This is a genomic window from Microbacterium sp. (assembly GCF_049650565.1).
In the GTDB taxonomy this organism is placed as follows: domain Bacteria; phylum Actinomycetota; class Actinomycetes; order Actinomycetales; family Microbacteriaceae; genus Microbacterium.
Map to the genome: position 1 here is coordinate 1 of NZ_JBASAK010000039.1, position 56,788 is coordinate 56,788.

Annotated in this window: 52 protein-coding genes; 16 read left to right on the forward strand and 36 right to left on the reverse strand. The window is 69.2% G+C overall.

Going from position 1 to position 56,788, the window contains the following annotated elements:
• Positions 1–437 precede the first annotated feature (437 nt).
• Complete coding sequence (locus WA967_RS06440; protein ID WP_424420217.1) at positions 438–1,109, forward strand: potassium channel family protein; 672 nt, start codon at positions 438–440, stop codon at positions 1,107–1,109.
• Positions 1,110–1,162: 53 nt separating this feature from the next.
• Here the strand turns inward: WA967_RS06440 and WA967_RS06445 are convergent, their stop codons facing one another.
• Positions 1,163–1,594, reverse strand: coding sequence for a GlcG/HbpS family heme-binding protein (locus WA967_RS06445; RefSeq protein ID WP_424420219.1), 432 nt, complete (start codon positions 1,592–1,594; stop codon positions 1,163–1,165).
• A gap of 157 nt (positions 1,595–1,751) precedes the next feature.
• Here WA967_RS06445 and WA967_RS06450 point away from each other — a divergent pair, with 157 nt between their 5' ends.
• A complete protein-coding gene (locus tag WA967_RS06450) occupies positions 1,752–2,942 on the forward strand; it encodes an acyl-CoA dehydrogenase family protein (protein ID WP_424420221.1) in 1,191 nt (396 codons plus the stop codon).
• 23 nt (positions 2,943–2,965) lie between these two features.
• On the opposite strand, the gene proC is transcribed toward WA967_RS06450, so the two are convergent.
• Entirely contained in the window at positions 2,966–3,805 is an 840-nt protein-coding gene (gene proC / locus WA967_RS06455) for a pyrroline-5-carboxylate reductase (protein ID WP_424420223.1), read from the reverse strand.
• A gap of 141 nt (positions 3,806–3,946) precedes the next feature.
• On the opposite strand from proC, the gene WA967_RS06460 reads away from it, so the two are divergent.
• Positions 3,947–6,133, forward strand: a complete 2,187-nt coding sequence (locus WA967_RS06460) for a thiamine pyrophosphate-dependent enzyme (RefSeq protein WP_424420225.1) — start codon at positions 3,947–3,949, stop codon at positions 6,131–6,133.
• Here WA967_RS06460 and WA967_RS06465 read toward each other — a convergent pair.
• The 15 genes from WA967_RS06465 to WA967_RS06535 all read right to left on the reverse strand — a co-directional run bounded on the left by WA967_RS06465 (position 6,117) and on the right by WA967_RS06535 (position 24,816).
• Positions 6,117–7,043, reverse strand: coding sequence for a LysR family transcriptional regulator (locus tag WA967_RS06465; RefSeq protein WP_424420227.1), 927 nt, complete (start codon positions 7,041–7,043; stop codon positions 6,117–6,119). The genes WA967_RS06460 and WA967_RS06465 overlap by 17 nt on opposite strands.
• A gap of 70 nt (positions 7,044–7,113) precedes the next feature.
• Positions 7,114–8,262, reverse strand: a complete 1,149-nt coding sequence (locus tag WA967_RS06470; protein WP_424420229.1) for a Glu/Leu/Phe/Val family dehydrogenase — start codon at positions 8,260–8,262, stop codon at positions 7,114–7,116.
• Positions 8,263–8,397: 135 nt separating this feature from the next.
• Positions 8,398–9,117, reverse strand: a complete 720-nt coding sequence (locus WA967_RS06475) for a GntR family transcriptional regulator (RefSeq protein ID WP_424420231.1) — start codon at positions 9,115–9,117, stop codon at positions 8,398–8,400.
• A 78-nt stretch (positions 9,118–9,195) separates the two neighbouring features.
• Positions 9,196–10,086, reverse strand: a complete 891-nt coding sequence (locus WA967_RS06480; protein ID WP_424420233.1) for a dihydrodipicolinate synthase family protein — start codon at positions 10,084–10,086, stop codon at positions 9,196–9,198.
• The gene (locus WA967_RS06485) at positions 10,083–12,146 is read right to left on the reverse strand and encodes a dipeptide ABC transporter ATP-binding protein (protein ID WP_424420235.1); all 2,064 of its coding nucleotides are present in this window, start codon (positions 12,144–12,146) and stop codon (positions 10,083–10,085) included. The genes WA967_RS06480 and WA967_RS06485 overlap by 4 nt, the downstream gene beginning before the upstream one ends.
• Positions 12,146–13,075: an ABC transporter permease gene (locus WA967_RS06490; RefSeq protein ID WP_424420237.1), complete on the reverse strand. Its 930-nt coding sequence runs from the start codon at positions 13,073–13,075 to the stop codon at positions 12,146–12,148. Before WA967_RS06490 ends, WA967_RS06485 begins: the two co-directional genes overlap by 1 nt.
• On the reverse strand, positions 13,072–14,016 hold the full coding sequence (locus tag WA967_RS06495) for an ABC transporter permease (protein ID WP_424420239.1): 945 nt from the start codon (positions 14,014–14,016) through the stop codon (positions 13,072–13,074). Before WA967_RS06495 ends, WA967_RS06490 begins: the two co-directional genes overlap by 4 nt.
• Before the next feature lie 51 nt (positions 14,017–14,067).
• Positions 14,068–15,642, reverse strand: coding sequence for an ABC transporter substrate-binding protein (locus WA967_RS06500; protein ID WP_424420241.1), 1,575 nt, complete (start codon positions 15,640–15,642; stop codon positions 14,068–14,070).
• Between the two features lie 141 nt (positions 15,643–15,783).
• Positions 15,784–17,082, reverse strand: coding sequence for an amidohydrolase family protein (locus tag WA967_RS06505; RefSeq protein WP_424420243.1), 1,299 nt, complete (start codon positions 17,080–17,082; stop codon positions 15,784–15,786).
• 41 nt (positions 17,083–17,123) lie between these two features.
• Positions 17,124–18,257, reverse strand: coding sequence for an NAD(P)/FAD-dependent oxidoreductase (locus WA967_RS06510; RefSeq protein ID WP_424420245.1), 1,134 nt, complete (start codon positions 18,255–18,257; stop codon positions 17,124–17,126).
• A gap of 34 nt (positions 18,258–18,291) precedes the next feature.
• Positions 18,292–19,401 carry a succinylglutamate desuccinylase/aspartoacylase family protein gene (locus tag WA967_RS06515; protein ID WP_424420247.1) on the reverse strand — a complete coding sequence of 370 codons (1,110 nt, stop codon included), beginning with the start codon at positions 19,399–19,401 and terminating at the stop codon, positions 18,292–18,294.
• 39 nt (positions 19,402–19,440) lie between these two features.
• Positions 19,441–21,102, reverse strand: a complete 1,662-nt coding sequence (locus tag WA967_RS06520) for a CocE/NonD family hydrolase (RefSeq protein ID WP_424420249.1) — start codon at positions 21,100–21,102, stop codon at positions 19,441–19,443.
• Complete coding sequence (locus WA967_RS06525) at positions 21,080–22,306, reverse strand: amidohydrolase family protein (RefSeq protein WP_424420252.1); 1,227 nt, start codon at positions 22,304–22,306, stop codon at positions 21,080–21,082. The genes WA967_RS06520 and WA967_RS06525 overlap by 23 nt, the downstream gene beginning before the upstream one ends.
• Before the next feature lie 69 nt (positions 22,307–22,375).
• Complete coding sequence (locus WA967_RS06530; protein ID WP_424420255.1) at positions 22,376–23,926, reverse strand: aldehyde dehydrogenase family protein; 1,551 nt, start codon at positions 23,924–23,926, stop codon at positions 22,376–22,378.
• Between the two features lie 14 nt (positions 23,927–23,940).
• Positions 23,941–24,816 carry a dihydrodipicolinate synthase family protein gene (locus WA967_RS06535; RefSeq protein WP_424420257.1) on the reverse strand — a complete coding sequence of 292 codons (876 nt, stop codon included), beginning with the start codon at positions 24,814–24,816 and terminating at the stop codon, positions 23,941–23,943.
• 175 nt (positions 24,817–24,991) lie between these two features.
• On the opposite strand from WA967_RS06535, the gene WA967_RS06540 reads away from it, so the two are divergent.
• Both WA967_RS06540 and WA967_RS06545 read left to right on the forward strand, forming a co-directional pair.
• A complete protein-coding gene (locus WA967_RS06540; protein WP_424420260.1) occupies positions 24,992–25,963 on the forward strand; it encodes a cation diffusion facilitator family transporter in 972 nt (323 codons plus the stop codon).
• Between the two features lie 4 nt (positions 25,964–25,967).
• Positions 25,968–26,870, forward strand: coding sequence for an alpha/beta hydrolase (locus tag WA967_RS06545; protein ID WP_424420263.1), 903 nt, complete (start codon positions 25,968–25,970; stop codon positions 26,868–26,870).
• 13 nt (positions 26,871–26,883) lie between these two features.
• Here WA967_RS06545 and WA967_RS06550 read toward each other — a convergent pair whose 3' ends face one another.
• A complete protein-coding gene (locus WA967_RS06550; protein WP_424420264.1) occupies positions 26,884–27,339 on the reverse strand; it encodes a nucleoside deaminase in 456 nt (151 codons plus the stop codon).
• A gap of 73 nt (positions 27,340–27,412) precedes the next feature.
• On the opposite strand from WA967_RS06550, the gene upp reads away from it, so the two are divergent.
• Positions 27,413–28,045, forward strand: coding sequence for a uracil phosphoribosyltransferase (gene upp / locus WA967_RS06555; protein WP_424420267.1), 633 nt, complete (start codon positions 27,413–27,415; stop codon positions 28,043–28,045).
• Between the two features lie 252 nt (positions 28,046–28,297).
• Here the strand turns inward: upp and WA967_RS06560 are convergent, their stop codons facing one another.
• The 3 genes from WA967_RS06560 to nadE form a co-directional block, all read right to left on the reverse strand.
• The gene (locus tag WA967_RS06560) at positions 28,298–29,080 is read right to left on the reverse strand and encodes a hypothetical protein (RefSeq protein WP_424420270.1); all 783 of its coding nucleotides are present in this window, start codon (positions 29,078–29,080) and stop codon (positions 28,298–28,300) included.
• Positions 29,077–32,586 carry a TM0106 family RecB-like putative nuclease gene (locus WA967_RS06565; RefSeq protein WP_424420272.1) on the reverse strand — a complete coding sequence of 1,170 codons (3,510 nt, stop codon included), beginning with the start codon at positions 32,584–32,586 and terminating at the stop codon, positions 29,077–29,079. The genes WA967_RS06560 and WA967_RS06565 overlap by 4 nt, the downstream gene beginning before the upstream one ends.
• A 188-nt stretch (positions 32,587–32,774) precedes the next feature.
• Positions 32,775–33,593, reverse strand: coding sequence for an ammonia-dependent NAD(+) synthetase (gene nadE / locus WA967_RS06570; protein WP_424420275.1), 819 nt, complete (start codon positions 33,591–33,593; stop codon positions 32,775–32,777).
• A 59-nt stretch (positions 33,594–33,652) separates the two neighbouring features.
• Here nadE and WA967_RS06575 point away from each other — a divergent pair, with 59 nt between their 5' ends.
• Entirely contained in the window at positions 33,653–34,222 is a 570-nt protein-coding gene (locus tag WA967_RS06575) for a nucleoside phosphorylase (RefSeq protein WP_424420277.1), read from the forward strand.
• 35 nt (positions 34,223–34,257) lie between these two features.
• On the opposite strand, the gene WA967_RS06580 is transcribed toward WA967_RS06575, so the two are convergent.
• From WA967_RS06580 to WA967_RS06590, 3 genes are all read right to left on the reverse strand, one after another.
• The gene (locus WA967_RS06580; RefSeq protein WP_424420279.1) at positions 34,258–37,392 is read right to left on the reverse strand and encodes an AAA family ATPase; all 3,135 of its coding nucleotides are present in this window, start codon (positions 37,390–37,392) and stop codon (positions 34,258–34,260) included.
• Positions 37,392–38,546 carry an exonuclease SbcCD subunit D gene (locus WA967_RS06585; protein ID WP_424420282.1) on the reverse strand — a complete coding sequence of 385 codons (1,155 nt, stop codon included), beginning with the start codon at positions 38,544–38,546 and terminating at the stop codon, positions 37,392–37,394. Before WA967_RS06585 ends, WA967_RS06580 begins: the two co-directional genes overlap by 1 nt.
• An 82-nt stretch (positions 38,547–38,628) precedes the next feature.
• Positions 38,629–38,931, reverse strand: coding sequence for a GNAT family N-acetyltransferase (locus WA967_RS06590; protein WP_424420564.1), 303 nt, complete (start codon positions 38,929–38,931; stop codon positions 38,629–38,631).
• Positions 38,932–39,279: 348 nt separating this feature from the next.
• Between WA967_RS06590 and WA967_RS06595 the strand changes: the two genes are divergently transcribed.
• Both WA967_RS06595 and WA967_RS06600 read left to right on the forward strand, forming a co-directional pair.
• Positions 39,280–39,969: a winged helix-turn-helix domain-containing protein gene (locus WA967_RS06595; protein WP_424420285.1), complete on the forward strand. Its 690-nt coding sequence runs from the start codon at positions 39,280–39,282 to the stop codon at positions 39,967–39,969.
• A gap of 133 nt (positions 39,970–40,102) precedes the next feature.
• Positions 40,103–41,050 carry a DNA-3-methyladenine glycosylase family protein gene (locus tag WA967_RS06600; RefSeq protein WP_424420288.1) on the forward strand — a complete coding sequence of 316 codons (948 nt, stop codon included), beginning with the start codon at positions 40,103–40,105 and terminating at the stop codon, positions 41,048–41,050.
• A gap of 69 nt (positions 41,051–41,119) precedes the next feature.
• On the opposite strand, the gene WA967_RS06605 is transcribed toward WA967_RS06600, so the two are convergent.
• The gene (locus tag WA967_RS06605; RefSeq protein ID WP_424420291.1) at positions 41,120–41,785 is read right to left on the reverse strand and encodes a hypothetical protein; all 666 of its coding nucleotides are present in this window, start codon (positions 41,783–41,785) and stop codon (positions 41,120–41,122) included.
• Between the two features lie 154 nt (positions 41,786–41,939).
• On the opposite strand from WA967_RS06605, the gene WA967_RS06610 reads away from it, so the two are divergent.
• From WA967_RS06610 to WA967_RS06630, 5 genes are all read left to right on the forward strand, one after another.
• Complete coding sequence (locus WA967_RS06610; protein WP_424420293.1) at positions 41,940–43,091, forward strand: sensor histidine kinase; 1,152 nt, start codon at positions 41,940–41,942, stop codon at positions 43,089–43,091.
• Positions 43,088–43,807 (forward strand): response regulator, encoded by a 720-nt coding sequence (locus WA967_RS06615; RefSeq protein WP_424420295.1) that lies wholly within the window; start codon positions 43,088–43,090, stop codon positions 43,805–43,807. Before WA967_RS06610 ends, WA967_RS06615 begins: the two co-directional genes overlap by 4 nt.
• Before the next feature lie 79 nt (positions 43,808–43,886).
• Entirely contained in the window at positions 43,887–44,300 is a 414-nt protein-coding gene (locus WA967_RS06620; RefSeq protein ID WP_424420297.1) for a VOC family protein, read from the forward strand.
• Positions 44,301–44,355: 55 nt separating this feature from the next.
• Positions 44,356–44,757, forward strand: coding sequence for a VOC family protein (locus tag WA967_RS06625; protein WP_424420300.1), 402 nt, complete (start codon positions 44,356–44,358; stop codon positions 44,755–44,757).
• Between the two features lie 126 nt (positions 44,758–44,883).
• Positions 44,884–45,195: a hypothetical protein gene (locus tag WA967_RS06630; RefSeq protein ID WP_424420302.1), complete on the forward strand. Its 312-nt coding sequence runs from the start codon at positions 44,884–44,886 to the stop codon at positions 45,193–45,195.
• Between the two features lie 3 nt (positions 45,196–45,198).
• Here WA967_RS06630 and WA967_RS06635 read toward each other — a convergent pair whose 3' ends face one another.
• From WA967_RS06635 to thrC, 4 genes are all read right to left on the reverse strand, one after another.
• Positions 45,199–45,630, reverse strand: a complete 432-nt coding sequence (locus tag WA967_RS06635; RefSeq protein ID WP_424420304.1) for an NUDIX hydrolase — start codon at positions 45,628–45,630, stop codon at positions 45,199–45,201.
• Positions 45,631–45,775: 145 nt separating this feature from the next.
• Positions 45,776–47,233 carry an MFS transporter gene (locus tag WA967_RS06640; RefSeq protein WP_424420307.1) on the reverse strand — a complete coding sequence of 486 codons (1,458 nt, stop codon included), beginning with the start codon at positions 47,231–47,233 and terminating at the stop codon, positions 45,776–45,778.
• A 136-nt stretch (positions 47,234–47,369) separates the two neighbouring features.
• Positions 47,370–48,710: a M20/M25/M40 family metallo-hydrolase gene (locus WA967_RS06645; RefSeq protein WP_424420310.1), complete on the reverse strand. Its 1,341-nt coding sequence runs from the start codon at positions 48,708–48,710 to the stop codon at positions 47,370–47,372.
• A gap of 164 nt (positions 48,711–48,874) precedes the next feature.
• Entirely contained in the window at positions 48,875–50,293 is a 1,419-nt protein-coding gene (gene thrC / locus WA967_RS06650) for a threonine synthase (protein ID WP_424420566.1), read from the reverse strand.
• A gap of 194 nt (positions 50,294–50,487) precedes the next feature.
• Between thrC and WA967_RS06655 the strand changes: the two genes are divergently transcribed.
• Both WA967_RS06655 and WA967_RS06660 read left to right on the forward strand, forming a co-directional pair.
• Positions 50,488–50,946, forward strand: coding sequence for a carboxymuconolactone decarboxylase family protein (locus WA967_RS06655; RefSeq protein WP_424420313.1), 459 nt, complete (start codon positions 50,488–50,490; stop codon positions 50,944–50,946).
• 48 nt (positions 50,947–50,994) lie between these two features.
• Positions 50,995–51,879 (forward strand): sigma-70 family RNA polymerase sigma factor, encoded by an 885-nt coding sequence (locus tag WA967_RS06660; RefSeq protein WP_424420315.1) that lies wholly within the window; start codon positions 50,995–50,997, stop codon positions 51,877–51,879.
• A gap of 13 nt (positions 51,880–51,892) precedes the next feature.
• Here WA967_RS06660 and WA967_RS06665 read toward each other — a convergent pair whose 3' ends face one another.
• The 7 genes from WA967_RS06665 to WA967_RS06695 all read right to left on the reverse strand — a co-directional run bounded on the left by WA967_RS06665 (position 51,893) and on the right by WA967_RS06695 (position 56,747).
• A complete protein-coding gene (locus WA967_RS06665) occupies positions 51,893–52,387 on the reverse strand; it encodes a methylated-DNA--[protein]-cysteine S-methyltransferase (protein ID WP_424420318.1) in 495 nt (164 codons plus the stop codon).
• A 104-nt stretch (positions 52,388–52,491) separates the two neighbouring features.
• Complete coding sequence (locus tag WA967_RS06670) at positions 52,492–53,235, reverse strand: pyrimidine reductase family protein (protein WP_424420320.1); 744 nt, start codon at positions 53,233–53,235, stop codon at positions 52,492–52,494.
• 12 nt (positions 53,236–53,247) lie between these two features.
• Positions 53,248–54,189, reverse strand: coding sequence for a dihydropteroate synthase (gene folP, locus WA967_RS06675; protein WP_424420322.1), 942 nt, complete (start codon positions 54,187–54,189; stop codon positions 53,248–53,250).
• Positions 54,186–55,325, reverse strand: coding sequence for an NAD(P)/FAD-dependent oxidoreductase (locus WA967_RS06680; protein ID WP_424420325.1), 1,140 nt, complete (start codon positions 55,323–55,325; stop codon positions 54,186–54,188). The genes folP and WA967_RS06680 overlap by 4 nt, the downstream gene beginning before the upstream one ends.
• A gap of 41 nt (positions 55,326–55,366) precedes the next feature.
• Positions 55,367–56,020: a GTP cyclohydrolase I FolE gene (gene folE / locus WA967_RS06685; protein WP_424420327.1), complete on the reverse strand. Its 654-nt coding sequence runs from the start codon at positions 56,018–56,020 to the stop codon at positions 55,367–55,369.
• Between the two features lie 84 nt (positions 56,021–56,104).
• Entirely contained in the window at positions 56,105–56,383 is a 279-nt protein-coding gene (locus WA967_RS06690) for a hypothetical protein (protein ID WP_424420329.1), read from the reverse strand.
• Positions 56,384–56,441: 58 nt separating this feature from the next.
• The gene (locus WA967_RS06695; RefSeq protein WP_424420332.1) at positions 56,442–56,747 is read right to left on the reverse strand and encodes a YciI family protein; all 306 of its coding nucleotides are present in this window, start codon (positions 56,745–56,747) and stop codon (positions 56,442–56,444) included.
• Positions 56,748–56,788: the final 41 nt, after the last annotated feature.

Genomic DNA, 56,788 nt, shown 5'->3' on the forward strand with positions numbered 1-56,788 from the left:
TTGGAGTAATGCGGGTCACGCACAGCGTTCGAACTCGTTGTGCCTTTGCAGACAACGGCATACCCGCTGGCGGATGACCGCAGCGTGACAGTTTCGGTCGCGGAGGACGAGTCCGCCGATGACAACGACGGCGTTGCCTCGGACGGCAAGAAGTCCTCTGGCGCAGTGCTATATCCCTGTTGCTGGAGGACGCGGGTTGCCTCTGCTCCGGGGTCGACTCCAGGCTCCTCGGCAGCGTAGGCAGGCACCGCGACACCTGCCCCTACCAGCACGAGCGCGGCCACGAACCACCACCGTCGCATTCTTCGACCTGATTGCCGTGGACCTGTACTCAGCTTGAGCATTAATCAATCCCCTCCGGATCTGCCCGCGCATCACGCACTGGTGCTCGGGAGACTAACACGACGACAGATCGCATCGTCCGTAGACTGAGCAGCATGGTTGACATGGTTCGCGGCGACGCACCGGTGCTCGTGATCGGCCTGGGTCGCTTCGGCGCCGCCTGCGCAGGCGAGCTGGACAGGCTCGACCGCGAGGTGCTCGCGATCGACGAGGACCTCGGGCTCGTGCAGAAGTGGTCTGAGCGCGTCACGCACACCGTGCAGGCGGACGCCCGCAACATGGACGCGCTGCGCCAGATCGGCGCGCAGGACTTCCAGGTGGCCGTCGTGGCCGTCGGCTCGCTCATCGAGGCATCCGTGCTCATCACGGCCAACCTCGTCGATCTGAAGGTGCCGCAGATCTGGGCCAAGGCCGTCTCGCAGTCGCACGGCAAGATCCTCGCGCGCGTGGGCGCCAATCACGTCATCTATCCCGAGCGCGAGGCCGGCGAACGCGTGGCGCATCTGGTCAGCGGCCGGATGCTGGACTTCATCCGCTTCGACGACGACTTCGTCCTGGCCAAGATGTACCCGCCGAAGTTCATCCGCGGCGTGAAGCTGAGCGAGTCCGGCGTGCGCACCAAGTACAAGGTCACCGTGGTGGGCGTGAAGAGCCCCGGCAAGCCGTTCCGCTACGCGGAGGCCGACACCATCGTCACCAACCACGACCTGATCATCGTGTCGGGCACGAACAGCGACATCGAGCGGTTCTCCGGGCTGGACCGGTAGGCCCAGCCACCCGGCGCACGCTCAGGCGGGGGCGCTGCGTCCCCGCCTGACGCTCACAGCCCCGCACCCTCGGTGCGCGCGCCGAGCCTCTTCAGCACCTCGAGGGCGATCTCCGCATCCTGAGCAGGGGTGCCGCCGGCCACTCCGAGGCCTCCCACGTGGACGTCGTCGAAGAAGATCGGCACTCCGCCGTCGACCGTCGTGAGAATGCCGCCGGTCCCGAGCGGAAGCGCGATCGCGAGCGCCTCGGGGATGAGCGCCGTCCTCCGGCGCGTCGATGCCGCCGTGGCGGCTTTGCGCCGACTGGTCTCCGCACTGTGCGGTGTCGCCCCGTCGGCCACGCCGTAGGCGATGAGCGTCATCGCAGGGTCCGCGACGGCCACCACCGGTTTCACGCCCCTGCTCGCGCCGACCTCCATCGCCAGTGCGACGGCCCGTGCCGCCGTGTCGTACGCGATCGTCGCGGTCTGCCTGTATGTCGACATCATGCTCCTCTGTCTCGGACTCACGTATCACGCTACGGTCAGCCGGTCTGCAGACGGCGTTGCTGCGGCGGCAGGGAGACCAGCGATTCTCGTGCTTGCCCCAGAGTCTGAGCGTCATCGTTGACGACCCCGCGCGCGCATTCCTAGCATGACGACCATGAAGCCTGCGCAGCCCCTGCCCGTCGCCGACGCGATCGACATCGCGAACGTCGACTCCCTGCTCACCGACGAGGAGAGGGAGATCCGCGGCGCCGTCCGTTCGTTCTGCAGCCAGCACGTCGACCCGCACGTCGCGGAATGGTTCGAGACGGGTGACCTGCCGGCCGCCCGCGAGCTGGCGCGCGGATTCGGCGAGCTCGGGCTGCTGGGCATGCACCTCGAGGGCTACGGCTGCGCGGGGATGTCAGCGACCTCCTATGGCCTCGCATGCCTGGAGCTCGAGTCGAGCGACTCCGGCATCCGGTCCTTCGTGTCGGTTCAGGGCTCCCTGGCCATGTACGCGATCCACCGCTGGGGCTCCGAGGAGCAGAGGACGCAGTGGCTGCCGCAGATGGCGTCGGGCAAGGCGATCGGCTGCTTCGGCCTCACCGAACCCGACCGCGGGTCGGACCCGGGCGGAATGCTGACCAGTGCGCGTCGGGACGGCGGCGACTGGGTCATCGACGGCCGGAAGATGTGGATCACCAACGGCTCGATCGCCGACGTGGCCGTCATCTGGGCTCAGACCGACGAGGGCATCCGCGGATTCGTCGTGCCCACGTCGACGCAGGGTTTCTCCGCAACGCGCATCCCGCACAAGCTGTCCCTGCGCGCGTCCATCACCAGCGAACTCGTGCTCGACGGCGTCCGTGTTCCCGACGCCGCGATGCTTCCCGGCGCACGGGGCCTGTCCGGCCCCCTGGCGTGCCTCAATGAAGCGCGGTTCGGGATCGTCTTCGGCGCCCTCGGCGCTGCGCGATCCTCGCTGGAGACAGCCGTGCGCTACTCGCGGGAGCGCGAGCAGTTCGGGCGCCCGATCGGCGCCTTCCAGCTGACCCAGGCCAAGCTCGCCTCGATGGCCTTGGAATACCAGAAGGGCCTGCTGCTGGCCATGCACCTGGGCCGACTGAAGGACGCGGGTGCGCTGCACCACACGCAGGTCAGCCTGGGCAAGCTGAACAACGTGCGCGAATCCCTGGAGATCTGCCGCACCGCCCGAACGATACTCGGAGCGAACGGCATCAGCCTCGAGTACCCGGTCATCCGTCACATGAACAATCTCGAGTCGGTCCTGACGTACGAGGGCACGTCCGAGATGCACACGCTGGTCGTGGGTCAGCACCTCACGGGCATCGCCTCGTTCCGATGAGCATCACGGGGCGATGACGATGGTCATCCGCCGGCGCCGAGCTCCACTGCACGGTCCCGTGCCGCTTGGATCGTACGTGTGAAGATCTCGGCCAGCCCGGCATCCTGCAGCACGGCGACGCCACGCTCGGTGGTCCCGTGGGGACTGGTCACCTGCCGTCGCAGCTCTGCGGGACCATCGCCGGATGCGTCCAGCAGCGCGGTCGCCCCGGCGAAGGTCTGCTCGACCAGGAGCCGAGCCTGGGCCGAGGAGAACCCCAGCCGTTCCGCGGCGGCCGTGAACTCCTCGATCAGGAAGTAGACGTAGGCCGGGCCGGAGCCTGAGATCGCACTCAGCGCGTCGATCTCGGACTCCTCCACTTCGACCACTGTGCCCACCGTCTCGAACAGGCGGCGCACCAGCGCGACATCATCGGCGTCTGCAGCCGACCCCGGCGCGATTCCGGTGACGCCCTGCCCGATGGCGGCCGGGGTGTTCGGCATGGCCCGGACGACCTTGACGTCGGCGCCGAGAATAGCCTCGAAGGTCCGAGCGGGGATGCCCGCGGCGATGCTGACGACCACCGCGTCAGGGGGGACGGCCCCCGCGATCTCCTGCAGCAGCGCGGGGACCATGACCGGTTTCACTCCGACCACGATGAGTCCGGCGCCGGCGGCCGCCGTCACGTTGGCATCCGCGGTGGTCGCCGTCGCCAGGCTCGTCGTCCCGGGCAGCTCCGCGAGCGCCGCAGCGGACGCCGTCGAACGATTGACCGCCGTGACGCCGCCCTGAACCGGGATGCCGGATGCCAGCACACCCCGCAGCAGCGCCCCGCCCATCGATCCAGCGCCGAGGAATGCCAGGGGGGGAAGGGAATGTGCCATGTTCCGATTCTAGAACTCCGCCCTCGGGCATCAGCCTTGCTGGGCCGACCCCAACGGGATGGAGCGGTCGCTCTGTTGGCTTCGGGCGGTCGCCGGTGAATGCTGGCAGGAGAAGACAGGATCGAGCAGGAAGAGAGTCCCGTGAGCGATGCCCTGGACAGCTGGGTCGTCAGTGCCCTCGACACCGGTGACCTCCCGGCGGTGCCCACTCTCGCCGCCCAGGACGAGGTCCCGCTGCTGCTGTCGCTGTTCGACGCACAGGCGCAGAGCCGAAGACTCGACGTCGCCCAGCGCTGGCTGCAGAGCCGGAAGGAGGGCTTCTACACGATCGGCTCCGCCGGCCACGAGGGCAACGCGGCCGTCGCCCTCGCCCTGCGTCCGACGGACCCCGCGCTGCTGCACTATCGCAGCGGTGGGTTCTACGCGGCGCGCGCCGGTCAGGTGCCGGGGAGCACGCCGATCGCCGACGTCCTCCACGGCAGCGCAGCCGATGTGCGCGACCCCATCTCCGGCGGCAGGCACAAGGTCTTCGGCCATGCGCGCCTGGCGATCATCCCGCAGACCTCCACCATCGCCTCCCACCTTCCGCGCGCATTCGGGCTCGCCTTCGCCGTCGGCTCGCGGGCGTTCCCACTCCAGGGCGTCGCAGACGACGCCGTGGTCGTATGCAGCTTCGGCGACGCGTCGGCCAATCACTCCACTGCGCAGGGCGCGCTCAACGCGGCCGGCTACTGCGCGCATTCGCAGCGACGACTGCCGCTGCTGCTGGTCTGCGAGGACAACGGGATCGGCATCAGCACCCGCACGCCGTCAGGATGGATCAGCCGGCTGATGGACGGCCGCGCCGGCCTCCGCTATGCGCGGGCCGAGAGCACCGATCCGGTCGGTCTGCTGCGCACCGTCACCGACCTGGCCGCGGCGGTCAGGGAATCCGGCGCTCCGGCGCTGCTGCATCTCGGCACCGTCCGCTTCGGCGGGCATGCCGGTTCGGATGTGGAGACGGCATACCGTTCGCGCGCGGAAATCGCGACCGATCACGCTCGCGATCCGATCCTCGCGACGGCCGCCGCCCTGGTGACGGCCGGGCACCCCCTCGGAGATCTGCGCTCACGCTACGCGCAGATCTCCGAGGAGATCTCACACGTCGCCGAGGCGCTCGCGTCAGGTCCTCGCCGACTGTCCACTGCCGGCGAGGTCATGGCTCCGCTCACCGAGGAGCGGCCGGCCGAGGTGCGCGCGAGAGTCCGCCTGCTCTCGAGCGATCGCAGCGAGGCGTTCGACGGGCGCCTGCCCGAGTCGGTCGGACCGCTCACCCTGGCGCAGTCGGTGAACGCCGCCCTGCGCGACACGCTGGCCGCGCGCCCGGCGGCGCAGGTCTTCGGAGAGGATGTCGCACGCAAGGGCGGCGTCTACGGGGTCACCCGCGGTCTGCGCGCCGCCTTCGGCTCGACCCGGGTCTTCGACACGCTGCTCGACGAGCAGACGGTGCTCGGCACTGCTCTGGGCGCGGCGCTGGCGGGGGGACTCCCGATTCCCGAGATCCAGTACCTGGCCTACCTGCACAACGCCGAGGATCAACTGCGCGGGGAGGCGGCCTCGCTGCGGTTCTTCTCCGCCGGGCAGTACGGCAACGGCATGATCGTGCGCATCGCCGGCCTCGCCTACCAGAAGGGCTTCGGCGGGCATTTCCACAACGACAACTCCCTCGCCGTGCTGCGCGACATCCCCGGGCTCGTGGTGGCAGTCCCGAGCGGTCCGGCCGCGGCACCCGCGCTCCTGCGCGAATGCATCGCACTGGCTGAGGCGGAGCAGCGCGTCTGCGCCTTCGTCGAGCCGATAGCGCTCTACCACGAGCGTGACCTGCACCAGCCCGGCGACGACGCCCTCCTCGCGCCGTACGCGCCGCCGGCCGAGTGGGACTCTCTGCGGCGCCCACGCGGCACGGTGGACGTCCTGCAGGAGGGCGAGCGAGTTCTGCTCGTCACCTTCGGCAACGGCGTGCGCATGAGCCTGCGCGCGGCCGCCCGTCTGCCTGCCGGCGCAGCTGGGGTACTCGATCTGCAGTGGCTGTCCCCCCTGCCCGCCGCGGCCCTGCTGGGCGTCGCCTCCCGCTACCCCGCGGTATTGGTCGTCGACGAGACCCGCGCCAGCGGAGGCGTCTCAGAAGGCGTCGTCGCGACCCTCGTGGACGGCGGTTACGCAGGCCGGATCCAGCGCATCACCAGCCGCGACACCTTCGTGCCGCTCGGCCCCGCCGCTGATCGCGTCCTCCTGGACGAGGAGCAGATCGTCGCCGCCGCGTCCGTCCTGCTCAGTCACCGACGCTGAGCCCGGGAATGCCATGCAGCGACCGCACGGCTGTGAGGCACGCGTCGAGCACCTCATCCGTGGCAGGGATCGCCCCCACCGCACGACGCACCGCCAAGACCCGGCGCAGCAGGCCTCGCGTCGTCATGGGACGGATGACCGTGCCGCTCTCGTCCTCATGTCCCAGTGCCGGCACCAGGGCAATGCCCAGGCCCGCCCGGACGAGCCGCCTGATCACGTCGTAGTCGCTGCTGCGGAAGCTCACCTTGGGCACGAACCCCGAGGCCGCACTCAGCCGCTCCAGGAACACGGCCGCCGCTGTGCCCCGTCGCGTCGCGACCCAGACCTCGTCCATCACATCGGCCATGGAGACGGCCTCCGCATCGGCCAGACGGTGCCCGACGGGCATCAGCACTCCGACCTCCTCCTCCAGCAGCACCGTCTGCTGCAGCTCGGCCGGCCACTGCCGCGGCACGCCCGCGTACTCGTAGATGACGGCCAGATCGATCCGCCCTTCCTCCACCAGCGGAAGCAGCACGTCGGGCTCGTCCTCCTCCAGTTCGATCCGCAGGTTCGGGAGCCGCTCGGCCAGCAGTGCCAGCACTCCGGGCACGATCCGCTCGCTGGCGGTCGGGAAACTGCCCAGTCGCAGCCTTCCGCTTCGCCCGCCGGCGAGGTCCCGCACCTGAGCCTCGAGTGACTCCAGCATGGCCAGCATGGGGCGGCTGGCTTCGGCCAGCAGCTCCGCGGAGACCGTGGGGCGGATGTCGCGCGCGCCGCGCTCGAAGAGCACCATTCCGACGCTGCCCTCCAGCGCGGCCATCTGCTGGGACACCGCCGATGGCGTGTAGCCGAGTTCGCGCGCAGCCATCGCGAACGACCCCGTGCGGATCACGGCGAGCATGGTGGCGAGGTGGATGGGATTGAGCATGAGGTCCTCGTCAGGGGTGGTTCCGTTCGGTACAGGCTCTCACGAACTCCGCCGGAAGGCACGACCTGCGCTAAGCACGCGGATCCCGCTGCCCTCGGGCCACCATCGCCGACGCGACCCTCTCCTGTGCGAGTCCGGTCGCCGTCACGTGCGCCGGCTGCGCACGCCGCCGGCTCTCCGCCACGACCGACGTCGCATTGGCCCTCATCTTCGAGGACACGGCGTCGAACACCACCTCGGGGTCGACGGCGAATGGCGACCTCCGGGCATTCATCGAGTGCGCCGCGGCCACGATGCCGCCGGCATTGGCTATGAAGTCGGGGACCAGTGCGATTCCTCGCTCGAAGAGCGTCTCCCGCGCCTCGGGGAACGTCGGCATGTTCGCGGCCTCGACGACCAGACGTGCGGTCGTGGATGCCGCGATGGACGCTGTGATGACATCTTCACGTGCGGCAGGGATGAGGATGTCGACATCCGCCTCGAACACCGACTCGGGCGCCGGGCTGCCCCCGTATGCGAGCACGCAGTCATCGCCGTGCTCGACGCGCAGCGCGGCGAGCAGCTTCAGGTCGATGCCATCCGGGTCGACCACGGCGCCGCTGATCGTGGAGATGGCGGTGACGCTGGCGCCGAGTTCGGACAGGCGCTCCGCCGCGGCGAACCCGACGGCGCCATAGCCCTGGATCGCCACACGGGATCCCACCAGTTCGAAGCCGAGTTCCGAGACTGCCGCATCCGTGGCCTCGGCCACGCCGAAGCCGGTGATGCCGAACTCGTCATAGGGCAGGCCGCCGAGGCTGCCGGGAAGGCCGACGGCGGCGCCGATGTCACCGAGCTCGTCGGCCATGATCGCCGCATCCCGCTCGTTCAGCCCCATGTCCAGCCCGAAAACGTACTCCTCGGGCACCTCGTTGGCCAGCGCGCGAGCGAAGGCCCTCAGCTGGGCCTCCTTGTCCGCCCCGTGGGGATCCCCGAGGATTCCCGCCTTCGCTCCGCCGAAGTACAGGTCGTTGGCGGCCCATTTCCACGTCATCGTGCGGGCGAGCCTGGCGATCTCACCGACCGTGACACCGGTCGACATGCGGGTTCCGCCCTTACCCATTCCTCGGGATGTGTTGTCGATCACCAGGACGCCGCGCATGCCCGTGCGGGCATCCTGCACGCACACGACCTTCTCCGGACCCCACTCATCCATCTCCGCGAGCACATCGCCCTCCATGTTCCGGCTCCTCACACCGACGCACTGATTCCGCCTGTGCTCCGATTGTGGGCTGGAACCCGGCTGGGGACCACGCATCGAGAACGACAAGGAGGCACTGCAGCGCCAGCGTCTCTGGCACTCGATGCGGAACTGCTACGAGGCCGGCCCAGCGAGGGAGGAGCCGCCCTCATCGAACAGTCGCGGCGCCGGTGAGGAGTGCTCGAGGATCACCGCGAGCGCATCCTGGATGTGCCTGCGCATGGTCGACTCCGCGGTCTCCGGATCGCCGTCCATGATGGCCTGGGCGATCTCGGAGTGCTGCCGCAGAGACGTCGCCAGCTCCGCGTCGTTGTACAGGGACGCCACCTGCACGTTGTAGTAGTAGTCGACGTTCCGTTCGATCTGACCGACCAGGCGCCGGTTGCCGCAGGCGTTGATCACGGCGGTGTGGAAGGCGTCATTGTCGTAGACCATCTTGGCGCCTCCCGTCCGGTTCTCCCCCGGGGAGACATGACGGTGCGCGACCAGCCCGAGGATGCTCTCACGCTCCTCCGCCGTCGCGCGCTCCGCCGCCAGCGCCGCGGCCCGCCCTTCCAGCGCCTCGCGCACCTCGTAGATCTCACGGATCTCATCGAGGGCGAGCTCTCTGACGACCCACCCCCTGCGTGCCGGCACGACCAGCCCGTCGACGGCGAGGCGCTGCAGGCTCTCGCGCACGGGAGTCCGCGAGACCTGGAACCGCTCGGCGAGGTCCACCTCGATCAGCCGCTCATTGGGTCGCAGCTCCCCGCGGACGATCGCGAAGCGGAGGTTCTCGTACGTCCGCTCGGCGAGACTCCCCCGGTTCTCCGTTCGTTCGTCTTCAGCAGCCACAGCGCTCCTCCTGCCCGAGCCCGATTCGCTCAACGCGTGTGGGCTCGTGCTCACAGCATCCATACCGCTCCTCGCGACCTAGGCCATCGCCCGCGCGACGCCGTCGATCGCCTGTGCGATCCTCAGCCGCTCGGCCGAACTGATGGGGGTCGCGACGCGTCGTGCAGAGCCTATCGCACGGCCTTTGAGATGCATCGCCTCCTTGATGAGCACCGGATAGCTGCGCGCCACCAGCGCATCGACGAGATCGCAGATCGCCTGATGCAGCCGCTCGGCGCGCGGCAGGTCCCCCACGGCGATCGCATCGTAGAGCGCCACGTGAGCTTCAGGCTCGACGTTCGCCGCGAAGGACACGACGCCGACCGCCCCGACAGCCATCGAGGGCATGAGATAGGAATCCCTCGCGGTGAGCACTGCCAGCCGATCTCCCGCCTGCTGAACGGTCTCGGCGAGCTGGGGCTGATGACCCTCCTTGATCCCCACGACCTTCGAATGGTCGGCGAGATCGGAGATCAGCTCAGGCACCAGATGCACGCCCGAATAGCCCGGGCAGTTGTAGATGATCGTGTCGAGTTCAGCGCGCTCGACGACATCCAGGAAGTGCGCGGCAACCTCGTCGGCCGTGTGGGCCGAGGCGTACGGGGTGATCAGGAACAGCCCGTCTCCGCCGATGTCGTGCACATGGTCGATCAACGTGCGCAGTTCGAGGATGGACGGTCGGCCGATGCCGCAGTAGACGGGCACCCGACCGGCGGCCGCCTCGACAGTGGTCTGCAGCACGCGTCGGTGCTCACCGAGGTCGAGAGTCTCGGCCTCGGCTGTGATCGCGCAGGGAGTGAGGCCGTGCACTCCGGCCGCGATCAGCCGCTCGACATCATCGGCGAGCGCGTCGTAGTCGATGTGCAGCTCGCCGTCCATCGGCGTCGCAGGTGCGACGATCACCCCCGAGGGGAGTGCGATACCAGTCATGGGTGTGCTCCTTCCGGGACATGCGCCCCCTCGCCGATGAGGTGGCACGCCACCTCGGAACCCGACTCGACAGCGCGACGCGTCGACGGCACGAGCACGTCGCACAGCCCCGGCACAGCGAGCGGACAGCGTGTGCGGAACCTGCATCCGGACGGCGGCGCCAGGGGCGACGGCAGTTCACCGGAGGCGACTGTCGGAGCCGGCCCGTCCCCGCGAGAGTCGATGCGCGGGATGGACGACAGCAGCAGCTTCGTGTACGGATGCTGGGGGCGCTCGTAGATGTCGTCGGCGGTTCCGAGCTCGACGATCTGCCCGAGGTACATGACGGCCACCCGGTTCGCGATGTGGCGCACCACGGAGAGGTCGTGCGAGATGAACACGTAGGTCAGACGGAAATCGCGTTGGAGATCCTGCAGGAGGTTCACGATCTGCGCCTGGATGGATACATCGAGTGCGGAGATCGGCTCATCGGCGATGATCAGCTTCGGCTTCAGGACCAGCGCTCTGGCGATCCCGATCCTCTGGCGCTGACCACCCGAGAACTCGTGAGGATGACGGTTCAGGAAGCGCGATGGCAGCCCGCAGACGTCCATCACCTCCAACACCGCCTTGCGGAGGTCCCTGCTGGACGTGTTCCCGAGGTTGCGCAGCGGCTCCGCGATGATCTGCTCGACGGTGCGTCGCGGGTTCAGCGACGCGTGACTGTCTTGGAACACCATCTGCAGGTCGCGGCGGCGCTCACGCATGGCGCGACCCGAGAGCGCCGTCAGATCGTCGCCGTCGAAGCGGATCGTGCCGCTGGTGGGCGGCTCCAGGTTGAGCAGCACGCGCCCGAGTGTGGACTTGCCGCAGCCGGATTCCCCGACGAGGCCCAGTGTCTCGCCCGGATGCACATCGAAGGAGACCCCGTCGACAGCCCGCAGAGTCCGCTTGCCCGAGGACAGGCCCGCACCGAGGGTGAAGACCTTGGACACGTCGCGCACCTCGAGGAGGGGTATGCGCTCGGGCTCCGACGCCGCAGGCATCTGCGGTTCCGCCTCGCGGACAACCGGCGGCGCCTCGGCCTTGGTCTTGTCGAAGTCGCTCAGCGTGCGCATCGGATGCCAGCACCGCTCCGCGTGACCCGCGCCGGCGTCGACCAGCTTCGGCTCATCCGTCCGGCAGGTCTCGTCGGCGAAACGGCAGCGCGGTGCGAACCGGCATCCCGCGGGCAGTGCCGCCAGGTTCGGCGGCATGCCCTCGATGGTGAGCAGGTGCCTGCCGCGTTCGCCGTCGAGCTTCGGAGCCGCGCGCAGAAGCGACCATGTGTAGGGATGCTGAGGGTTGCGCAGCACCTGCTCGGTGGGTCCCTCCTCGACGATCCGCCCGGCATACATGACGATCATGCGCGTGCAGATGTTCGCGACCACCGAGATGTTGTGCGTGATCAGCATGATCGCCGTGCGCGTCTCGCGGTTCAGGTCGCGCAGCAGACTCAGGATCTGGGCCTGGACGGTGACGTCCAGAGCCGTCGTCGGCTCGTCCGCCAGCAGCAGGGATGGCTCGTTGGCCAGACCCATCGCGATCATGATCCGCTGACGCATGCCGCCGGAGAACTGGTGGGGATAGTCATCGACTCGTTCCGCAGCTGCGGGGATGCGCACACCCGACATCAGAGACGCCGCACGTTCAGCCGCAGCGCGCCGATCCGAGAGCCCATGCACTCTCATGGCCTCTTCGAGCTGAGCGCCGACCTTCATGACGGGATTCAGCGACGACATGGGATCCTGGAAGATCATCGACACGTCATTGCCCCGGAATCGCCGCAGCTCCTCGGTCGACATGCTCAGCACATCCCGGCCATTGAAGAGGATCTCGCCGCTGGCGACGCGTCCGGGCGAGGGCACGAGCCGCAGAATGGATGCGGCGGTGACGGACTTGCCGCACCCGGATTCGCCCACGACCCCGACGATCTCGCCCTCGGCGATGTCGAAGCTGACGTCGTCGACGGCGACCACGGCGTCCTCGCCCTCGCCGAAGCACGTTCGCAGGTTCCTCACCTGCAGTACCGGCATGGCCATCAGATACCTCCTCTGGTGCTGCCTGGCTCGGCCAGGGCAGCTGCGGGTGTCTTCGCATCCACGCCGACATCGGTGCTGTCCGCCGCACGGGTGCGCAGGCGCGGGTCGCCGCCCTCTGCGAGCGCGTCACCGAGGAAGTTCAAGGCGAGAACCGTCAGCATGATCGCCAGGCCGGGGAAGAGCACGGGGTACGGGGACTGGGAGATGTACAGCTGAGCGCTGTTGATCATCGACCCCCACGAGGCCTGGGGCGGCTGCACCCCGAGGCCGAGGAAGCTGAGCGCGCTCTCCACCAGGACGACGTGCCCAAGACTCAGCGTGATCTGAACCAGGAGCACGGGCAGGATGTTGGGAAGCATGTGGCGGAACAGGATCGTGGCGGTCCGCGTGCCGGCGGCGCGGGCGGCCTCCACGTAGGTCTGCTCGCGCACCACGAGAAGACTGCTCCAGGTCAGCCGGATGAACCTGGGCGCGTAGGCGATCCCGACGGCCAGGACGACGTTGAGGATCGAGGGTCCCAGGATGGCCATGAGCACGATGGCCATGAGGATCTCGGGGAAGCCGAGGAGCACGTCGGCGAACCGCAGGATCGCCGTCTGCACCCAGCTCGGCCCGACGGCCGCGATGCCTCCCAGCGCGATGCCCACCACCATGGCGAGAGCGACGGCCGAGACCGAGACGAAGAGCGAGACCTGGGCGCCGTACATCAGCCGGCTGAGGATGTCTCGACCGAGTTCGTCGGTGCCCAGCCAGTGCTGCGCGGACGGGGCCTCGAACCTCTTGACGAGGTCGGCCTGATCCTGGGGATACGGTGCCAGGATTCCCGCGAACACCGCGGACAGCACGACGATGACGAGGATGACGATGCTCGTCGTCGTCGCGACCCCGGGGGCTGCGAGCGCACGCATGCGGGAGAACAGATGCGTCATGTCCGCCTCACTCTCGGATCGGTGAGCCCGTAGGCCACGTCGACGATCAGGTTGATGACCATGAAGAGGATGCCGTAGATCAGGATCATGGCCTGCACGACCGGGTAGTCACGCGCGGAGATCGCGTCGAGCAGGTAGCGCCCGTTCCCGGGCCAGGCGAAGACCTTCTCCAGCACGACCGTGCCGCCCAGGAGGTAGCCCACCTGGAGCCCGACGGACGTGATGGACGGGATGAGGGCGGCGCGGAACGCATGCCGCCGCATCACCTGCCCCGCAGGCACACCCTTCGCGTGCGCGACACGGATGAACTCCTGCTGGAGCGTGTCGATCATGGATGCCCGAAGCATCCGTGTGGTGGTGCCGGCCATGGCGACCCCGAGTGTGATCGCAGGGAGCGTCAGCCGTCGAAGGTTCTCCACGGGATCGTCGAAGAACGGAACGTATCCGCTCGAGGGGAACCAGCCCAGTGTGACGGCGAAGAGCAGCACGAGCATCAGCCCCAGCCAGAAGGACGGGACGGAGACGCCCACGAACGCACCGACCCGGATCGTGGCGTCAGCGGGACGCCCCCTTCGGGCGGCCGAGACGACACCGGCCGGGATGGCGATCAGAAGCGCGACGACCAGGCCGCCGAAAGTCAGCTGCAGCGTCGCGGGGAGCCGCTCCATGACATCGGCCGTGATGGAGCGCCCAGTGAGGAACGACGTGCCCAGGTCTCCCTGGAGCATGCGCCAGAACCAGTCCAGGTACTGCACGATGATCGGCCGATTCAGACCGAGGCTCTCGCGGATCTGCTCGGCCGCAGCGCCATCTCGATCGTCCTGGAGAAGGAAGTCCGAGATGTCGCCGGGGATGAAGTGGATCGCGATGAACGCGAGCGTGGCGATCGCCCAGGCCGTCGGCACCAGCAGCAGGAAGCGCCGCAGGATGTAGCTCACCATGGGAGGGTCCTCTCTCTGACCACGCTCGCGTTCATCGTCTCTGTCCGATCCCTACTTCTGCTCGACCCAGGTGGTCACCAGACCATCGAGCTGCAGATCGGGACGGTGCTGGTAGTTCTTCACCCGATCCACGATCGCGTCCGGCTGCTCCATGTTCCACAGCAGTGCGAACGGACCGCTCTCGGCGATGATCTTCTGCGCCTTGTCGTACGCCGCCTTGCGCTTTGCCACGTCGGTCGTCGCGCGCCCCTCGTCCAGCAGCGCATCGACAGCCGGGTCGCTGTAATCGGTGAGGTTGGAACGGCTTCCCGTCTGGAACACATCGGCGAGCCAGTCGTTGGGGTCGATCTTCCCGCCGAGGCCCTGGATCGTGATGTCGTGCACCTTCTCCACGAACACCGCCTTGTTGTACGAGGCGTAGTCGCCGTACTGCTTGATCTCGATGTTGATGCCGAGCTTCTTCAGCTCCTGCTGGATGACCTGGCCGGCGTTGATCGCGAAGGTCTGCCCGCTCCAGAGGCCCATGGTGAGGTTGATCGGAGTCGCGACGCCCGATTCCTTCATCAGGCGCTCCGCCTTCTTCATATCGCTTCCCTTGTAGATGTCGCCCTTCAGGTGGTACGGGTGCCACGACGGGATCGGCCCGCTGCTCAGCGGCACGCCCTTGCCGAAGATCGCGCCCTCGACGAGCGCCTGCCGGTCGACGGCGTTCATGATCGCCTGTCGCACCTGGAGGTTGTCCAGCGGCGGCCGTCCCACCTGCATGAGCAGTGCGTACATCTGCCCAGAGCGGCCGTCGTTGACGGTGACTCCCGGCTCCTTCGAGAGCGCGTCGATCATGTTGACGGGCACGAAGGTGGCCACGTCGATGTCGCCGGCCTTCAGCGCGTTGACTCGGGTGTTCTCGTCCTCGAGCGGCTTCAGCACGACCTCATCGAGGTACGGAAGCCCCTTCACGAAGTAGTCCGGGTTCTTCTTGAGGACCAGGGAGACTCCGGGAGTGTGCGAGACGAACACGAACGGGCCGCTCCCGACCATCTTCTGGTTGAGATCTCCCTCCGCTTCCACGACCTCCTGAGGAACCACTGCCGCGACAGGATTCGCGAGGTGCACCAGCAGAGCCGCGTCGGGCTTGCTGAGAGTGAGCGTGATCCGGTCCGGAGCGGGGGCTTCGATGTCCTGGATGCTCTTGAACCAGTACCCCTTCGACGAGCCGGTGTCCGGGTTGCGCAGCCGGTCGAGCGAGTACTTGATGTCGTCGGCGGTCAGTTCTCGACCGTTGTGGAACTTGACGTCGCTGCGGATCTGGAAGGTGTACTCGGTGTCGCTGACGACCTCCCACTTCTCGGCGAGGTCCGGGATGACCTTGCCTTCAGCGTCCAGCCCGACCAGCCGGCTGTACACCAGCCCGTCAGCCCAGGTGGACTGCTGGTTCGGCGTCTTGTGCGGGTCGAGCCCGCCGACGGCATCCGCGAGGAGACCGATCGTGATCGTGCCTCCCGACTGGGGCTCCCCTGCGGGCGCACCCGAGCTGTCGGGGCCGGGTTGCGAACCCCCACCGCAACCGGTGAGGAACAGGACCGCGGCGACCATCGCCGCGAGTCCCCATCGCTTCTGTGCTGCCATGCCTGCTTACCTCCATTGGTGCACAGCTCGTCTCTGAGCTGCAGATGGGTTCGGTCTTTCATCCACCACCGGCGGTGGAGGATGCCATTCCGTATACAGTTATGCATACATTACGGTACTTCAAGAGTCTCCGTGCTGAGATCACATTTGTGGCACCAGATCGCCTGTCGCTAGCACGTGCAAGCGCGTTGCTTGAAGATCCGCCGCGAGCCTGTCGTGGTCGATGCCCAGCGCACGGCCGTTCCGTGCGCGCACTCGACCTGCGACCATCGTGAGCGCGACGTCCGCGCGCGTCGCCGACTGCACCAGATGCGCTTCCGGCCCCGCCACCGACATGCCGACCATCCCCGGGTCGACCAGAATGAGATCCGCCTGCTTGCCGACTTCGAGGCTGCCGATCCGATCGGCCTGCCCGATCGCGCGCGCCGCATCGATCGTCACCATCGACAGCACCCGACGCGAATCGAGCAGCCGCAGTTCGTCGTACCGCCGGAGCGGCCAGCGCCCGGCGCTGCGCTCGCCCTCCGCGTCGATCCAGCGCTGCATCCGATACGCGAGCCGCGTCTGAGCGAAGATGTCCATCTCGACCAGCGAGGTCAGACAGGTCCCCAGACTCGTCACCACGCCGCTGCGCACCGCTCTGCCCAGTGTGGAGAAGGGCTTGCCCATCCCCACTTCTATCTCCGGCGTGACCACCAGGCTCGCGCCGGCACCGGCGAGCAGATCCAACTCCTCATCGGTGACCACGTTGCCGTGGACCAGGGTCATGTCCGGTCCCAGCAGGTCCCGACCGGCCAGGTCGGCGACCTCCCCGGGGTAGTCCGTATGGAACGTCATCGGGACGCCGAGGGCACGCGCCAGCTCGACCTCTGCGGCAGTGACCTCTCGCCCCACCGTGTGCAGATCCGTGGGCGCCAGCATCAGGCTCACCAGGTCCTCGGAGCCCGACTTGAACTCGTCCTGCTGAAGCTCACGCGCGAACGCGAACCGTTCATCGCGTTCGAATCGTCCCGGTTCCTCCACCCGCAGACTGTGCGCGTGGACCGCGCGGATGCCTGACTCGCGCAACGCCCGCACGTTGGCTCTGGCATGCTCGGGTCCGGCCAGCGCATGACAGAAGTCGACCACCGTGGTGACCCCCGCGGCCAGCATCACCGCGGCCCCGGCGGCGGCGCCGGCGTACACGTCAGCAGGACGGAAGAACGCACGCCGAGGCAGCACCGTGGACCGGTACTCCCCCGCCCAGATGTCTGCGGCAGCTCCGCGAAGCGGGGTCTGCCACAGGTGCACATGGGAGTCGATCAGGCCGGGGGCCACGATGCAGCCCTGCGCATCGATCACCTCGGCCCCCTCCGTGTCGAGGTCCGGCCCGATCGCGGTGATCGTCTCGGCCGTGACCTCCACATCCGCAACAGCCGGGGCGGCCTCGTCCGATGCCATCGTGACCACGAGGCCGCCTCGGACCACCTTGCGCGCACTGCTCATGAATCGCTCCTCGTCGAATCGTCGCCGGCCGCGAATCGTGCCGGATCGAGAATCGCCGCCTGCGGCGGCAAGGTCTGACCGAGGGCCGTCAACGCGCCCAGCATCCCGAGATACGGACCTGTGGCCAGGCCCCAGCTGCCGAGTCCCCCGACGTGCACGAGTCCGTCGATCCCGGGATCTCGTCCGACCAGCGGAATCCCGTCGGAGCTGACCGGGCGCAGACCTGCACGGTGCTCCCACACCTCCGCGTGCGCCAGCCCCGGAGCGAGCCTCAGGCAGTCCTCCAGCACCGCGCGCATGCCTTCCGCCGTCGGTGTCGGGTCGCGTCCCGATCCGGGCTCTCTGGTCGCCCCGGCGACGACACGGCCCTCGGGGAAGCCCAGCAGGTACCCTCCACCCAGGGTCTGCAGAATGGGCGACCTGTCGAGGTGAGCATCTCGCGTGCGCAGATGCACGAGCTGGCCCTTGAGGGTCTGGACCGGCAGCCTGGCCGACCAGCATCCCGTCGCGTCGATGACTGCGCCCGCCGGCACGATCCGGCTGCCGATCCGCACGCCTCGCGCGCGTCCTCCGCGCACATCCGGTTCCGCCCTCCCCCGCTCGACACGCGCTCCGCTGCGCCGCGCCGCATCCAGCAGGGCACTGCACAGCTGACGCGCATCCACACGGGAGACGCCGGGCAGCGTCAGGCCGATCAGTCCTGTGGCCAGCACCGGCCAGTGATGGCGCATCTCCTGTTCACCGGCCCAGTCGGGCTCGCCGAGATCATCGAACCCGTGCCGCGCTCCGGCCTGCCGAGCGCGTCGGAGAAGCTCCTCGAGCAGAGCCCGCTGCTCGGGTGGCGCCACCACCGTCGTACCCACCCGTCCGAGCCCGATCTCGGCCGGGTCCGCGACCTCCAGCAGGTCTGGAAGCGTACGGTAATGCGCCACGCCTGCGAACAGTGCCGGCTCCCACTGCGCAGGTGCGGGGGAGACGGGCACCGGTGACACGATGCCCGCCCCCGCCGAACTGGCCGCTCCCGGAAGCCCGGCGTCGACGACGAGGACGCTCAGCCCCTCGGCGGCTGCCGCCCGGGCGGCAGCCGCCCCGGCGATTCCCGCCCCGATGACGACGATGTCGAAAGACATGAGTCCTCAGTCCGATCCCTGCTCCGGGGCGGAGTCAAGCCCGGGGCTGCGCCGCTGCCCGGTGCGTGGTGAGCGGCGGAACTTCTTCCGTGCGCTTGTTGTCGCCGACGAGGTAGACGAATTCGCCGGGCAGCACCTTGTCGAAGGGCTTCTGATAGTGGCAGGCGGTCAGGATCGACTCCTCGAAGGGTGCGACGATCTCATCCAGGACCTCGAACGAGTACGGGCTGATCACCCGCCCCAGCACCGTGCCGCCGGGGATCACCGTGCCGAGATCCTCGACGCCCACATTGCTGATCAGCAGACCACCGTGGTTCGGACGCAGGTTCAGCTCGGGTGTGACGCGGATCTGACGCGGCGGAAGCTTGAGCTCGCCCTCGATCATCCCGAGGTACTTCATCACATTCGTGATGCCCGTGAAACCCACCTCGGGGACGCCGCGGTAGAGCTCCTCCGCAGAATGCTGATCGCGATCGACACCGAGACCGTGGAACTCCCCGATCTCGCCGCCGTACGTGACGTACCCCTGAGACGAGGCGTACGCCATGGCCGTCGTACTGCTCTGGCCCTTCTCGACGAGCTCCTCGGGGCTGTTCCACATGAGCATCTCCTGGCCGAACGCCCGAGGGACGTCGTAGGACAGATCCCCCGGCTCGCCCTTGCCCAGGTACCCGTAGGACAGATGGAACTCCCGCGTCGGCGCGTGCAGATCCATGATGACCGTGGCATCCGGGAACACATCCCGGACGATGGCATGCGCGAACCGCTCGGTCAGCCAGCCGTTCTCCCGGCCCGGCCACACCCGGTTCATGTTCCCGCTGTCGCCCCACAGACCATCGATCCACGAGCCGCGCGAGCCCATCTCGAACGCCACGGGGTTCTGCACCGGTACGAGCACCAGATCGCCCACCAGCACGGCAGGGTCGATCTCCTCCACCAGCTGCATCAACGAGGCGATCTGCCGATACTCCTGCCCGTGCGAAGTGGCCATCACGACCAGCTTCGGCCCCGGCCGATGTCCTGCGAGCACGTGCACGCCGATCCCGATGTTGCCACCGTCACCTGCGGTCGTGATCGGCAGGAATCCGAACGCGTGGGATCCCCGATCAGCAACGACCGGCCCCACCACAACCTTCTCAACCATGTGAACTTCCTCTCCTTTCAGATAACCGGTCCCGCCTGCTCACTCAGCAGGCTCGACCGGAAGCAGCAGCCGCGACGGATTCGCGGCATCATGTCGGATCGTCTGGTCCGCGACGCGCATCTCCTCGTCATCACCGGGTGCCGCGCCGGTGTTGGGATTGCGGTCGTACGCGGGGAACAGCGCGGAGCTGATGGTCAGACGCAGCCGGTGCCCCGCGGGGATCCGCAGGGATGTCGCATTCAACTCGATGCGATACATCTCGGTCTCGCCCGGCGCGACGAGATCCCGCCGCCTGCCGGTATGCCGATACGAGGTGCGCACGAGACCCTCGGCGACGATGATCGAGGTGCCATCAGCGGTCACTTCGCTGAGCACGGCCGCGAAGTCCGTGTCCGGGGCGCTGCTGGCCGCGTGCAGTTCCAGGACCGGCGAGCCCGTGACCGTGATGTCCTGAGCGAACGGCGCCGTCGTGTAGACGAGCACATCGGAGCGCGACTCCACGAAACCGTGGTCATGATGGTCCAGCACCCCTGATCCCCAGGCGACCTCCCCCGCCTGCGGAGCCGAAGGCGTCGGATCCTCGGGGTCGTACGTGTAGCGGTCGGCACTCTCGTCCACCGCTGGCCCGCTCGTGTCGAGCATCCCTCCGGTGCGCAGGTGCAGTGCCAGCTCACGGGTGCGCACCGGCCAGCTCTCCCGATCCACCCACGTCTCCGCGCCCATGGTGTACGTGCGCACGCGCGGCTCGTCGCCGGTCCAGCTCTCGCGCCCCTTCAGCCAGTGATCGAACCACCGCAGGTGCAGGTCATTGATGTCGAGCATGCTCTGGGCGCCGAAGTGACGCAGGCCGAGGTGACGCGTGGGCACCCGGGTGCCGCTGTGATCCCAGGGCCCGATCACCAGGTACTGGTTCCGACGCGCGACCGGGTTGGCGCCCAGCAGCTCGTACATCTCCAGCTCCCCGGTGATCGACCCGTCGTACCATCCGGTGATGTGCAGCACGGGGATGTCGATCGCATCGACGCCGACGAACTGCGACTCGGTCTCCCAGTACGCGTCGTCATCGCGATGCGCCATCCACTCAGGCCACACCGTGTTGCGTCGTCCGAGCGCGCGGTCCACCTCGCGCAGGGGCCGATGGGCGAGCACGGCGCCCCAGTCGATACGCGGTCCGCCGTCCGACGCGGACTTGCCGAACTGCATGGTGCGGCCGCCGATCGCGTGCAGCCACATGAACAGCGACAGCCTGAGCTTGCCGTGCCGCTGAGGCTCCATCACCTGTCTGCCGGATGTCGCCGTGCTGACGAAGGTGGCGAGCGCGGCCGGCTTCTCCCGCGCGGCCAGCCACTGCACGGACGCGGCATAGGAGCCGCCCATCATGCCCACCCTGCCGTCGCACCACGGCTGGGCGGCGATCCATTCGATGGTGTCGGCGCCGTCCGGGCCCTCACCGCGGAAGGGGCGGAACCGACCGTCGGAATCCCCCCGCCCGCGCACGTCCGCCGCGACGAACGCGTAGTCGTTGTCCGCGAAGAACGTCGCGGTCTCGACCACCGCAGGGTTGGAGTTGTCGTACGGTGTGCGCAGCAGGATCGCCGGCCGCGGTGCGCCGCCCTCCGGCAGATAGACGTCCGCGGACAGCTCCACGCCGTCTCGCATCGGGATGCGCGCGTCGAAGTCAAATCGCGAGGTGATGGACATGACCCTCCTTCATGATCAGACCGAAGTCATGAGGACGGCACAGCACCGTCACGTCATCGAGCGGATCGTCGTCGACGACGATGAGGTCGGCGTAGGCGCCCGGAACCACTTCGCCGATCAGCCCGCGCATGTTCAGCAGCTCCGCTGCAGTCACCGTCGCCGATCTCAGGATCTCGGCGGCGGGCAGCACCTCGGCGCGGAGGCGGAACTCCTCGTTCTGGAGCCGATGCATGCTGCCCATCAGATCGCTCCCGAACGCGATGGGCACGCGCGCGCGGTGGGCGAGTTCGACGGCGGCGAGGCCCGCGTCGCGGGCGTGCACGATCTTCTCCTGAACGTGACCCGTGAGGCCGTAGTCCTGGCCGTGCTCCGCCAGTGCCGAATAGGTGATGAGCGTAGGCACCAGATATGCGCCCTGAGAGAGGAACAGCGGCAGGCAGTCCGCGTCGAGGAAGTTGCCGTGCTCTATGCTGCGGATGCCGCTGCGGAGGGCGAGCTGGATGGCCTCCGACGAGTACACGTGGCCGGCGACGTAGCGGCCCGCCGCGCGTGCGAGCGCAACCACCGCGCTCAGCTCCTCTTCGCTGAACTTGATCGAGGCGGGTCCGCTGGCCCGGGCGGAGACACCCCCGGTGACGGACACCTTCAGCTGATGGGCGCCGCGCTCGAGCTCGATCCGGGCGGCCTCGAGCAGCGCCGCTGTGGTCTGGCAGGCGACACCGGGAGCGGCGCGCTCGTGGTACCTCGGCCGGTAGTCGTTGCCGTAGTCACGGGGATGCCCCGGGCCCTCGGCACGCGAGAGGTTCTTCCCGGCAAACCGCAGACGGGGGCCGACGAGCACGCGCTCGTCGATCGCGCGGGCCATTCCATGATCGGCCCCGCCGAGATCACGGATGGTGGTGAAGCCGCGTGACAGCATGTCGGACATCACCCGTACGGAGCGCGCTGTCAGGTAGGACATCGGCCAGTCCATCATCGCGTCGTAGTCCGCGCTGACGGCTCCGACATGCGCATGGGCATCGATGAGGCCGGGAAGGACGAACCGTCCGGCGAGGTCGATGGTCCTGGCATGCGACGGCGCGACGACGTGCTCGTCGACAGCGGCGATCCTGCCGGCCTCGACGACGATGTCCACTTCCTGGATCGTCTCCGACCGGGGATCGATCAGATGCCCGTTCCGCATCACGATCAGCGAATCATCCACGTCTGCTCCTCTGCGTGCGCTCGTTGGGACGCGGTCCCGGAGCCGCGCGGCACCGGGACCGCTCTCTCGTTACAACCTGAACTGAAGATCCGGAATGATCTCCGACACATCCATCTGCGCCTTCTGCAGTCGTCCGGAGTAGTCCCAGTTCATCGACTGCCAGCGCGTGAACTGATCGAGCACCCAGATGCCCGACTGCCGGCTCCCGTTCCCGGACTTGCCGTTGCCGCCGAAGGGCAGATGCGCTTCCGCGCCGGATGTCGAGTTGTTCACGCTGACCATCCCGGCGCCGATACCCCGCCGGAAACGGAAGACCTGAGACGGGTCGGTCGTGTAGATCGACGACGACAGGCCGTACCCCGGGAGGTTCGCCATGCGCATCGCATCGTCGAGGCAGCGGAAGGTGGTGACCCCGATGATCGGGCCGAACGTCTCGTTGAGGAAGAGTTCATCATCCTCACGCACGCCATCAACGACGACGGGGTGGTAGAACAGTCCATCCGAGGCGTCGCCGACGAATCCCGCGCGAGGATTGTCGTCAGTGATGCGGCCGATTCCCGACGATCCGAGGACCCGATGGTGCGGCTTGATCCACGAGAGGTATCGCTCGTACCCGTCCGCGAACTTCTGCGCGAGCAGCGGTCCGTAGAGCACGTCCTGCGTCGGATCCCCGATCGCCGCGGTCTGCACCGCCGCGATCAGCCTGGTGACGAACTCGTCGTGCACATCCTCATGCACGATCACCGTGCCCAGCGATGTGCATCGCTGCCCGGCGGTTCCGAATCCGGAGAAGAGCGCTCCCTCCACAGCGAGATCGATGTCGGCGCTGTCGGTGACGATCATGGGATTCTTGCCGCCGAGCTCCAGGCAGGGCGTCTGCAGGTGGCGGCCGCAGAGCTCGCCGATCCTCGATCCCACGGCTGATGATCCGGTGAAGCCCACCTTGTCGATCAGGCCCTGCTCGAGCGACTGCTCCAGACCCGCATAGGTCTCAGCGCCATCGGCGAACACGACGTTGAGGACGCCCGCGGGAAGCCCTGCCGCCTGGCAGAGGTCAGCGAACGCCTGCGCAGACGCGGCAGCGTACTCCGCAGGCTTCCACACGATCGTGTTCCCGGTCACCAGTGCCGGGATCAGGTACCACGCCGGTACGGCGACCGGGAAGTTCCCCGCCGTGATGATGAGCGCCGTGCCCACGGGTTCACGGTAGGTGAACAGGCTCTTGCTGGGCATCTCGGACGGCACAGTCTGCCCGTAGAGGCGCCGCCCCTCTCCGAGGAAGAAGTCGCACGTGTCGACGATCTCCCGCACCTCGCCGAGCGCCTCGGCCGCCGGCTTGCCGATCTCCTGGGTGACGATGGCCGCCAGCTGCTCGGCGTTCGCCTCCACGAGTCGCCCGATGGCCGCGATGGTCCTCCCTCGAACCGGAGCGGGAACGTCAGCCCATGCCTTCTGCGCGTCCTTCGCAGAGCGAGCAGCTGTGACGATCGTCTCCCGATCCCCCAGCTCGACCGTGGCGACGATCTCACTGAGCCTGGCGGGGTTGCGCACCTCCTGCCGAGCCGAGCTCCCGCCGGCGACTTCGGCACCGCCGATGTAGGAAGAGATTCTTCGGGTCACGTGTTCTTCCCCGCTCAGTCGATCGCACCGAGATCGTGCAGGATGCCCCGCAGCTGCTCGATCTCGTCGGGCGAGTACGTCGTCAGTGGTGCGCGGACCGGCCCAGCGGCCCAGCCGCGCAGTTCCATCGCAGCCTTGATGCCGCCCGGGAAGCTGCGCTTGACGAGCATCCATACCAGCGGGTTCAGGCGGCGCTGGATGTCGCGGACCTTGTCCATGTCACCGGCCTGCGCGGAGCGGTACATCTCCACGACGAGCTCGGGGACCACGTTCGCAGTGAAGGCGATCATCCCGTCTCCCCCGCTGGCCAGAAGCTCGTGCATGTAGAGGTCCCGCGCGGTGAGCACCTTCACACGCCCCTCGAGGCGGCGGATCACATCAGAGGCCTGAAGCTGGTTGCCCTCCTTGAGAGCGACGAAGTTGGGGATGTCCTCAGCGAGCTCCTCCAGCGCGTCAGGAGTGAGCGGCAGGTTCGCATAGGTCGAGTTGTAGAAGCACAGCGGTAGATGGGTCGCCGCGCCGATGCGACGAAAGTAGTCGAGCATCTCGCTGCGCAGCAGCGGGTAGAAGTACGGCGTGACGATCAGCGCGCTGTCCACGCCGAGATCGGTGTAGACGGCGAGCGCGTCCTTCGCGTCGCGCTCGTTCGGGCCACCGAACCCGACAGCGACGGGGATGCGCCCCTTGGCCGTCTGAACGGCCGTGCGCACCACGTCGACGCACTCCGCGCGGCTCATGCTGGGGCCTTCGCCGGCCGTGGCCAGCGCGATGATCCCGTCCACCCCGGTGTCGATCAACCGCTCGATGTTCTCCGCGTAGCCGCTGAGGTCGAGTTCGCCGTCCGCGTCGAACGGAGTCGTGACAACGGGGATGACTCCCTGCCAGTTCATGGGTCCTCCTTTGATCGGTCCGAGTCTCGATCCCGGAACCTCTGCATACATGTTTGCATACATTGTTGGATACGTAAAGATCGGTGGGAACTTTCCCGGGATGCGCGCTTCTCCGGGCACCTACGAGCCGCGAGGTCTCCCCTGAATGTGCGGATGCGCGTCCTAGACTCGTGGCATGAGCGCATCCGGTGGCAGCAAGGCGATCATCGCGGCATTCCTGGCGAACATGGGCATCGCCCTCGCGAAGTTCATCGCCTGGGCGCTCTCCGGCTCCGCGTCGATGCTGGCCGAGGCCATCCACTCCGTCGCCGATTCCGGCAACCAGCTGCTGCTGATGCTGGGCGGGCGCAAGGCGCAGAAGCACGCCGACCGCGAGCATCCGTTCGGCTACGGCCGCGAGCGCTACGTGTCGGCATTCGTCGTCTCGATCGTGCTGTTCTCGTTGGGCGGCCTGTTCGCCGTCTACGAGGGCGTGCAGAAGCTCATCGACCCGCACGAGCTGGATCGCTCGTGGTGGTGGCTGCCCCTGGCCGTGCTGATCGTCTCGATCGGACTGGAGTCGTACTCGCTGCGCACCGCGGTGCGCGAGAGCAACGCCGTGCGTGAGAAGGGCCAGTCCTGGATGTCGTTCGTGCGGCACTCCAAGGCGCCCGAGCTGCCGGTCGTGCTGCTGGAGGACACCGGGGCGCTCACCGGTCTGACGTTCGCCCTGCTGGGCGTGGGGCTCACGCTCATCACCGGCGACCCGCTGTTCGACGCCCTGGGCACCCTGATGATCGGCCTGCTGCTGATCGTGATCGCACTGATCCTGGGTGCCGAGACGAAGAGTCTGCTGGTGGGCGAGGGGGCTGATCAGGCCGACTACGACCGCATCGTCGACGCCATCAGCGCCGGGCCCGACGTGCAGAGGCTCATCCACATCAAGACCCTGTACCTGGGCCCCGACGAACTGATGGTGGCCGCGAAGATCGCACTGGCCGCCGACAAGTCCGTGCGCGACGCCGCCGCGGACATCGACGAGATCGAGCGGCGCATCCGCGCCGCAGTGCCGGCTGCGCGCGTGATCTACCTGGAGCCCGACGTGTACCGGCCCGCGCTCGACCCGGAGCCGCCGACGGACGCGTTCGTGCTGAAGTCCTCGGACTGACGGCGTGGCATCCCCTCTCGACGAGCTCCGCGCCGAGCTGGCCCGCCCGGATCTGCCCCCGGTGACCGCGCAGAAGCTGCGCAATGTGCTGACCGTGCTGGAGGGCGACTCCCAGGCCCACCTGGAGTCGCTGGCGATGGTCGACCCCGGTCCGCACGCCGTGGTCTCCTTCGGCGACATCGAGCATGCCGACCTCATCGTGTTCCTGCTGCACGGCATCGACACCGGGCTCGAGCAGTTCCCGGTCTGGGCGGATGCCGCGCAGCGGCTGTGCGCGGACGTCATCCGCTCCTGCGTGGCGCGGGGCGAGCCGCGCAACGTGGCCGTGATCGCCTGGTTCGCGTGGGACTCCGGCACCCACGTGTCGGCGCTCGCCACCAAGCACGCCACCGTGGGCGCTGCGCGCCTGGCCGTGGACATCGACCGGCTGGGGCCGCGCAATGCGCATGCCCGCGTGGCACTGGTGACGTACTCGTACTCGTCGACGCTGCTGGGCGAGCTGTTCGCCATGAACATCGGCGAGGACGTGCACACCGCGTTCTCCATCGCGTCGGCCGGCATCACGCACGCGGCCAAGGTGGCGCTGGCGGACGCCATCGCCCGCGGCGACCTGGTGCTGTACGCCACCGAGGGTGCGAACGACAGCATCGCGCCGTTGGGCAGGCTCGGGCAGCATCCGGTGGACCCACGAGACATCGCAGGCGTCATCGTCTACAGCAGCGACGGCGGCGAGGCGCCCGGCGTGGACGGCGGGTCGACCGTCGGTGCGGCCGTGGAAGGTCACGCCTCGCAGACCTCGGTCGACGAGCACGGCAGGCACCTGGGGTACTACGACGAGCACGCGCAGCCGTACCTGACGCTGGTCGCTCGGCTGGCGGATGCCGCCGTGGCGCTGCCTTCCGCCTGACGCCCGCTGCGGGCTACCGCCGCTCTTCGAAGAACGCGCGCAGCTGCGCGGCCGCCTCATCCGAGCGGATGCCGCCGATCACCTCTGCCCGGTACGGGAGCCGCCGGTCGCGCAGCAGGTCGTACATGGAGCCTGCGGCTCCGGCCTTGTCGTCCCAGGCGCCGAACACCACGCGGCCGATGCGCGCCTGCAGGATGGCGCCCGCGCACATCACGCAGGGCTCGAGGGTGACCACGAGGGTATGGTCCTCCAGGTTCCAGCCGCCGTGGGCCTCGGCGGCGGCGCGCAGCGCGACGACCTCGGCATGTCCGGTCGGATCGCGGGTGACCTCGCGCAGGTTGCGGCCCTCGCCGACGATGCGCCCTTCCGGGTCCAGCACCACGGCGCCCACGGGCACCTCGCCCGCAGCACCCGCATCCGCCGCCAGCGCGAGAGCGCGCGTCATCGGCTCGTCGTAGGCGGAGGTCATGCGGTCGAGCCTAGTGCGCTGGTCAGGAGAGGCCCGTGCGGCGGCGAAGTCCACCGCCCAGTAACCTGTACCCATGCGCGTTCATGTGGCCGACCATCCCCTCATCACTCACAAGCTCACGGTGCTGCGGGATGAGAACACCCCTTCGCCGGTGTTCCGCCAGCTGACCGAGGAGCTGGTGACGCTGCTGGCATACGAGGCCACGCGCAGTGTGAAGGTGTCTCCGGTCGAGATCCAGACGCCGGTCACCAAGACCATGGGCGTGAAGATCGCCGAGCCGCGGCCGATCGTCGTCCCGATCCTGCGCGCCGGGCTCGGCATGCTCGAAGGACTGGTCAAGCTCATCCCCACCGCCGAGGTCGGGTTCCTCGGCATGGTGCGCGACGAGGAGACCCTGCTCCCCACGACCTACGCCGAGCGCCTGCCCGCCGACCTCAGCGACCGGCAGTGCTTCGCCATCGACCCGATGCTCGCCACCGGCGGCTCCCTGGGGGCTGCGATCCAGTTCCTGTTCGACCGAGGCGCGAAGGATGTCACCGCGATCTGCCTGATCGGCACGCCCGAGGGCGTCGCGGCGATCGAGGCGCTCGTCGGCGACCGCGACGTGACACTCGTGCTGGGCGCGCTCGATGAGCGCCTCAACGAGAAGGGCTACATCGTGCCCGGCCTCGGCGACGCCGGAGACCGGCTCTACGGCACGGTCTGACCTCACTCGGGCTTCCACCCAGCCGCCGTCTCCCTTCTCGCTGCTCTTCTCGCCCCACGCGCCGCAGGTCCACGCCGCACAGGCCGAGAACTGCCGCGCGACGGTTGAGAACGGGCGCGCGAGCGAGAACTGCTGTGCGAGCGAGCAGGCGCGGACGCACACGGGCGGAGCTGAGCACGCGCGCGGGCGGAGCTGAGCACGCGAGCGTGCGGGCTGAGCTGAGCACGCGCGGGGGCGCAGCGGATGCGGGAATCAGACGCTCAGCACGTACGCGCGCTCGTCGCCGTAGTGCCTGAAGCCGGCGCGCGCGAGGATCGGGGCGGATGTCGAGATGCGGCCCTTCACGATGGCCGTGATCGCGCCGAGCTCGGCGCCGATGCGCAGCCGCTCGGCCAGCACTGCACGGTAAGCGCCGTGGCCGCGCGCCTCGGCGAGCGTCGCGGCGCCCCACAGTCGCACGAATCCGTCGACGATCGTGCATCCGCCGGTGCTGACGGCCCTGTCGTCCAGGCGGGCCAGCACGCGGGCGCCGTCACCTGATTCCCGTCCTGCAGTCACCTCCGCCAGCTCGTCCTGCAGTCCCTGCTCGTCCAGCGGATGCTGGCCCCACACCGGCACGTTGACGGCATCCACCTCCCGCACCTGCTCCAGGGTTCGGACGACCTCGGCAGTGACGGTCGCGGGCACCTCGACCGAGAGCCCGTCGATGGGTCGGGCGAACACGGCGACGGTGTCGGTGTGTGCTGCGCCTCGGCGCTGCAGCTCCTGCTCGAGCTGCGGACTGTCCGAGGCGTTGGTCCAGAACGTCAGCGTCTGCTCGCTCCAGGCCCGGGTGCGCTCGATCGCACGGTCGAGCACGGCTGTCGCATCCAGCGACGACTGCACCATCGACGCTGTGACGCCGCCGCCGAGCCTGGGCGGGTAGCGCACCAGCTGCAGTTCGGCGTTCTCGTGCTCGCCGTCGCGGGGGAACCAGACCCAGGCCGCCGAGGCGCGCATGATGTCGTCGACGGTGTGCATCGTCGGACCAGTCACGGACGGTCCGCCCCGACCAGGTGCGCGAAGGCGCTCAGGCGAGCGACTCCCTCGGGCGTCCACGGCAGGTCGTCCAGCAGGGCCGGCGAGTGCACGAGGTACGCGACGCTCTTCGCCCTCGAGATGGCGACGTTCAGGCGGTTCTGCAGCAGCAGGAACTCCGGCCCTCGCGGAGCATCCCGCCCGCTGGACGCCGCGAGCGAGGTGATGGAGACCACGGCCTCCTTGCCCTGGAAGTTGTCGACCGTGCCGACGGCCACGTCCCCGAACCCGGCGGCGGTGAGCTCGTCGTGGATGAGCTGCTTCTGGGCGTTGTAGGGGGCGACCACGATGATGTCCGTCTGCTCGAGCGCCCGCGGGACCGCATCCTCCATCCCATCCGTGTACGCGCGTCCGACCAGATCGCGCACGATGCGCAGCACCTCGGCGGCTTCCTCCGGCGACTGCGTGGCGTTGCCGCGATGCCGCAGCGGGATCACGTGCAGCCCGGGTTCGATCCCTTCTACGACACGGCCGTCGGTGCCGTCGGCGGAGGCCAGCCGGCCGGCGTACGACAGCTGCGAGACGGGCTGCGCGACTTCGGGATGCATGCGCCACGACTTCTCGAGGAAGTAGCCGAATGCGGGGTCGATGACCGAGTCCCCGTCCATCACCCAGCCCAGCGCCGAGGTGTTCACGGGTTCGGGGTGCGTGCCCTGGCTCACCTGCGGCAGCTGCTGCGGGTCGCCCAGCAGCAGCAGGCGCCGGGCCCCGGCGGCCACCGCGATCGTCGACGCCAGCGAGAACTGCCCGGCCTCGTCGATCACCAGCAGGTCGAGGCCCTTGCGGTCCACCCGGCGGGTGTTGCTGAAGTCCCAGGCCGTGCCGCCGACGACGGCTCCGCCCTGGATGTGCTCGGCCAGGAACCCCGCCATTCCGTCGCGCCCCAGCGACGTGTACGGCCGTTCGCGATCGTCGCCGCTCTTCGATTTCTTGGCGACCTTCGCCGCGGGGACGCCGTCGGCGACCACTCGCTCCAGGAGGTTCTCCACGATGGCGTGCGACTGCGCGACCACGCCGATGCGGAAGCCGTGCTCGTTCACCAGGCGTGCGATGACCCGCGATCCGGTGTACGTCTTGCCCGTCCCCGGGGGGCCCTGCACGGCAAGGTAGCTGTCGTCCAGATCGAGGATGCCGCGCACGATCGCGTCGATGCGGTCTTCGCCGGCATCCGGCAGTCCTGCACCCGACCGCGTGCGCGGGGCGATGCGGCGCAGGATGTCGGTGGCCGCGTCGGCGGGGAATCCGGGTGCCGCGTGGTGCACGGAGGCCGCCCACTCCTCGATCGCGCCCTGCTGGCTCGCCGCGTTCGGCGGTGATGCCGGAGCGAGCGCGACGGGGAGCCCCTCCCAGGTCTGCCCGCCGACGGTGCGCTCGCGCACGAGGCACCCGTCGTCGAGCACCTCGACGATCTCCACCTCGTGAGGCACGTGGATCACCCGCGAGGGCGCGGGCACCGAGAACGGCACGGGCACCTCGTACAGCGCGAAGGGACGGCCGCCGACGCCCAGGGTGCTGCCGGGCGCGACCTCGCCGCGCAACCGCAGCAGCCGCGTCTGCGCACGCTGGCCCTCGGCGACGCTCCAATCCTCGTCGACGCCGCTGCGGGGCTCATCGATCCGCAGCACATCGCGCGTGGACGCCCAGGCCGACACAGGCTCACGCAACCGCTGGAAATGGCCCTGCCAGAAGCTCTTGGCCTCGCGCGGGTAGTAGTCGATCGCGGCGGCAGCGACCCGGAACTCCTCGCCGCTGCGGCCCTCGTGCTCGGCGTGCAGCGCCTCGGCCTGCAGGGCGAGGGACAGCGGAGACGGCTCGTACGCGCGAGTCTCGGGATCGTCCGGCGGCGCCGGCACCACGCCCTCCTGCCGGGCCAGGCCGATCAACCAGTTGCGCAGTCGCCGGGTGGAGACGCAGTCGTAGCGGTTGTAGTCGGCCAGGTCATCGAGGATGCCCTGTGCCTCGGCATCCTGCCCGGCATCCTGCAGCGCGCGCGCCTGCACGTACTGCACGATCGAGTCGTCGCCCTTCTGCACGTCGCTGGTGCGCACCTCGGCACCCATGTACAGCGGCTCGAGCTTCTTGATCGAGTACGAGCGCGATCCGATCCGCACCGACCGCAGCACGATCGGATACAGGTCGACGAAGACACCCTCGCGCAGCAGCCGATCGACATCCGCCTCGCCCACCCCGTAGCGCGCGGCCATGGCCGCCAGGTGCGCGGTCTCGTAGGGCGCGTAGTGGTAGATGTGCATGTCGGGATGCGCCTGCCGTCGCAGCGTGACGACGTCGAGGAAGTCCACCAGCGCCTGCCGCTCGTCCGCGAAGGTGTGCGCCCACAGTGCGGTGTACTGCTCTTCGTCGTCGACCCAGCCGAACAGGTAGTCGATGCCCCACAGCGGCAGCTCGCCGGGCTCGGTGTGCAGCGGATCGCCCTCGAAGTCGAAGAACATGTCACCGCGGCTGGGGCGCGGCATCATGCCGATCGCGTTCGGCGAGACCAGCTCATACGGCGGCACGTCACCGGGCTCGAGCGCGAGCCCCGCCTGCAGCAGCGCCTGCGCTCGCAGCGCTGTGAAGGTGTCGGTGTTCATCCCGTCGGGGGCCTCGGATGCCGCGGCCAGGCCGTCGATGGTGAGGATGCCGGCGGCGCGCAGCCGCTGCCGCTGCGCGGGTCGCATCCGCGCGACCATGAGCAGGTCACGGTGTGCGAGCACCTGCTCCTCGCAGGTGGCGCAGCGCCCGCACGCGGTGATCTGCAGGTCGCCGCGGTCGTCGCCCCACGCCAGCGGTGCACCTGCCGCTCCCGCCTCGATCGCCCGGTCGGCGATGATGGCCCGCAGCCGGGCGCGGCGCACATGGAACAGCGGCAGGACATCGGCGACGCGATGCGTGCTGATGCTGCCATCACCGAGGATGAGATCCACCTCGTCGGATCGCGGGATGCCGAGGCCGTCGAGCTGATCGACATATGCCGCCAGCTGCATGAGCGCCGTGGAGCGGGCAGTGCGGGCGAGCTTGGAATCCTGCACGCGCCAGCGCCCGGCGCTCTCGCCGGGAACCGGCTCGTCGCGCTTCAGGAAGTCTGCGAACCCGACGAACTCCGGCGTCGAGAACGCGGCCTGGTAGACGACGGATGCGTCGGACTGCAATGCCCGGCGGGTGGCTGCCACCACATCGTCCAGCGCATCGGCATCCGCTGAGGACACCTTCGGCAGCGCGACCACACCCGGGCCACCGCCCGATGCCTCGCCGAACTCGGCGAGGTACTTCTCCAGCACGGTGATCTCGTACGCGTCGCCGAGCCGTGCCGCGCGCTCGCGCGTCGCATCCTCCGGGTCCTCCACGGCCGGGATCCGGCCGAGCTTGGCGTCCAGCGCCCGCGCCCAGGCGAATTCGCACTCCGCCGCGAGCTTCAGGTCGCTTGCGCTGAAGACCACGCGATTCTCCGCCGTGATGACCCGCACGATTCCCCTCTCCGTTGCCTGCGTTCGACACTATCCGGGGCCGGGGACATCGCCCGGGCACCACGATTCCTCATCGCTGACCCCCCCCGGCTTCCCGCCCACACCCCGTGCTGCGGGCGTCCGCAGACCGGGGTCTCGACGACAGCCCGGGGTCTCGGTGGCTCAGGCCGGGGCTGTCCGACTCTGGCTCACCGCCACCAGGCATCCCACGGGGTCACGGGCAGGTGTCGCTTGTGGCGGGAGGCGAGGTACTTCGCCTCGATGCGCGCGGCGACCTCTGCGGGCACTTCGCGCCCCTCGAGGTAGTCATCGATCTGCTCGTACGAGAGGCCCAGCTCTTCCTCATCCGCGCGCCCGGGGGTGCCGTCCAGCAGGTCGGCGGTGGGCACCTTCAGGTACAGCCGCTCGGGGGCGCCGAGGTGCTGCAGCAGCATCCGCCCCTGTCGCTTGTCCAGGCCTGCCAGCGGTGTGATGTCGACCGCCCCGTCGCCGAACTTCGTGTAGAAGCCGGTCACGGCCTCGGCGGCGTGGTCGGTGCCGATCACCAGCAGGCCGGCATGGCCGCCCAGCGCGTACTGCGTCACCATGCGCAGCCGTGCCTTGATGTTGCCGCGGTTGAAGTCCGTGAGCCGCTCGCCGAGGCCCGCGGCGATGTCCTGTTCCAGCCCGTCGACGCCGTGCTGGATGTTGATGGTCAGTGAACGGTCCGCGGCGATGAAGTCGATCGCGGCTTCGGCGTCCGCGGCATCCGCCTGCACCCGATACGGGAGCCGCACCGCGACGAACTGCGCCTCGTCACCAGAGGCCCGCACACGCTCGACGGCGAGCTGCGCGAGCCTGCCGGCGAGTGTGGAGTCCTGCCCGCCGGAGATTCCCAGCACGTAGCCCTTCGCGCCCGTGGCGTGCAGATAGTCGACGAGGAATGCGATGCGCGCCTCCACCTCGCCTGCGGGATCGATCTCGGGCTTCACGCCCAGGTCTTCGGCGATCTGCTGCTGCAGGGTCACGGGGCCTCCTTCGTCGGGTTCCAGTCTGGCCCACCGACCTGCCCTGACAGAATGTCTGTGTGAAACTTCTCGTCGCCGCCCTCGAATCCGAGCTCCAGGCGTTTCCCGCGCAGCTTGCCGGATTCGACCGCCTGGTGACCGGACCGGGCAAGCTCATGGCCGCGTTCGGCCTGACCAGGGCCCTGGATGCTCGTGATGCGGCCGACCCGTACGACGAGATCGTCGTCGTCGGCACGGCCGGAGCGGTCAGCGACGACGTCGAGTCGGGCATCTACGACGTCGCCGCAGCCATCCAGCACGACGTGCAGGATCTGGACGGCGTGATCGGTCGGCACGTGTCCCTGCCGGCGCGGGTGGAGACCGGGCGCGAGGGGGTCACGATCGCGACCGGCGACATCTTCGTCGACGACGCGGATGCCACCGCGCGCATCCGCTCGCTGGGCGGAGTGCTGGTCGACATGGAGACCTTCGCGTTCGTCTGGGTCGCACAGCAGTTCGGGGTGCCGACCCGGGTGCTGCGGGTGGTCTCCGACCGCGCGCAGGACGGCGCGACGCAGGTGTGGGACGACGTCGTGGCGGCGTGCAGCGCACAGCTGTGGGACTTCGTGCAGCGCGAGTACGACCTCTGAGACCGGGACGGTTCGGCTCTGCCGCGAGTCGCTGTTCACCCCCGCGGGGCGTCGATCACGCTGGGCCCGTCGGGCAGGGCCCGCACGGTCAGCTGCGCGGGGATCTGCTCCTGCATGGCCTCGACGTGGCTGATCACGCCGACCGTTCGACCGCCCTGACGCAGCTCGTCGAGGGTGCGCATCGCGGTCTCGAGGGTGTCGGCGTCGAGCGACCCGAAGCCCTCGTCGATGAACAGGGTGTCGAGCTGGATGCCGCCTGCGCGAGAGGTGACGACCTCGGCCAGTCCCAGTGCCAGCGCGAGGGATGACAGGAACGTCTCGCCGCCGGACAGCGACTTGGCGGGCCTGCTCTGCCCGGTGAACGCGTCGAAGACGACGATGCCGAGCCCTGACGCCTTGCCTCGTGCGGCCAGCGCGTCGGAGTGCTGCAGCTCGTAGCGGCCGGCGGACATGTCTCGCAGGCGCTGGTTGGCTGCGGCGACGATCTCCTCCAGCTCGGCGGCCAGCACGAACGTCTCGAGGTTCATCTTGTGCGTGTTGCCGGAGCGCCCGGCGAGCGTGTCGGCCAGGCCCCGCAGCACCTCGAACTCCTCGGCCTCGGCTGCCGAGGCAGAGTGCTCGGATGCCGCGGCCTCCACGGTGGACGTGAGCGCGGACCGCACTGCGCGGGCGCGGCTGTCGTCCTCGACTGCCTTCAGCCAGACCGTGCGGGCAGTGGCGGCACTCTCCTGTGCGGGTGCGAGCTCGATCTGCTCCTCGGGCAGCGCGCGCAGCTCGAGGTCGAGCAGCAGTGCGCGCTCCTTCTCCCGTGCCACGCGGTGCGCGGTGACCCGCTCGTCGAGTGCCTGGATCTCGGATGCCGACAGCAGGGCCTGCTCTGCCGCAGCGAGGTCGTCGAAGTCGGACGCCTCGATGGCCTGATCGCGCTCGAGACGAGCCGCGCCCGCCCTCTCCGCGGCCTCCGCATTCGCGTCGATCGCATCGGCCGCGGCCGTCGCCGCGGCGATCTGCCGCTGCGCCTCGGCCGCGCGCTCGGCGACGGTCGGGTGGTCGCCCCGCGCTTCGGCGATCGCCTGATCAGCGTCGGCGATGCGCTGCCGGATGAGAGACAGCGCAGTGCGGGCTGCGCCCAGGGAATCGGATGCCGTGGCACGGCGCGCCTCGACATCGGCCGAGTCCTGCCGCAGAGCATCGAGCTCGGCCGTGAGCGTCTGCGCGTGCTCCGCTGCTTGCAGCGCCGCCTCATGCGCGGTGCGGGCCTGTGCGAGCTCTTCTGCGGCCTGCTCGGCGGTGCGTCCGCCTGCCCGCTCGGTGGCTGCGGCAAGAGCCGCCTCCGCTGCCGAGCGAGCGCGCGATGCCGCCCGCTCGGCGTTCGCCGCGGCGTCGCGCGCAGACTCCGCCTCAGCGATGTCCTCGGCCGTCACCGGATCGACGTGCTCGGCGGGCGACGGATGCTCGACGGAACCGCACACCGCGCACGGCTCCCCCGCGACCAGCGCCTCGGCGAGTTCGCCGGCGTAGCCGTCGAGTCTGCGTCTGCGCAGCGCGGACAGATCCGCCTGAGTGCGGGTGTGCGCATCACTCGCCTCGGATTCCGCGAGGGCGGCGGCGGCGAGCTCGATCGTGAGCCGCTCGACGTCGAGCACGCCCGCGGCTCGTGCCTCGGCATCAGCGACAGCCCGCGCGGCGGCTCCGGCCAGCACACCCTCGGTGCGGGCAGTGTCGCGACGAGCAGCGAGCTGCGTCAGCCGCTCGGGGAGAGTCTCGCGCTCGAGGTCGATCGCCTCGAGCGCGGCACGCAGCGCGCGCTCGGCCTCACGGCACGTCGCGAGCTCGGTGCTGCGCTGGGGAGCGGATGCCTCGAGTTCGGCCGCACGCTGCCACGCACCGCTCTCGCGCGTGCGATCGGCGGCCCAGGTGCGGTAATGCGACGTGGGATCCGCGTGATCGGATGGACGACCCTTCACTTCGTCTCGCTGACGCTCGCTCAGTACAGGCGACGAGCTCAGGGACCCAGGATCCGGGCTCAAGGATCCAGGATCCGAGCTCAGAGGCCCGGAATTCGAGCTCGGGGGCCCGGCGACGAGGTCCGCGGGTGATGGCACACCCTCCACGACGGCCGCCCCGATGGCCTCCGCCTCCGCCTGCGCGGCCGCCTCGGCGGCTGAGAGCGCCCGCGCCGCCGCCGTGATCAGCGGGCGCAGGCTCTCGGCCGCACGTCCGCGATCTCGCCGGACCGCAGCGGCGGCGATCTCCTCGGCCTGCGCGTCCAGCTCGGCCAGCGCCGCGCGAGCACGGTCACGATCCACCTGGCCCTGCCGCTGCTCCTTCAGCTCGGCCAGCGCAGCATCCGCCGTGCCGAGCGCCATCTCGGACGCTGCTCGCTCGGTGCCGGAGCGTTCGACCTGGTAGTCCGCGCGGGTGATCGCCCGGCGCAGGCGCTCTATGCGGGCATCCGTCGTATCGGGTGCGGCATCCGCGTCCTCGCCCCACAGCTCGGATTCGGCGGTCAGCCGCTCGGCCTCGTCGAGCGTCGCGTCCACTTTCGCGCGACGAGAGCTGAGCGCGTTCTCGGCCGCGCGGCGCCGTTCGTCGAAACGGGCCTGATAGTCGGAGAACCGCTCGGTGCCGAACAGCCTGCGCAGCAGTGCCTGACGCTCCTTGCTGTCGGCCAGCAGGAAGTCTGCGAACCTGTTCTGCGCGAGCAGGATCACCTGCAGGAACTGCTCCTGGCTCAGTTGCAGGATCTCGTCGAGCTCATGCGCCACATCGACCACGCGGGCTGCGCGGCCGATCCAGTCGTCACCGACCTGCTGCTCCAGCAGCGCCGAGGGCTGCTGCGTGGTCATGCCGCCGCCGCGCTTGGCCGGCCGCTCGTACGAGGGCGAGCGGGTCACCCGGAAGCGCCCGGCCGACGTGCTGAACTCCACCATCACCGAGGTATCGTCATCGGGTTCGCAGTGGTCGCTGCGCAGCCTCTTCTCGCCGCCGTCGTACCGGGGCACGCCGCCGTACAGGCCGAAGCACACAGCATCCAGGATCGACGACTTGCCGGCGCCGGTGCGCCCGGCGATGAGGAAGATGCCATCGTCGGCGAACGCGTCGAAGTCGACCCGCTGGCGCGCGCGGAACGGCCCGAATCCCTCGACCTCCAGACGATGCAGATGCATCAGACGAGCGCCTCGGCGCGCACCCGATCGTCGAGCACCTCTCGGATCAGCTCGGCCTCGCGCTCGGTCGCGCCCTGCCCCGCACGCACGTGCTCGAGGAACGCCTCGACGCGCTCGATGTCGGCGACGGCCGTGCGCAGCCGCTGCGCGTAAGAGCGATCATCGGCGGCATCCGCGCCCTCGGGCTGGTGCTGCACCAGAGCGCAGAACGGGAACCGCTCGCGCAGCCGGCGCATGGGCTCGTGCTGCGGCACAGGGTCGGTGTAGACCGCGCACACCCAGTCGTCGGCGTGTGCTCCGACGTTCTCGTCGGAGAGGATCTCGTCGAGCGGGCCGGTCAGCGTGACCAGCGCGCGCGGCACCGGCAGCGCCAGCCACTGCGTGGAGGCGACACCACCGGCATCCAGCTCCACGAGCCACGAACCGCGCTCCTTGTGCTGCTCGCCGAAGCTGTAGTGCAGCGGCGCACCCGAGTACCGCACGCGCTCGCTGAGCTGCTGGCGTCCGTGGATGTGGCCCAGCGCGACGTAGTCGGGCCCGTCGAACGCCGCCAGTGGCACGACGTCGAGGCCGCCCTGGCGCACCTCGCGCTCCAGCCCCGCCGTGGGGTCGACCCCCGCGGCGAAGCAGTGCGCGACAGCCACCGAGCGGCCGTCGTGCACCGCCATGCCCTCACGCACCAGGCCCATGGCGTGGGTCATCACCTGCGCCTGCGTGCGCAGCACGGCATCCGCCCACAGACCGCGCACGATGGCCGGCTCCAGATATGGGATGCCGAAGAACCGCACCGGACCGTGCTGGTCCTCCACCGTGACGGGCGTCGCGATCGAGAGCGGATCCGTCAGCACGTGGATGCCGTCGCGCAGCAGGCGCGAGTGGAATCCGAGACGCGCAGCGGAATCGTGGTTGCCACTTGTCATGAGGACGGTCGCACCGGTCTCGTGCAGTGCGAGCAGGGTCTCGTCGAGCAGGGTGTAGGCGGATGCTGCGGGCGTGGCCGAATCGAACACATCACCCGCGATGATCACCACGTCGACGTCGTTCTCGCGCACCTGCGCCACCAGCGCGTGCAGCACCCCGGCCAGTGCCGCGAGCGTGGAGTGCCCGTGGAACGTGCGGCCGATGTGCCAGTCGGAGGTGTGCAGGATTCGCATACTCACACCGTACGGAAGGCCTCCGACATCGACGCCGAGGCGTGCCGAGCCGAGTGAGAGCGGCGTAGCGGCGGACGGAGTCTCAGTGCTCCCGCAGCAGGAACTTCTTGTCGGCGTGGGCCTCGAACCAGTCGCCGACATACCAGCACACCGCATCCACATTCCGGTCGCCGCGAGCCTCGATGTCGGCCACCGCACCCTCCACGACCTGCGCGGCGTAGCCCTGCCCGCGGAACGCGGGAATCGTGAACGCCCTGGTCAGAGCCACAGTGCGCCCGTCATCGCGGTAGTCCAGCACGCTCACCAGCACGCCGTCTCGCCGCAGCGCGAAGCGCGAGGCATCCTTCTCGTCCGTCAGCACGAACTCGGGCGCATGCGGTAGCAGATTCACACCACAACGTTACGTCGTGTGACGACGACGGGATCGGGTCGTTTTGACACAGAGGGACATGTTGGGAAATAATCAGCCCCATGACCACCAGCGCAAGCCCTTTGTCCGCCCAGGAGGCGAACAGGACTGCCGGCATGATGATGCCCGGCTGCGTTGGCATGTGTTGCCGAATGTGTTGCTAAGGCGCAACCGAACAGATCTGTCTGTCTCGCCCTTCTCATCTTGAAGGGCGGATCTGTGAGCGCCCACCCGCAGCGCTCATTCCCCTACCGGCTCATCCCGGTCATTCGTGCAACACCTCCAGAGCCCCGACGGCTCGCATCCTTCCTGAGGAGCATCATCATGTCGAACTCCGCACTTCTCGAGCGTCCCATCACCGCCCCGGTCCGGATCATCTCCGCCGCTGACGCCGCCGCCGATCTGCCCTCCATCCGCTCGCCTCGCGGTTTCGCCCTCTACGTCGGCATCGACGAGATCAAGGCCGCCGAGTCGGGTGTGAGCCTGCCGCTGCTGGTCGACGCGCTGCGTCGCACGCTCGCCGAGCTGGCGCCGAACGCCGAGACCCACGCCACCGTCGCGCTGGCCCCGCAGTCCGCCGGCGGTCGCGACCTGGACGTCGTCCGTCTCGCCCTGCACGAGCCCGGCGCCATCGCCCGGGCGCACGCCGCCGTCGAGGAGGAGAAGGACGAGGATGCCGGCGTCGTCGTCGACATCTCCCGCAAGCGCGTGCTGCTGGACGGCGAGTCCGCCGCCTTCACCTACAAGGAGTTCGAGCTGCTGCAGTATCTGGTGCTGCGCGAGGGCCGCACCATCGAGCGCAGCGAGCTGGTCTCGGCGCTGTGGCAGGCCTCCTCCGAGGAGGATGCCCCGGGCGAGCGCACCATCGATGTGCACGTGCGTCGCCTGCGCGCGAAGCTCGGCCGCCACGAGGACATCGTGCGCACCGTCCGCGGCGTCGGCTATCGCTTCGACCGTCACGCCGACGTCACCATCCGCTACGGCCACGGCACCCCCTCTCCCGACCGCTTCTGATCCTCGCACCGACCCGCGTCGCCGAGACCCCGCCTTCTCGCTGAGACCCCGGCGTACGGGCGCCCGCAGCACGGGGTGTCGCCGACGACTCGGGGTGTCGGGTGATGTCGGCGGGCGCGCGTAGGGTTTCGGTATGACATTCACGGATGCCGCGCTGCACGCCGCCACGGCAGCGCGCGAATCCGTGTACCGTCCCGGGCATCCGCTGGACCTCGCGGCGACGGTGGGCATGCTGCGCCGGGGTGGCACCGATCCGACGATGGTCGCCGATCACGGGCGGCTCTGGATGGCGTTCCGCACGGATGCCGGGATCGCGACCCTCTGCCTGCGACAGGCATCTGATGGTGTGCATGCCGCGGCCTGGGGGCCTGGCGCCGGTGAAGCCCTCGACCAGGTGCCCGCACTGTGCGGCGCGGACGACGACCTCACCGGGTTCGACGTGTCCTCGCATGCGAAGCTGGCGGAGATCGCGCGGCGCAACCCCGGCATCCGCATGGCCCGCACCGGCCGCGTGCTCGACGCGCTGATGTGCGGGATCCTCGAGCAGAAGGTCACCGGGATGCAGGCATTCGGCGCGTGGCGACATCTCGTCTCCCGGTTCGGGCAGCGCGCACCGGGACCGACGCCCCGGCCGATGTTCGCCGCGCCTCCGGCCGGCGTCTGGCACAGGATTCCGTCCTGGGTGCTGCACCGTGCGGGTGTCCAGCCGCCGCAGGCACGCACCATCGTCCGCTCCGCGGCGCGGGGCGACAGCATCCGTCGCGCCGTGCTCGCGGCACCCGACGGCGATGCTCGTGATCGCGTGCTGACCAGCCTGCCGGGAATCGGGCCGTGGACATCGGCCGAGACCCGCATCCGCGCCCTTGGGGATCCCGACGCCGTGAGCGTGGGTGACTTCCACCTCGCGCACGAGGTGGGCTTCGCGCTCACCGGCAGCCGCACCGACGATGCGGGGATGCTGGCGCTGCTGGCGCCGTGGTCGGGCCACCGGCAGAGGATCATCCGGCTGATCTTCGCGAACGGGGTTCCCGAGCCCCGCCGCGGCGCACGGATGGCGCCCGAGGACCACCGGAACCGCTGACGTGCACGGCGATGACGGGGCCGGCGTCCGGAGTCCGCCGGCCTCGTGATGCCACCGTTCACGCGCCTCTCAGCGGGCCACAACCGCAGCGGGTCGCGCGGTCGTGTGAAGCGGCGACCGCGCGACTGCCACGAACACGGCCCCCCAGGCCGCGGCCAGGGTGATCAGCTGCACGACGCCCGCGATCGGACCGCCGAACAGGTTGGCCCCTGCAGTCACGATCGCCGCGATCGGGACCCAGACGGGCACGCGGTGCGCGGCCCGCAATCCCACGGTCAAGATGATCGGACCGAGCGAGTAGCAGACCAGGAACGTGACGAGCAGGATGGTGCCAAGCGGCTCTCCATCCGCGGCACTGCTGGCCGCCTCCTTCATGTCGACGCTGAGGTGCGCGTTCGCGATGGTGCCGTAGACGCCGAAGAACGCCGCGAGGTGTCCGATGCCGGCCGCGAGTCCCAGCCCGGTGATCAGGGCACCGATGCGCGTGGCGAGCCCACCGCGGCCGATCGCCAGGTCGGCGACGGGCGCGAGACCCGCGAGCCACACGACGGGGCCGAAGACCGACAGCATTCCGATCAGGAGCCAGGTGGTCGGAAACTGCTGCGCGACCGCCACGGGTGTCGTGTCGGACCCAGTCGGCTGCATCAGCCACTGGACGATGTTCGCGATGATGAGGGTGAGGGGTCCGACGCCGAGGCCGATGAGCGCGACAGCGCGGGCGAATCGAGTGTGCATGAGAGCTTTCCTTTCGTTGCCGAGAGCTTCAGCATCCGCCGCTCACCCTCATCGTCGCGTCGCCATGATGACGGAACGTCGTCCCCCGAGCGGAGGCTTCGTGTAGGCCGAACGGGGGACACGCGGCAGGCAGCCCGTCGCTAACATGAGTGCCATGCGGCGCGTCCTCGCACGGTTCGGGCGGCGCAGCGCTCTGGGCTTCCCCGCCCCTGATCTGGCGCTCGCCGGGTTGCTGTGCGCCATCGCCGTGACGAGCGCACTGACCGGGAACCCCAGTGAAGGCCCTCTGGCTCTCACCCTGCCGGTGGCGGCGATCAGCACTCTTGCGCTGGTATGGCGGCGGCGCCTGCCGCTGCTGATGATCGCGCTCATCGTCGTCGCGGGCCTCACGCAGACGCTGCTGTCCCAGGATCCCGGTTCCCTGTGGTCACTGGTGGTGTATGCGATAGCGATGTACTCGCTCGCGGCATGGTCATCCGAACCGACCGCGGCGGTCGGCGGCGGAGTCTTCGTCGCGGCACTGCTGTTCGAGGAGGGCTTCCGCGGTGGCGTCGATCAGGTCTTCATCCTTCTGCTGTTCGGCTCCGTGTGGCTGCTGGGCCGAGCGGCCCGCTCCTGGCGCGGCAGGGTGAGCCTGGCCGAGCGGCGGCAGCAGGAGGCCGCGCAGCTCGCGACGGCCGAGGAGCGGCTGCGGATCGCCAGGGACCTGCACGATGTGATCGCGCACAGCCTCGGCGCGATCGCCGTCCAAGCGGATGCCGCAGAGGCGGCGCTCCACGTGGCGCCGGAGCGGGCGGTCGCACCCGTGCGGGCGATCCGCGAGACCGCGCGGAGTTCGCTCGCCGAGATCCGTCTGGTGCTGGACCAGCTGCGCGCCGAGGAGGTCATCCCTGCACCGAGTCTCGGCGACATCCGCGCGCTGGTGGAAGACGCTGAAGGTTCAGGCATGACGGTCTCGCTGACCATGCCGCCGGACGTCTCCCGCATCCCGGCGGAGGTGGGCAACGCCGGCTATCGCATCGTGCAGGAGTCGCTCACCAACGCCCGGCGGCACGCGCCGGGCACCGCAGTCGACGTGTCCGTCCACGTCGATGCCGCCTCCGTGGTCATCCGCGTCGCCAACGCCCGGCCGAGCCCGGCACCAGCATCCGACGATCCGAGTCCACTCCGGCTGGCACCGGGGCATGGCCTGTCCGGCATGCGGGAGCGCGTGCGTGAGCTCGACGGACGACTCGAAGCGGGACCGACCGCGGAGGGCGGGTTCGCCGTGCACGCGATTCTGCCGTTCCCGGGGAGCCCCGCATGATCCGCGTGCTGATCGCGGACGACCAGGTGCTCGTGCGCACCGGATTCCGGCTGATCCTCGATCTCGAGCCCGACATCGAGGTGGTCGGCGAAGCGTCCGACGGCGACGAGTGCGTGCGCCTCTGCGCGCGCACCGACCCGGATGTCGTGCTGATGGATGTGCGCATGCCGCGGATGGACGGCATCCAGGCGACACAGCGGATCACCGAATCGGGGCGCCGCGCCAAGGTGCTCGTGCTGACGACGTTCGACCTCGACGAGTACGTCTTCGACTCCCTGCGCGCCGGGGCCGCCGGATTCCTCCTGAAGGATGCCCCGAGAGAGCAGCTGATCTCGGCGATCCACCAAGCGGTCGAGGGCGACGCGCTGCTCGCACCATCGGTGACACGGCGGCTCATCGAGCGGTTCGTCAAAGTCCTGCCGACTGAGGCCTCCTCCTTCGCCGCGCTCAGCGGACGAGAGCACGACGTGCTCGAGCTCGTCGCGCGCGGGATGTCGAATGCGGAGATCGCCCGTCAACTGTTCCTCGGCGAGGCGACCGTGAAGACCTACGTCGCACGACTGCTGGCCAAGATCGGCGCACGCGATCGGATACAGGCCATCGTGATGGCATACGAGCAGGGATTCGTGCAGCCCGGACACCAGAACGACACACGCACGCCCTGCACCGGCTCCGGCGTTCCTCGGCGTGACCCGCAGCCCACGGCCGACTCCTGAGAACCCCTTGCCGATGTCGGTCGCGGGTCGCAGACTTACCGAGTCGGGATACCCCGGCATCCGATCGGAAGGCGAACCGATGTCCGTTCTGACCCCGTACCTCTCGTTCCGCGACAATGCGCGCGAGGCGATGACCTTCTACCAGTCGGTGCTCGGCGGCACCCTCGACCTCATCGAGTTCTCGATGTTCCCCGACATGCCGCAGGACCCCGCCGACGCGGGCAAGCTCATGCACGCCTGGCTCTCCACTGACGACGGCATGGTGCTCGCGGGCTCCGACACCCCCACCGGCATGGAGTACCAGGCGCCGCAGGGCGTCTCCGTCTCGGTCAGCACCGACGACGCCGACCGCGCGCAGGAGATCTGGGACGGTCTGGCCGATGGCGGCACCCCGGTGATGCCGTTCGACGACGCCCCCTGGGGCGACCGCTTCGGCATGATCGTCGACCGCTTCGGCGTGAGCTGGATGATCTCCGCGAACCGGCCGCAGTGACACCCGGCGGCTGATGCCCGTGCCGGATGTCGGCGGCATCCTGCACACTGTGGGGATGGCGACTTTCGATCATCTCGGCATCAGCGTGCACGACGTACCCGCGGCCTCCGCGCAGTTCAACCCGATCTTCGAGGCGCTCGGCTACCTCCGCGCGTATGACGCCGAAGATCATGCGTACTGGCGCAAGGACGGTGAACCGGAGATCCTCTTCTACCCGGCACGCGAGGCGGGCGCTCACGTGCACGGCCGCGTTGGCTGGCAGCACCTGGCTTTCGCCGTCGACTCCCGCGCCGAGGTCGACCGCGTGCACGACATCGCGCTCGCCGCGGGCTGGGCCGAGGTGCGCGCACCGAAGGAATACCCGCGCTTCACCCAGCGCTACTACGCGGGCTTCATCGAAGATGACAACGGCATCCGCCTGGAGATCATGCACAACCCGCCGCGCGACGCGGCCTGACCTGCAGGCCCGCTCTGCTCTCCACAATCCGGGCCTTCGCAGGAGTTCTCCACAGTCCCTGGGCGTCCAGGCAGCCGGCGTCCGCGGATGGTGGCATCCTCGATGCATCGGTGCGACGATGAGGAGATGCTGTTGATGAACGAGGCGCAGACGTGGGCGATGATCGGGTCGTTCGTCGCTCTCATGGGCGGCATGCTCACGATCGTCTCAACCCTGTTCCTGCGGGTGATGCGCGCCGAGATCGGCGGTCTGCGCGGTGAGATGCGCGGCGAGATCGGCGGCCTGCGCGGTGAGATGAGCGCGCGGTTCGAGGCGATGAACGCCAGATTCGACGCCGTCGATGTCAGGTTCGACGCCGTCGACAGGCGAATCGACGGGATCGACCGCGACGTGCGCGCCCTGGTGAAGAACACCTTCGGTCTGGACAGAGACCAGTAGCAATCAGGCGAGCCCGCGGGCGAGTTCGAGGATCCCCTCCGGGTACAACGGCAGCTTCCCTTCGCCGAGTTCGTCCAGCGGCCACCAGCCAGCAGTCGATCGGCTGTCGAGGTTCCCGCGGCGCTCATCCAGGGGCATCCGCTCCAGCTCATCGCTGCGCAAGGCGAAAACGTGCACGACCTCGTGTCCTCGACGGCCGTCGAGAGTGAACAGGTTCTCGGTCACGGCCAGCAGCCCGCCATCCTGTACCTCGACGGCCAGCTCCTCCTGGAATTCTCGCCGCAGCGCCTCGGCCGCCCGCTCGCCGAACTCGATCCCACCGCCGATCGCGCGCAGGAACGCGCCGTGCGTCTCGGTGGCCGGGTACTCCTCGGCCAGCACGTGCCCGTCGCGGACGATCAGGCCGACGGCGATGTTGCGGATGCGCTCAGTCACCGGCCCAGCGTAGCGGGCGGAACGGGATCCGTCGGGCACAGATCCGCGATTGCGGGGCAGCAGCACGGCGAGAAACGCGATCCGGTCCTGCAGCTGTTCCCGAGTCGTGCCGGTGCACCCGTCTCGGAACCGGCACCCGCCGATGTCACGACGCGGCCGCGACCTCCCCGTGATCGGTGAAGGCCTGCTTGGGGACGAAGACCAGCAGCACGGCGGCGACCAGGGCCGTCACGCCGCACACGATCCACACGGTCATGTAGCCGGAGAAGGAACCGGCCGTGCCGTGCGCACCGCCGGCCACCACGCCGTTCAGCAGCGCGATGCCGAACACGCACGAGGCGATCGCCCCGCCCACCGTCTTGACCGAGTTGGTCAGCCCCGTCGCCACACTGGTCTGCGTCGACGGGGCAGCGGATGCCGCAGCCGCCGGGAGAGCTGCCACCAGAGCCCCCGACCCGAGACCCACGATGATCATGTTGATGATCACCTGCAGGTACGTGCCGTGCAGCGGCAGGAACAGCAGAAAGCCGAGGCCGACGAGCACCGACGCGCCCATCAGTGTCACCCGGGGCGCCGTCAGGCGCGCGATCACGGGGAACAGCAGCGCCCCGGTGATCATGGCGATCAGGTAGATGCCGATGATCAGAGACGTGGCGAAGCCCGTGGTGCCGAGTCCGTAGCCGTACACGGCGGGGTCGGTGCGCGCGAAGGTCGACAGCGGCGCCTGCGCGCCCAGCACGCTCACGCCGAACAGCCCTGCGGTGAGGAAGACCGGACCCAGCGCGGGCGAGCGGAACATCCGCACGTCGATCACCGGGTCGTCGTGGCGCAGTTCCCAGCGAACGAAGGGAATCACCAGCAGGATGCCGATCACCACCACCCCCCACGACCAGAAGCTCGTCACACCGCCGGGCAGCCGCAGCAGGCTGAGCCCGCCGGTGAAGGCGATGAGCGCGAGCGAGATCAGCACGATGCCCGTGGTGTCCAGGCGTCCGCCGGTGAGCTCAGGAGACTCGGTCACCCCGAACAGCACCACGAAGAAGCACACCACGATCAGCACCGCCGGCACCAGCAGCACGATCCACAGCGGCAGCATGTCGATGAGCGCGCCGCCCGCCAGCGCACCGATGATGGCTCCGGTCTCCAGCGCCGCCACCAGCATCCCCGCCGCGCGGGCCGTGATGACGGAACGGCCCTGCATAGACCGCGATCGCGACCAGATCAGCGCGATCTCCAAAGGCAGCCACACGACGTAGAACCCCATCAGCGCCCAGCCGATCAGGAACACCACGAAGGACGCCGTGAACGGCAGCACGAACGCGGCCGCCCCGGTCAGCGCCGTGGAGATCAGCAGCATCCGCTTGTGCCCGATCATGTCGCCGAGCTTGGCGAAGGCCGGCACCACCAGCGCCGAGAGCATCAGCTGAGACCCCTCCAGCCAGTTCACGTCGGCGTCGTGAATGCCCAAGTGCCGGGCGATGTCGCTGAGCATGGGCGTGTAGTAGCCCTGCAGCACCCCGCTGGTGAACTCGACGAACGCGAGGAATCCGACCACGCCGGCGAGCGCGCCGAGGGTCACGCGGGTGGGTGCTGTGCGCGTCATCGCGCCTCTCCTTCAAGTGAACTCGTTCGCAGGTCCCGCCAATGGATCCTGAGCCTGTCGAAGAGCCGCTCGGCGCTTCGACAGGCTCAGCGACACCGCACGGGGTCGGAGACCCGAGGTCGGCTACCGGGTGAGTTCACCCTAGTCGCTCGATGAGCGCACGATGGAACCGCTCCCCCTGCGCCAGCGCGTCGATCTCGACATACTCATCGACGCCGTGGATGGCCGCACGCTGCGTGCCGGTCATCGTCAGCGGCGCGAAGCGGTAGACGGCAGGCGAGAAGCGGTGGAAGTGCCGCGAGTCGGTGGCGGCCATCATCACGTACGGGGTGGCCGGGATGCCGGGATGCGAGACGCTCAGCGCCTGCTCGAGCAGTTCCCACTGGGCCCCGCCCGCCGGTGACTCCGGAGAGGGACCGGATCCGTCGACGACCTCGATGGCCACCAGCGGGTCGTCGATGCGGTCGCGCATGCGCAGCACGGTGCCGTCGACGGTCTCGCCCAGCGCCAGGCGCAGGTTGATCGTGGCGGATGCCTGCGACGGGATGACGTTGGCGGCCGTGCCGCCGGACTGCATGGTGGCGGCGACCGTGGTGCGCACGAGTGCCGCCGGCTCGCCGCCGAGCCGGGAGAACACGGCGGCGGTGATCGCCGGCATCCGGCTGAGGATCTTCAGGCCGAGCCCCGCCGCTCCGGGCGTGCGCGTGGCGAACTGCGCCAGCATCCGATTGATGGCTTTCGGCGTTCGCGCCCGGAACATCGACGGGTCCAGACGGTCCACCGCGCGCGCGACGCGGCGCACCGCCGTGAGCGTCGGCGGGGTGGACGCGTGGCCGCCGTCGCCCCGTGCCGACAGCCGCAGGGTGACGATGCCCTTCTCGCCCACGCCGATCATCGCGGCGCCGCCCGGCACGAACGGCAGGGGCGAGTCGACCACGGCTCCGCCTTCGTCCAGCACCAGCCAGGGAGTGATGCCGCGCGCGCGGAACGCATCCGCAATGGCCAGAGCCGCAGTGCCGAAGGTCTCCTCGTTGCCGCCGAACGAGAGGTACACGTCGCGGGCCGGTGTGAACCCCGCTGCCAGCAGGTTCTCGACGGCCTCGATCACGACGATCAGCGGGCCCTTGTCGTCCAGCGCGCCGCGTCCGTAGACGCGCCCCTCGGCGATGCGCCCCTCGAAGGGCGGGTACGTCCACGGGTCGGACTCGCCGACCGGCACGACGTCGTAGTGCGCCATCAGCACCACCGGATCGGATGCCGCATCCCGCCCCTTCCAGTGGAACAGCAGCCCGTAGTCGGTGTGCTTCTCCAGGGTCAGGCGCTCGTGCACGAGCGGGTACAGCTCGCCCAGCAGCGCCTCGAACGCCGCGAACGGGTCATGCCCGCGCTGCTCCAACTCCGCCGAGACCGTCGGCAACTGGATCATCCTGGACAGGCGGTCGGCGATACCGGGGCGCACGGGGCTCTCATGCTGCATCCGCTCAGCCTATTCGGCGCGCACGGGGCAGCCGGCACCGATACGAATCGGGGGCCGACACGCCACATGTCGGCCGGGTCCGGTGAGAACGGCCCCCGATCTGGCGTGTCGGCCCCCAGACTGTCACCCGAGACGGATGCCGTGCGCCGACCACACCCGGCGGGTCAGTGCAGGGCGTGCTCCGCGACGAACGCGCGCAGCGCCTGCTCGTCGTCGGCCATCTCCGTGACGTGCTGCGGGGCATCCAGCATCCGCTGCAGCTCGGGCGAGTATTCCAGCTCCACGCCGATGGCCTCGGCGATGGTCTCGGCGAACTTCTGCGGCTTGGCGGTCTCCAGCACGAGCATCGGCACGTCCTGCTCGACGTACTGCCGGGCGACGGTCACGCCGTCGGCCGTGTGCGGGTCGATGATCTCGCCGGACTCCTCGTGCACCGCTCGGATGGTGGCCACGCGGTCCGCGTGCGTGGACGTGCCGCTGACGATGCCGAACTCGCTCTCGAAGCGCGGCTGCTCGGCGGAGAAGTCGAAGAACCCGTCGCGGTCCAGCGCCGCCCAGGCGTCCACGACCCCCGACGCGGAGCGCCCGACGAGCGCGTGGATGAAGCGCTCCAGGTTGGACGCCTTGGAGATGTCCATCGACGGGCTGGAGGTGGCGAAGGTGTCCGCGGCCGAGCGCGGCCGGTAGATGCCGGTGCGGAAGAACTCGTCGAGCACGTTGTTCTCGTTGGCCGCCAGCACGAGGCGACGGATCGGCACGCCCATGCTCCTGGCGAAGAAGCCGGAGAGGATGTTGCCGAAGTTGCCCGACGGCACCGCGAAGGACACCTCGAAGCCCTCACGCTGCTCCGGCTCCACGGCATCCGTCACCCGCAGCCAGGCCCAGAAGTAGTAGACGACCTGGGCGGCGATGCGCCCGAGGTTGATGGAGTTCACGGCGCCCAGGTGCTGTGCGTGCTTGAAGTCCAAGTCTCCGGAGAGGCGCTTGACCAGATTCTGGCAGTCATCGAACACGCCCTCGACGGCGATGTTGTGCACGTTGGCGTCGTCGAGCGAGTACATCTGCGCGCGCTGGAACGTGCTCATCCGCCCCTGCGGAGACAGCATGAACACCGCGACGCGATCCTTGCCGCGCAGCGCGTGCTCAGCTGCGGATCCGGTGTCTCCCGAGGTGGCGCCCACGATGTTGAGCACCTGGTCCTTGCGCTCCAGCACGTACGAGAGCACCTGGCCGAGGAACTGCATGGCCATGTCCTTGAACGCCAGCGTCGGCCCCTCGGAGAGGCCCACCAGCGTGATGCCGCCGCCGATCGAACGCAGCGGCACGACCTCGTCGGGGAAACCTGCGTAGGCGGCATCCGTCATTCGAGCCAGGTCCTCGCGCGGGATGTCGGTGGCGAACAGACCCAGCACCTCGGCGGCCAGCTGCGGGTAGGTCAGCGTGCGCCAGCGCTCCAGCGTCTCGGCGTCGACGAACGGCATCTCCTCGGGCACGGCCAGGCCGCCGTCGGGTGCGAGCCCCTCGAGCAGGGTCTCGCTGAACGGCCGCGGCGCCATGCCGCCGCGGGTGGAGACGTACCGCATATCGCTGCTGGGCAAGAGGACTCCTCGGTGGATCGCTCGGGGTCTTCCATTGTCGCAGGATCGCGTCGTGCGCGAGGCCGGATGACGAGCGGATGCCGAAGGCGGGCGCAAAACGGATGCCGATGTCACACCCGTGCGAGATGATCCGACAGTACTGATGAGGGCGTCGAGTGATGCCCGGAGGAAGGAACATCATGACCAGGATCGACATGGCACGCACCAACAAGCTCGGCTACGCCGCGGTGCTCGGGATGGAGGCGTACTCCAGCAAGGCCGTGGACAAGCGACTGTACGAGCTCATCAAGCTGCGCGCATCGATCCTCAACGGCTGCGGATTCTGCGTGGACATGCACGCCACCGACGGTGCGAAGCACGGCATTCCGCAGCGCGTGCTGCACGCGGTGGGCGCCTGGCAGCACGCCAAGAACCTGTTCGAGCCGAAGGAGCTGGCCGCCCTCGCGCTGACCGATGCGGTCACGAAGCTCGGTCCCGACACCGTCACCGACGAGATCTGGAACGCCGCAGCCGAGCACTTCACCGAGGGTGAGCTGGGCGGCATCATCATGGCCATCGCGACCATCAACGTGTGGAACCGCATCGCCATCGCCACCGAGATGCAGCCGCCGCTGGACGACAAGCACCCGATCGCCTGACGTCGTTCAGGCCGGTCCCGACCCCGGCATCCGAGGTAGCGTGAAGACATGACCCCGCCCACCGCCGCCACCCGCGCGTGGGAGGCGGAGCGGGGTCGCCTGATCGGTATCGCGTACCGGATGCTGGGTGACTTCGGCCACGCCGAGGACGTCGTCTCGGAGGTCGCTATCGACGCGCTCCGCGCCGAGAAGGCGGATGCCGAGCTCGTGCGCTCCTGGCCGGCCTGGCTCACCACCACCTGCGTGCGCCGGTCCATCGACCGGGCGCGCTCGCAGGCCGGCATCCGCGAGGACTACACGGGGCACTGGCTGCCCGAGCCGGTCGCGACCTCGCGCCTGCCCGAGGATGCCGTGGCCGATCGCGAGATGCTCTCGCTGGCGCTGCTGCACCTCGCCGAGCAGCTGACACCCGAGGCTCGTGCGGCGGTCGTGCTGCACCGGGCGTACGGGATGCCCGCCACCGAGATCGGCGAGATCCTGGAGAAGTCGCCGGCGGCGGTGCGCCAGCTGATCTCGCGCGGCGAGCGCCGGCTGCACCTGGATGCGGATGCCGCACATCCGCGCGCTGCGGCCCCACGGGCGCTCGATGCCCTGGTGGATGCCGTGCAAGCGGGCGACCTCGGCGCTCTGATGGCGCTGCTGACCGATGACGCCATCCTGTGGACCGACGGCGGCGGCGTGGTGTCGGCCACCCGCAACCCCATCTTCGGAGCCGAGAAGGTGCACCGCTTCTATGCGGGCGTGCTGGGCAAAGCGAAGGCGCAGGGCAGCACGGTCGCCATCGCCTCGTTGGAGGTCAACGGCGAGCCGGGCTTCGCCCTCACGCATTCCGGCCGCACGGATGTGCTGACGCTCGAGTTCGACACGGCGGGCCGCATCCGCGGCATCCGCCAGGTGTGCAATCCGCGGAAGCTCACGCGGGCCTTCGGCTGACCGCACGCACCGCTCAGAACAGCGCGGTCGGCAGAGCACCCTCGTGCTCGAGCAGCCACCGCTTGGTGAGCAGCCCCTCGCCCTCGCGTCCGCCGGAGTAGCCGCCGAGCCCGTCGCCGGCCACCACGCGATGGCAGGGCACGATGATCGGGATGGGATTGGCGCCCATGATCGAGCCGATGCCCCGGGCGGGAACGGTGGTGCCGCTGCGCGCGGCCAGCTCGCCGTAGGTGACGGTCTCGCCATGGCCGACGGTGTCGTACAGTGTCATGAGCACCGCGCGGGTGGCCTCGGTCTGGCGGCCCAGGTCTAACGGCACGTCGAACGCCGTCAGGTGCCCCGCGAAGTAGGCGTCGAGCTGCGCGAGTGCCTCGCGCACGAGATCGTCGGGCTCACCGGCATCCTCTTCTTCCGCCTCCCGCACCCAGAACACACGTGTGATGGCAGCGCCGTCGCTCTCCACGCCGACAGCGCGCACCGGCGTCTGGATGCTGCCGCGGAAGCTCATGCTCCGAGGCTACCCGCGGGCGGGGACACGCCGGGGCGCCCCTTCGACAGGCTCAGGGACCCGGACTCGCAGCGCGACCAGGTCCGCAGCAGGGCCGCCCAGCCTCAGAGCAGGTAGTGCAGCAGCAGCTCGTCGCCGGCGCGCAGCACCGACGACAGACGCGCCGAGGCGGGAGTGAACGGGCCCCGCGCGATGCGGCCGGCATCCCCGGAGTCCACAGCCGGGGCGAGGGTCAGATGCAGAGCATCCACTGCACCGGCCGCCAGCAGCGCGCCGAACAGCGACGGACCGCCCTCGGAGTGGATCCTCCGCAGGCCGCGAGACGCCAGATCCGAGCGCATCAGCGCGAAGTCGACCGATTTCTCCCCCACCAGAACGACATCGGCGACAGCCCCCAGAGCCTCTCGTCTGTCGGCAGGAGCGGATGCCGTGGTGTACACGATCGGCCGCACCGGCGCGTCCGTGAACAACTCCGATGCGGGATCGAGCGCCAGCCTCCGGCTGACCGTGGCCAGCACGGGATGCGCGGGCATCCCGGCATCCATCCGCCATGCGGCGGATGCGTCGTCCAGACGGAAGCCGCCGTAGCCCTCGTCGCGCAGGGTGCCGGCGCCGACCAGCACCACGTCGGCCTCCCTGCGCAGCAGTTCGAACATCCGCCGGTCGGCGGCATCGCCCAGCGTGCCCGACCGCCCCTCGCGAGTGGCCGCCCCGTCGGCACTGGCGACGAAGTTCACGCGCAGCCACGTGTCCGCAGCGGGGAACGCCGTCTGCGCCAGCAGCGCCTCATCATCCAGAGCTGATGCCGGATCCGGCCAGATCCGGTCGATCACACCATCGTCAACCATGCCTCCAGCCTGTCAGACGTTGTGCGTGGGGTGCGTGTTGTGCTCGAGCCTGACCGGCTGCCGCCACCCCTGGATCGCTTCGATCATACGCACCGCGTCGACGGTCTGCGGGATGTCGTGCATGCGCACGATCCGCGCCCCGCTGAGGATGCACGCGGTCATGGCCGCCAGCGATCCCGAGAGGCGCTCGCCCTGCGGGCGGTCGAGCGACTCGCCGATGAAGTCCTTGTTGGACACGGCCACCAGCAGCGGCGCGTCGATCGTGGCGATCTCGTCCAGCCGGCGGGTGATCTCCAACGTGTGCAGCGTGTTCTTGTCGAGGTCGTGACCGGGGTCGATGATCAGCCGCTCGTGCGGGACCCCTGCGGCCTCGGCCCGTGCCATCCTCTCCACGAGGAAGGCCCGCACCTCGCCGACCACGTCGTCGAAGTGCGCGGCAGGCTTCTCGGCACGCGGCGGACCGACGCTGTGGGTGATGACGACGTGCGCCTGACTCTTCGCGATCACGTCGGCCATACGGGGGTCGCCCAGCCCACTGGTGTCGTTGATCACCGCGGCACCCGCGTCGATCGCCGCGGAGGCGACCTCGGCGTTGTTGGTGTCGACCGAGATGACCAGTTCGGGGCGGGCGGCGGTGATGGCGGCCACCACGGGCGCCACGCGGTCGATCTCCTCGGCGGTGGTGACCACCGGGCCGCGCCCGAACGGCACGCCCCCGATGTCCACCCAGTCGGCGCCCTGATCGCCCGCACGCAGCGCGCTCTCCACGGCGCGATCCAGAGCGAACGTGGCACCCTTGTCGTAGAACGAGTCGGGCGTGCGGTTGATCACGGCCATCACCGCGACCTGACGCGAGAAGTCGAAGTCACGGATGCCGATGCGGCGACGCTTCGACCGGCTCAGCGACCCAGGCAGGCTCGCCGTACCGGCATCCGTTCCTTCGGCCGATGTCATCGAGACGTGCCGATGCTGTCACGGACAGCGTCGGACGCGTCCCAGTCGTTCGCGTGCATGGCCGCGCGGACGATGCCGTCCTTGACCCAGTAGGCGCGGAACGCGCCGCCGTTCGCGACGTCGGTGTTGCCCTCGATGTCGACGCGGTCGTAGCCGTCGGGTCCGACGCTGCCGAAGTACTCCATGCCCAGGTCGTACTGGTCGGTGAAGAAGTACGGCAGGTGCGAGTACTGCTCGCTGCCGCCTGCGAGGTTGTGCGCGGCGACCTTGCCCTGCTCGATGGCGGTGTCCCAGTGCTCCACGCGGATGCGACGGCCCAGCACGGGGTGCTGCTGCAGCGCGATGTCACCGACCGCGTAGATGTCGGGGTCGGAGGTGCGCAGGGTCTCATCGACCAGCACGCCGCGGTCCACTTCCAATCCGGCACCCTCGGCCAGTTCGATGTTGGGGATGGCGCCGATGCCGACCACGACGAGGTCGGCCGCGGCCATGGCCTCCTCGGTGACGGGGGTGCCCAGGCGCAGATCCACGCCGTGGGCGCGGTGCAGGTCGGCGAACAGCGTCGCGACCTCCGGGCCGAGGACCGCCACCAGCGGCAGGTCGGCGACCTCGTAGACGGTCACCTCGGCATCCTTCTGACGTGCGGCCGATGCGACCTCCAGGCCGATCCAGCCGGCGCCGACGATGACGACCTTGGCGCCGGGCTTGAGAGCCTCGAGCAGGCGCGCGTTGTCCTCGACGGTGCGCAGGTAGACGGGGTTCGAGACCTTGTCGGCGACAGGGAAGTGCCGGGGCGAGGCCCCGGTGGCCAGCAGCAGCTTGTCGTACGAGTGCTCGGTGCTCTCGCCGCCGGCGACGGGCTCGGCGCGCAGGGTGTGCGCGGCCGGGTCGATCGAGACGACCTTCACGCCGCGCTCCAGCTGCACGTTGTTCGCGGTGTACCACGCGGCATCGTGCACCTGTGCCTCTTCGACCTGCTTGCTGCCCAGCAGCACCTCCTTGGAGAGCGGCGGACGCTCGTAGGGAAGGTGGTCCTCAGCGGAGTAGATGACGACCTCCCCGTCGTACCCCTTCTCACGAAGCTCCGTTGCTGCAGTGGCGGCTGCGAGTCCTCCGCCGACGATCGCGATGGTCATCTTGTGTCCTTCCTTCGGTGCTCTGTTGTGTGTCTGTGGGCTCAGCGCGTGCGATCCGCGGCGAGCGAGAGGAACTCGGCGCGCGAACGCGGGTCGTCGCGCAGGATGCCGCGCAGCGCCGACGTCGACGTGTTCGATCCGGTGGCGCGGGCGCCGCGCAGGGTCATGCAGGTGTGCGTGGCCTCGATGACCACGCCGATGCCGCGGGGCTGCAGGCGGGCTGCCAGCGCGTCGGCGATCTGCACGGTCAGGCGCTCCTGGGTCTGCGGGCGGCGGGCATAGTAGTCCACCATGCGCGGCAGCTTGGACAGGCCCACGACTCGATCTGCGGGCAGGTAGGCCACGTGCGCGACGCCGGTGAACGGCAGCAGGTGGTGCTCGCAGATCGAGTGCACCGGGATGTCTCGGACGAGGACCAGTTCGTCGTAGCCCTCGGAGTTGGCGAACGTGGTGAAGTCGAATGGCTCCGGCGACATCAGCTCGGCATAGGCCTCGGCGAAGCGGCGAGGCGTGCGGGCCATGTCCGGGGCGGCGGGGTCGTCGGGATCGATGCCCAGGGCCTTCAGGAACGCCCGTCCGGCCTGCTCGGCGGCGGCCAGGTCGACGGCTCGGGGAACTGCCTCGATGCGCGTCCGCTGGGGCGCGTCATCGCGCACTTCCCGTGCGCTGCCGTCGTGAATCGCTGTCATGCTCATGGCCACCCTCCGTGCCGTCTTCTCCCTCTATGAGACACCCGAAGGGCTTCTAAATGCAAGTCTTATATTTTTTAGAAGGACGACTCACGCATCCGCCACGACTTCGAGGCGCCTCTCGATGTGCGCGAGGTCGGCGCGGATGCGCGCGATGGAGCCCGGCGAGAACCTGCGCACCTGCAGCGAGAGGATGACCTCCGCGTCGATGGGACTGATGTCCAGCTCTGCGCACAGCGCGCGATTCAAGGCGGCGTCATCGCCCTCGGTCGCCGCGCAGACCTGGAGGATTCTCGGCGCCTGTTCCGCCGCCATCAGCGTGATGCCGAGCAGCCACCGACGACCCTGCAGGTTCTGCTTCTCGCTCATGATGAGACCCTAGCCCGCGGGCGGCGCGGCAGCCAGAGCCGAGAGCGGATGTCGGGATTCAGGCCGCCGGGCGGAAGAACTTCACCGGCTGGATGGTGATGTCCTTCCAGACGCCGCCGGTGATGTACGGCTCCGCGTCGTACCAGGCGCGGAACGCGTCCTCGTCGGGGAACTCGACGTGCAGCGACGAGCCGATCATGGCCCCGCCGTCGTCGACCAGCGCGGCGGCGCTGCGCAGCACGCCGGCATCCGCCAGGCGCTGCGCCCCGGCCAGGTGCTCGGCGCGCACGGCCAGACGCCGACCGGGTGCGCCCTCATCGGTGCCGTCCAGCCCTGTGACGATGTATTCGACTGCTTCGCTCATGGCATCAGGTTAGGACTTTCCGTCATCCGACGTTCACCGCA

Coding starts and splice junctions, on each gene's coding strand:
- WA967_RS06440 (WP_424420217.1), top strand. CDS start 438: ATGGTTGACATGGTTCGCGGCGACGCACCGGTGCTCGTGATCGGCCTG.
- WA967_RS06445 (WP_424420219.1), bottom strand. CDS start 1,594: ATGTCGACATACAGGCAGACCGCGACGATCGCGTACGACACGGCGGCA.
- WA967_RS06450 (WP_424420221.1), top strand. CDS start 1,752: ATGAAGCCTGCGCAGCCCCTGCCCGTCGCCGACGCGATCGACATCGCG.
- proC (WP_424420223.1), bottom strand. CDS start 3,805: ATGGCACATTCCCTTCCCCCCCTGGCATTCCTCGGCGCTGGATCGATG.
- WA967_RS06465 (WP_424420227.1), bottom strand. CDS start 7,043: ATGCTCAATCCCATCCACCTCGCCACCATGCTCGCCGTGATCCGCACG.
- WA967_RS06470 (WP_424420229.1), bottom strand. CDS start 8,262: ATGGAGGGCGATGTGCTCGCGGAGATGGATGAGTGGGGTCCGGAGAAG.
- WA967_RS06480 (WP_424420233.1), bottom strand. CDS start 10,086: ATGACTGGTATCGCACTCCCCTCGGGGGTGATCGTCGCACCTGCGACG.
- WA967_RS06485 (WP_424420235.1), bottom strand. CDS start 12,146: ATGGCCATGCCGGTACTGCAGGTGAGGAACCTGCGAACGTGCTTCGGC.
- WA967_RS06490 (WP_424420237.1), bottom strand. CDS start 13,075: ATGACGCATCTGTTCTCCCGCATGCGTGCGCTCGCAGCCCCCGGGGTC.
- WA967_RS06495 (WP_424420239.1), bottom strand. CDS start 14,016: ATGGTGAGCTACATCCTGCGGCGCTTCCTGCTGCTGGTGCCGACGGCC.
- WA967_RS06500 (WP_424420241.1), bottom strand. CDS start 15,642: ATGGCAGCACAGAAGCGATGGGGACTCGCGGCGATGGTCGCCGCGGTC.
- WA967_RS06505 (WP_424420243.1), bottom strand. CDS start 17,082: ATGGCATCGGACGAGGCCGCCCCGGCTGTTGCGGATGTGGAGGTCACG.
- WA967_RS06510 (WP_424420245.1), bottom strand. CDS start 18,257: ATGTCTTTCGACATCGTCGTCATCGGGGCGGGAATCGCCGGGGCGGCT.
- WA967_RS06515 (WP_424420247.1), bottom strand. CDS start 19,401: ATGGTTGAGAAGGTTGTGGTGGGGCCGGTCGTTGCTGATCGGGGATCC.
- WA967_RS06520 (WP_424420249.1), bottom strand. CDS start 21,102: ATGTCCATCACCTCGCGATTTGACTTCGACGCGCGCATCCCGATGCGA.
- WA967_RS06535 (WP_424420257.1), bottom strand. CDS start 24,816: ATGAACTGGCAGGGAGTCATCCCCGTTGTCACGACTCCGTTCGACGCG.
- WA967_RS06540 (WP_424420260.1), top strand. CDS start 24,992: ATGAGCGCATCCGGTGGCAGCAAGGCGATCATCGCGGCATTCCTGGCG.
- WA967_RS06550 (WP_424420264.1), bottom strand. CDS start 27,339: ATGACCTCCGCCTACGACGAGCCGATGACGCGCGCTCTCGCGCTGGCG.
- upp (WP_424420267.1), top strand. CDS start 27,413: ATGCGCGTTCATGTGGCCGACCATCCCCTCATCACTCACAAGCTCACG.
- WA967_RS06580 (WP_424420279.1), bottom strand. CDS start 37,392: ATGCATCTGCATCGTCTGGAGGTCGAGGGATTCGGGCCGTTCCGCGCG.
- WA967_RS06585 (WP_424420282.1), bottom strand. CDS start 38,546: ATGCGAATCCTGCACACCTCCGACTGGCACATCGGCCGCACGTTCCAC.
- WA967_RS06595 (WP_424420285.1), top strand. CDS start 39,280: ATGTCGAACTCCGCACTTCTCGAGCGTCCCATCACCGCCCCGGTCCGG.
- WA967_RS06600 (WP_424420288.1), top strand. CDS start 40,103: ATGACATTCACGGATGCCGCGCTGCACGCCGCCACGGCAGCGCGCGAA.
- WA967_RS06605 (WP_424420291.1), bottom strand. CDS start 41,785: ATGCACACTCGATTCGCCCGCGCTGTCGCGCTCATCGGCCTCGGCGTC.
- WA967_RS06610 (WP_424420293.1), top strand. CDS start 41,940: ATGCGGCGCGTCCTCGCACGGTTCGGGCGGCGCAGCGCTCTGGGCTTC.
- WA967_RS06615 (WP_424420295.1), top strand. CDS start 43,088: ATGATCCGCGTGCTGATCGCGGACGACCAGGTGCTCGTGCGCACCGGA.
- WA967_RS06620 (WP_424420297.1), top strand. CDS start 43,887: ATGTCCGTTCTGACCCCGTACCTCTCGTTCCGCGACAATGCGCGCGAG.
- WA967_RS06625 (WP_424420300.1), top strand. CDS start 44,356: ATGGCGACTTTCGATCATCTCGGCATCAGCGTGCACGACGTACCCGCG.
- WA967_RS06630 (WP_424420302.1), top strand. CDS start 44,884: ATGCTGTTGATGAACGAGGCGCAGACGTGGGCGATGATCGGGTCGTTC.
- WA967_RS06640 (WP_424420307.1), bottom strand. CDS start 47,233: ATGACGCGCACAGCACCCACCCGCGTGACCCTCGGCGCGCTCGCCGGC.
- WA967_RS06645 (WP_424420310.1), bottom strand. CDS start 48,710: ATGCAGCATGAGAGCCCCGTGCGCCCCGGTATCGCCGACCGCCTGTCC.
- thrC (WP_424420566.1), bottom strand. CDS start 50,293: ATGCGGTACGTCTCCACCCGCGGCGGCATGGCGCCGCGGCCGTTCAGC.
- WA967_RS06655 (WP_424420313.1), top strand. CDS start 50,488: ATGACCAGGATCGACATGGCACGCACCAACAAGCTCGGCTACGCCGCG.
- WA967_RS06660 (WP_424420315.1), top strand. CDS start 50,995: ATGACCCCGCCCACCGCCGCCACCCGCGCGTGGGAGGCGGAGCGGGGT.
- WA967_RS06665 (WP_424420318.1), bottom strand. CDS start 52,387: ATGAGCTTCCGCGGCAGCATCCAGACGCCGGTGCGCGCTGTCGGCGTG.
- WA967_RS06670 (WP_424420320.1), bottom strand. CDS start 53,235: ATGGTTGACGATGGTGTGATCGACCGGATCTGGCCGGATCCGGCATCA.
- folP (WP_424420322.1), bottom strand. CDS start 54,189: ATGACATCGGCCGAAGGAACGGATGCCGGTACGGCGAGCCTGCCTGGG.
- WA967_RS06680 (WP_424420325.1), bottom strand. CDS start 55,325: ATGACCATCGCGATCGTCGGCGGAGGACTCGCAGCCGCCACTGCAGCA.
- folE (WP_424420327.1), bottom strand. CDS start 56,020: ATGAGCATGACAGCGATTCACGACGGCAGCGCACGGGAAGTGCGCGAT.
- WA967_RS06690 (WP_424420329.1), bottom strand. CDS start 56,383: ATGAGCGAGAAGCAGAACCTGCAGGGTCGTCGGTGGCTGCTCGGCATC.
- WA967_RS06695 (WP_424420332.1), bottom strand. CDS start 56,747: ATGAGCGAAGCAGTCGAATACATCGTCACAGGGCTGGACGGCACCGAT.